Genomic DNA, 54,949 nt, shown 5'->3' with positions numbered 1-54,949 from the left:
TTCATCGCAGCAATCTCCAAATGGGTGCTTGACCCTATAGTGGCTACAGGGTCTTTACTTGGCAACAGGCACCTTTACGGACGCGACAGAATGAGCGATTCCATCCACACCCCGCATAAACACGACCATGATCATGACCATGGTCCCCAGAAACTGACGCCAGTGCACAACCATGCTGGCTCCTGCTGTGCAAGCAAGGCAGCACCTGCCGTGGTCACGTTGAGTGAAGCGCCCACTGCGGGCTCGCGCCTGAGCACCTTCCGCATCGAAGCCATGGACTGTCCCACCGAGCAAACGCTGATCCAGAACAAACTGGGCAAGCTCGCCGGTGTGCAGCAACTGGAATTCAACCTGATCAACCGCATCCTTGGCGTCACCCACGACCTGCCCAGCACTGTGCCGATCATTGATGCCATCAAGTCCCTGGGCATGCAGGCCGATCCGATCGAGGAGGGCACCCCCGCCGCCGAGCCGCCTGCCAGGAAACACTGGTGGCCGCTGGCCTTGTCCGGCGTCGGCGCGTTGGGCGCCGAAGTGCTGCACTTCACGGATGCGGCCCCGACCTGGGTGATAGCCATCGTGGCGCTGGTGTCGATCTTCAGCGGTGGCCTCACGACCTATAAAAAGGGCTGGATCGCCCTGAAAAACCTCAACCTGAACATCAACGCCTTGATGAGCATCGCTGTGACCGGCGCGATTCTGATCGGCCAGTGGCCGGAAGCCGCCATGGTGATGTTCCTGTTCACCGTGGCCGAGTTGATTGAAGCCAAGTCCCTGGACCGTGCGCGCAATGCCATCAGCGGCTTGATGCAGATGGCCCCGGAACAGGCCACGGTGCAGCAGGCGGATGGAAGCTGGGTTGAACAGGAAGTCAAAAGCATCGAACTGGGCGCCATCGTGCGGGTTAAGCCCGGCGAGCGCATTGGCCTGGACGGTGAAGTCACCGCTGGCCAATCCACCATCGACCAGGCACCGATCACCGGGGAAAGCCTGCCGATTGAAAAAACCGTGGGCGATAAAGTCTTCGCCGGCACCATCAACCAGGCGGGCTCCCTGGAATACAGCGTCACGGCAGCGGCCAATAACTCCACGCTGGCGCGGATCATCCACGCCGTCGAGCAGGCGCAAGGTTCACGGGCGCCGACCCAGCGTTTCGTTGATAGTTTTTCGAAGATCTACACCCCGGCCGTCTTTCTGTTTGCCTTGGGCGTGGCGATTATTCCGCCGCTGTTCATGGCCGGCCTGTGGTTCGACTGGATCTACCGCGCCCTGGTGCTGCTGGTGGTCGCCTGCCCCTGCGCATTGGTGATCTCGACCCCGGTGACCATCGTCAGCGGCCTGGCGGCGGCGGCGCGCAAAGGCATACTGATCAAGGGCGGCGTGTACCTGGAGGGCGGTTACAAACTCGACTACCTGGCGCTGGACAAGACCGGCACGATCACCCACGGCAAACCGGTGCAAACCGATTACCTGGCGTTGTTCCCCAACGTTGCGGACAGCGCACCGGCCCTGGCTGCCAGTTTGGCCGGGCGTTCCGACCACCCGGTGTCCCTGGCAATCGCCAATGCGGCTGTGGATAAAAAGCTGCCGACGCATGTTGTGGATAACTTCGCAGCCCTGGCCGGTCGTGGTGTGCGCGGCGACATCAACGGTGAGACCTACCACTTGGGCAACCACCGCCTGGTGGAAGACCTCGGCCTGTGTTCGCCCGAGCTGGAAGAGAAACTCTTCGCCCTGGAGAAGCAGGGCAAGTCCGTGGTGTTGCTGCTCGACAAATCCGGCCCCCTGGCACTGTTCGCCGTAGCCGATACGGTCAAGGACAGCAGCCGCGAAGCTATCCAGCAACTGCACGATTTGGGCATCAAGACCCTGATGCTCACCGGCGACAACACCCACACCGCTCAGGCGATTGCGGCCCAGGTGGGCATCGACCAGGCCCAGGGCGATCTGCTGCCCACCGACAAATTGCAGGCCATCGAAGCGCTTTATGGTCAAGGTCGCCGGGTGGGCATGGTTGGTGACGGCATCAACGACGCTCCGGCGCTGGCTCGCGCCGAGATCGGTTTCGCCATGGCCGCTGCCGGCACCGACACCGCCATCGAGACCGCCGACGTGGCGCTGATGGACGATGATTTGCGCAAGATCCCGGCATTCATTCGTTTGTCGCGGCAAACGTCGAGTATCCTCAAGCAGAACATCGCCCTGGCGCTGGTGATCAAGGCGATCTTCCTCGCAGTCACCTTCCTGGGCATGGCCACCATGTGGATGGCGGTGTTCGCGGATATGGGCGTGAGCCTGCTGGTGGTGTTCAATGGCCTGCGCCTGCTGCGCAAATAAACGATGAGAGGGCGGTGTGCTGAGTGCTGAGCTGAAGGCGTTTTTTATGGTCGCCCGCCTGGGCAGCATTACCCAGGCGGCGAAAAAACTCGGCCTGAGCCAGCCCACCGTGACCACCCAGATCCGCAACCTGGAAAGCCAGTATGGCGTGGAGCTGTTCTATCGCGGTGGCCGCCGCCTCACGGTCAGCGACGATGGCGCGCGGTTGCTGCCGATGGTCAAGGCGCTGTTGCAACAGGAAGCGGACATCGAGTTCTTCCTGCGCAACAGCGGCCAACTCCAGGGCGCCTTGCGCATAGCTGCGACGGCGCCGTATTACATCCTCGATCTGGTCAAAGCCTTTCGCGAACGCTTGCCCCATGTGGAAGTGTCAGTGGACATCGGCAACTCCCAGCAGGTGCTTGAAGCATTGGATGAGTACCGTGTCGACGTGGCCGCTTCCTCCCAGTTGCTGGAAGACCCGCGCTTGATCCGCCGCGTGCTCGGCACCGACCCCCTGGTGCTGGCGGTGCATCGCAATCATCCCTTGGCCAAGCTTGATCATGTGCCACTGACCGCCCTGGCCGGGCACACCTTGTTGATGCGAGAAGCGGGCTCCACTACACGCAGGCTGACGGAAGAAATGCTCCAAGGCGCCGGCGTAAGTTACGGCCCACTGTTGGAAATCGGCAGCCGCGAGTCCATCCGGGAGGCAGTGCTGCGCAATATCGGCATCAGCATCATCGCCCGCCAGGAAGTGCCCCATGACCCGCAACTGCGGGTACTGACCATCGAAAATGCGCCGCAGATTCCGGAGTATTTGTACTGCCTCAAGGAGCGCAAAGGCGCGCGGCTGCCGGCGGCGTTTCTGGGGTTGGCGCAGGAAATGTCGCCGATCTGAGATTTTGTGGCGGCTTTCAGGGCCTCACCGGGGGCAAGCCCCCTCCCACACTTGAACGTATTCACACATCAAAATGTGGGAGGGGGCTCGCCCCCGATAGCAGTAGTCCAGACACCACACCTATATGACCCCTACCCAAATCCACCAATACCACTATCGCCACGTTTTGCCTTCCTGCCACACGAGCGACGCATTGCCCTCCTAGCATGGCCTTCATCCGTTCGATGAGGTGCCACCATGCACACAGCCCTGACCCAACCCGGCGCGCCCATGAAGGTGCGCGGTATCCAGAAACGCTTCGGCGCCTTTACCGCGTTGGACCACGTGTCCTTGGACGTCGCCGCTGGTGAGCTGGTGTGCCTGCTGGGTCCGTCCGGCTGCGGCAAGACCACCCTGCTGCGTTGCATCGCCGGCCTGGAGCGTCAGGACAGTGGTGAACTTTACCTGGGTGATCGTGACGTTTCCCTGCTGCCGCCCCAGGCACGGGACTACGGCATTTTGTTCCAGTCCTACGCGCTGTTTCCCAACCTGACCATCGAAGCGAACATCGGCTACGGCCTCACCGGCAGCGGCCGCGATGAAGTGCGCCAGCGTGTTGGGCAGATGCTCGAACTGGTCGGTCTGGTGGGCAGCGAGAAGAAATACCCTGGCCAGCTCTCCGGCGGCCAACAGCAGCGTGTGGCCCTGGCCCGTGCCTTGGCGCCGGCGCCTTCGTTGCTGCTGCTGGACGAACCCATGTCCGCCCTCGACGCCCGCGTACGCGAGCACCTGTGCACCGAGTTGCGCCAACTGCAACGACGCCTGGGCATTACCACATTGATGGTCACCCACAACCAGGACGAAGCCATGTTGATGGCCGACCGCATTGCCGTGATGAACAACGGCAAGGTCGAGCAATACGCCACGCCCCAGGAGATTTACGACCGCCCGGCCACGCCGTTCGTGGCGGAGTTTGTCGGCCAGGGCAATTGGCTGCCCTTCAGCCGTAACAGCGTGAGCCATGCCCAGGTCGGCGGGATGAACATGCGCCTGGCCGACGATGCCGGCGCGGCCAGGTCCGGTCGCCTGTTCTGTCGCCCGGAAGCCATCAGCGTCAATCCGCCAGTGCATGAGGAAAACCTGTTCCCGGCCAAGGTCCGCGAGATTACCTTCCTCGGCAACCGCTGCCGCATGAGCTTTGAGCTGGAGCAACTGCCCGGCCATCCGCTGCTGGCCGAACTGGCCCCTGAAGCCATGCCGCGCCTGGGCGCCCAGGATATCTGGGTGGCCTTGCCACCACGCAGCCTGCAGGTGTTTGCCTGAGATGGCCGCTGTTATGACCCTGCCGCGTCAGATATCCCGTGCCGAAATCGGCGACCGCTTCTTCGTGCTCGGCGGCAAACTGCTATGGCTGCTTTTACTCGGCGTAGCGGTGTTGATGCCATTGCTGGCGATCTTCTGGCGTGGCTTCAGCAGCGAGGCCGGGCAAGGTGGCGGGCTGGTGGCTGCGCGGGAATTGCTCACCAGCGCCAACTTCCATTGGCTGCTGGGCAATAGCCTGAAAGTCTCTCTCAGCGTTGCGGCGATTGTCGTACCGCTGGCCTACCTGTTTGCCTACGCCCTGCAACGCACGTTGATTCCGGGCAAGGCGATCTGGCGTGGGCTGTCGCTGCTGCCGCTGATGGCGCCTTCGATGCTGCCGGGGATTGCGTTGGTTTACCTGTTCGGCAACCAGGGCATGTTGCGCGGGCTGCTCTCGGAGAATATCTACGGGTTCTGGGGGATTGTTCTGGGGGAGGTGATCTACACCTTCCCACATGCGCTGATGATTCTGCTGTCGGCGCTCTCCTTGGCCGATGCGCGGCTGTTCGACGCGGCCTCCAGCATGGGCGCCAGCCCGGCCCGGGCATTTCGCAGCATCACCTGGCCAGCTACGCGCCAGGCGGTGTTCGCCGCGTTCTGTCTGGTGTTCACCCTGACCATCACCGACTTCGGCGTGCCCGTGGTGGTTGGCGGTGATTATCAGGTGCTGGCGCTGGAAGCCTACAAAGCGGTGGTCGGCCAGCAACAATTTGGTCGCGGCGCCTTGATCGGTATGGTGCTGTTGCTGCCAGCGCTGTTCAGCTTTGGCGTGGATGCCTGGTTGCGCCGGCGTCATGGCGATTCCATGAGCGGTCGCGCCCAGGTGTTCCGGCCGGCGCCATCGCGGCTGAGGGATGGCTGCTACCTGGCCATCGTCCTATTGATCTGCGCCGTATTGCTGCTGGTGTTCGGCATGGCGGTGTATTCGTCGCTGGTGAAATTCTGGCCGTACAACCTGTCGCTGTCGCTCAATCACTATCAGTTTGAAGACACGGCGGGTGGCGGCTGGCTGGCCTATCGCAACAGCCTGGTCATGGCCCTGTGCACGGCATTGATCGGCAGTGTGCTGATCTTCACCGGCGCCTACCTGATGGAAAAAACCAAAGGCCAGAAGGGTTTGAACCTGGCGCTGCGCCTGCTCAGCTTTGTGCCGATGGCCGTGCCGGGCTTGGTGCTGGGCCTGGGCTACGTGTTTTTCTTCAACCTCAACGGTAACCCGCTGCATGTGTTCTACGGCTCCATGACCCTGCTGGTGGTGTGCACCATTGCGCACTATCTGACCACCGCACAGATGACTGCCACCACCGCACTGCGCCAGTTGGACGCTGAGTTTGAAGCCGCTGCGCTGTCGCTCAAGGCGCCGCTGTACCGCCATTACCTGCGTGTCACGGTGCCGATCTGCCTGCCGGCGTTGCTGGACATCGTGCGCTACCTGTTTGTCTCGGCGATGACCACCGTGTCCGCCGCGATCTTCCTCTACAGCCCCGACACCATTCTCGCCGCCGTCGCTGTGCTGAACATGGACGACGCCGGCAATGTGGGCGGCGCGGCGGCCATGTCGACCTTGATCCTGTTCACCTCGGCCAGCGTCTCGCTGCTGCTGGCGTGGGCCTCACGTGGCGTGTTGCGCCGCTCCCAAGCCTGGCGCCAGACCGCGCCCGGCCAATAATCCCTGAAGGAGGTGTTCCATGTTCAAGCCCCTGGCGCTGGTCGCTGCCGTACTCACTGCATTCAGCCTGAATGCCTTCGCCAAGACCGAGCTGACCGTGTACACGGCCCTCGAAGCCGAGCAGTTGAAAACCTACAAAAAGGCCTTCGAGCAAGCCAACCCTGACGTTGAGATCAAGTGGGTCCGCGACTCCACCGGCATCATCACCGCCAAGCTGCTGGCCGAGAAAGACCGCCCGCAAGCCGACGTGGTGTGGGGCCTGGCGGCCTCCAGCCTGGCGATCCTCGATCAGCAGGGCATGCTCGACAACTACGCACCGAAAGACCTGGACAAGATCGGCAAGAACTACCGCGACGCCGCCAACCCACCGGCCTGGGTCGGCATGGACGTGTGGGCCGCGACGATTTGCTTCAACACCGTCGAAGCCGAGAAACAAGGCCTGAGCAAACCAGTGAGCTGGCAAGACCTGACCAAGCCCGAGTACAAGGGCAAGATCGTCATGCCCAACCCGGCTTCTTCCGGCACGGGCTTTCTGGACGTCAGCGCGTGGCTGCAGACCTTCGGCGAGAAGCAGGGCTGGCAGTACATGGACGACCTGCACCAGAACATCGGCCAGTACGTTCACTCCGGTTCCAAGCCGTGCAAGCTGGCCGCTTCGGGGGAATTCCCGATTGGTATTTCGTTTGAATACCCGGCGGTGCAGCTCAAGCGCCAGGGTGCGCCGCTGGACATCATCCTGCCCAAAGAAGGCCTGGGCTGGGACATCGAAGCCACAGCCGTGATCAAGGGCAGCGCCCACGCCGATGCGGCGAAAAAACTCGCCGATTTCTCCGCCAGCCCTGCGGCGATGGAGTTGTACAAGGACAACTTCGCCGTGCTCGCCCAGCCGGGTATCGCCAAGCCGCAGACCGAATTGCCGGCCGACTATGAGCAGCGTCTGATCAAGAATGACTTTGGCTGGGCATCGAAGAACCGCGACAGCATCCTGACGGAATGGCGCAAGCGGTATGACGGGAAGTCGGAGAAGGTGGCTGCTCAGTAAGTTTTCGTTAGGGCTGATGGCCTCATCGGGGGCAAGCCCCCTCCCACCAGATCAAATGTGGGAGGGGCGGTGCGACGATTCGACTTGCCCCCGATGGCGGCCTTGAAAACAGGACATCACTTTATGACACAACTACTGATCATCGGCGCCGGCATCCTCGGCCTGTCCCACGCCTATGCGGCCGCCAAGCGCGGCCTCAAGGTCAAGGTGTTCGAGCGCAGCGCCACGCCGTTGGGCGCTTCGGTGCGCAACTTCGGCCAGGCGCTGGTCACCGGCCAACCACCGGGCCCGATGCTCGACCTGGCGCGGGAAAGCCGCGAGATCTGGGGCCACTGGGCACAAGTTGCCGGCCTGCAACTCAAGCGCAATGGCTCGTACCTGTTTGCCCGCACCGAAGCCGAAGAACACTTGTTGGAAGCCTTCTGTGAGGGGCGTGCACAAGAGCACGGCTACAACGTCGAACTGTTGCAAGGCGCGGCGATGAAGGACCTGTATGGCGGCCAGTTTCGCCATCACCGCGCCGCGCTGCATGGCAAGGACGATCAGCAGCTGTATTCCCGCGAGGCGATCCCGGCGCTGATCAACTACCTGGCTCAGGAATTGAAGGTGGAGTTTCACTTTTCAACCCTGGTGCGCGACATAGAGCCAGGCCAACTCCACAGCACGGCGGGGAGCTTTCGCGGCGAGCAGATCATCGTCTGCTCCGGCCACGATTACCAAACCCTGCTGGCTGAATCGATCGCCGAACTCAACCCGAGCATCTGCCGCCTGCAAATGCTCCGTGCGCGGCCGGCGGTGAATCTGAACCTGCAACACGCCTTGCTCACCGGTTTGAGCTGCGTGCATTACGGCGCTTTCGCCGACTTGCCCGAAGCCGCGCCAGTCCAGGCACAAATCCTGCGCGAAGCCCCTTACCTGCATGAGCACGGTATTCACCTGCTGATCAGCCCGACGCCTCATGGCGAACTGATCATCGGTGATTCCCACGACTACGGCAGCGATGCGTCACCGTTCAACGCCGAACAGGTCGATGACTGGATGATCGAATTGGCCGAGCAGACCCTCGGTTGCAATATCCAAGTGGTGGAGCGTTGGCAGGGTGTGTACGGCTCGCGGGGGCCGGGGCCGTTTTCATTCCTGCGCGTGGCACCAGGCGTGAGTGCAGCGTTGATGCACACCGGTGTGGGCATGAGCGTGGGGCCGGCAATGGCCGAGCGCAATATCCGCACGTTATGGGGGCCGGCGTGATGGGCCGGGAACAGCTGATCGCCGAGGTCTTCGGCTTGTATGAGCGGCACGGCGCGGCGGATTACATCGGCGAGCCGGTGTCGCAGATCGAGCACATGTCCCAGGCCGCTCAACTCGCCATGGCCGAAGGCTTTGATGATGAAGTGGTGCTGGCGGCGTTTTTCCACGACATCGGGCATCTCTGCGGCCAGGGCGAGGAAAACATGGGGGGGTATGGCGTGGTCAGCCATGAACGGCTGGGGGCGGATTATTTGCGTCGGGCGGGGTTCAGCGAGCGCATGGCCACGTTGGTGGAGTCTCACGTGCAGGCCAAGCGCTACCTGACCTTCAGCCAGCCGGACTACTACGCGCGCCTGAGCGAAGCCAGCCGTCGTACCTTGGCCTACCAGGGTGGCGTGATGACCGCCGAGGAAGCCCAAGCCTTTGAGCAAGACCCGTTGTGCGCAGTGAGTGTGCGCATGCGCCACTGGGACGAGCAGGCCAAGGAGATGCATGTAGCGCTGCTGGACCTTGAGGTGCTCAAAGCCAAGGCCCTGCAGCTACTGGTTGATCAGGATTCGTCCAACCGCTGAGCCAAGGCTTCGACCTGCTCCTGGCGCTCGGCCTGGCTCAGCCTGGCGTTGGGGTTGAGCGACGACCATTGCGGGTGTGCGCGGGCTTTGTGCAGCGCGTCCGGCAACTTGCCTTCGCGCCAGGTTTTGTCCTGGGGCGTGTCGACCTTGATGCTGTGCATCGCCGCATGGCCGCGCAGGTCCAGCGCCTTGAGTAGCTGGCGTTGGCGCAGGGCCAGCAGGCGCAGCACGCTGTCGTCGACGGTCAACTCGCGGTGGCCCTTGATCTTGCCCAGCAGGCGACTGCCATAGCTGCGCGCGGTTTGCAGCGCGCCGCCGGCGATGGCGCCGGCCAGGGCGGCGGCGCCCAGTGTCAGCCCGCCGACTAGCAGGTCCACCCCGGCACCCGCCGCCGCACCGGCAGCGATCCCGCCACCGACGCGCACGCCGAGTTGCTTGAGGGTTTCCGGATTGAACAGGTCATCGCCCCAGCGCCCATCCAGCAACGGCAAGTCGCTGGCGGCTGCATCTTGTGGGCGGAAACCAAACAGTTTGAGCAGGGCTTCCACGCATTTTTGTTCGCGCTGGCGCACGGCCTTGCGCAATTCGCCGATGGCTTGCTGCTCATCTTCGGTGACCACGCTGCGCCGGCACGCGGCGCAATCGATCAATAATTCGGCGATCAAACGAGCGGCGCTTTGCTGGCGGGCCTGGCGTTGGGCTTGCTGATCCAGGATCAGCCGTTCCAATTGCGGCCGTGCGTTTTCCAGCAGCAGGGCCAGGCTTTCATACAGACGACGCTCGCCGTCTTCCGGCGGCGCGACACTGTCAAAACGCACCAGCGCATGCAGGCCGAGGCGGGCCAGGGCTTCGCGCCAGTCTGGCTCGCGGTGCTCGCTGCTGCTGACGAAATTGAGCACGGGCAGCAACGGCTTGCCGCAACTGGCCAGCACTTGTAGCTCGTCGCGGTACTTGGCCAGCACTGGCTCGCGGGCGTCGATCACATACAAGCCGGCATCGGAGGCCAGCAGTTGGCGCAGCACCTTGGCTTCCTGTTCGAAACGCTGGCGCGCTTCGCTGCCTTCCAGGAAGCGCGTCAGGCGGGCCGGCCCATCAAGGCGTTCGCCGGGGCGATCCAGGCGTTCCAGGTAATCGAGCAGCGCGATGGCGTCTTCCAGGCCGGGTGTGTCGTACAGCTCCAGCAAGGCTTCGCCGTCCACCGACAGGCGTGCGCCTTCCACATGCCGTGTCGTGCTGGGGCGATGGGAGACTTCACCGAAGCCAACATCACGCGTGAGGGTGCGCAGCAACGAGGTCTTGCCGACATTGGTGTGGCCGACCACGGCGAGTTTCAGCGGTTTAGTCATGACCGGTCTCCAGCCAGTTCAGCGGCGCGCAGTCGGCGAAGGGCAGCTCCAGCTGTTGCAACGCGGTGTGCCAATCGCCCAGGCGTTCGGCATCCAGCGCCTGGCCCGGCGGTGCTTGCAGCAACCAGACGCGGGTGGCGGTGGCGCTGCGGGCGAGTTCGGCGATCAGCGCCAGGCTGCCGCGATCCGGCGAACGGCGCGGGTCGCAGGCGATGGCCAGGCGTGCGGGCGGGAAGCGGGTGAGCTGTTCCAGCAGCTTGTTGCGCGACTCACGGCTATCGAGGATGCCGGCGTTTTTCACCTGGGCCGGCAGCTTGGGCGGCCAGGGGTGCTGGTCGTCCAGCTCGATGGCCACCAGCAGGGCGCCGTCGCTTTCCAGTTCACTGACGCCACCGGTGACGTGGTGCAACTGCTCGGGCGCGGCGTCGTTGACTCCGAGGCGTTCGCTGCTGGGCATCAGGCGTTCGCGCAGTTGGCTGTAGCCTGGCAGGTTGAGGTCCAGGCGCAGGGCGGTGCGCCCGCGTTTCCAGCGCCATAGGCACAGCAACGCGAGCATCAATCTTGGCAGCAGGCCATACACCAGCAGCACGCCGACCAGCCAGGCGGCCCAGGCTTGGCGGGCGCTTTCGATATTCAGGGCGGAGTCGCCGCTGGCGCGGATCATCTCGACGGTCGGCACATTGAAGCCCAACAGAGCAGGCAAGGTGCCGATTGCCTGGGTGACGGCGACGAAGGTGTCGGCACCGAGAATGGTGGTTTCCCACACGAAGCCGTAGCGGCGGGTAGCGAGTAGGGTAAGCAGAATCACCATGGCGCTGAGCAACGCCAGCAACCATAGACTGTTGACCAGCACGCCTACGGCCCAGCGATTGAGTTTCTGCCGTTGCAGGAGCAGTAACAGTGCTGGCGCCAGTTGGGCGGCTTTGGCATCACGGGCGAATTTTTCGCTGAGCCACAACCATAGTCGCCCGAGGCTGGCACTGTGCTCACCGGCGAACAGCAGGCCTAACGCCCAACTGATCAGCAGGATCAGGTTCAAGCCAAGCAGGCTGCCCAGGGCCCAGAACACATTCACCGGGGTCAGGCCGTTGCCCATCGCAGCAAATGCCAGCCCTGCGCCGCTGATGACCGCGACGATTGCCAGCAGCACCAGCGCCAGACGCGCACCTTGCAGCCAGCGGGTGAGGGCCGCCGCTAGCCCATCGCGTTCGGCCAGGTGCAAGGCGCGCTGCTGGATACGTGTCGGCAGGTCGCCCCCGGCCGTGCGGGCCAGGCGGTTGGCTTCCAGGTCTTCCAGCGGGCCTGCGTGTTCTTCGCGCAGACGCACGGTTTCTGTCAGCCAAAGTGTGTGCAGTGGAGTCACGCGTAGTCCTGTTGTGTTTGTGAGCCTGGAGCATAACCCCTGGCTCGGGGCTCTGGTATTCTCGTCGCCATGAAAAAAACTCTCCCTTTAAGCCTGATCGCAGCCCTCGGTGAAAACCGTGTGATCGGCGTCGACAACAGCATGCCCTGGCATTTGCCGGGGGATTTCAAATATTTCAAGGCCACCACCCTGGGCAAGCCGATCATCATGGGGCGCAAGACCTGGGATTCCCTGGGCCGACCGTTGCCGGGGCGCTTGAACCTGGTGGTTAGCCGTCAGACCGACCTGGCGCTGGAAGGTGCGGAAGTTTTTCCGTCACTCGATGCCGCCGTAGCGCGGGCTGAAGCCTGGGCGCTGGAGCAGGGCGTGGATGAGCTGATGCTGATCGGCGGTGCGCAGTTGTATGCGCAGGGGCTGGAGCAGGCGGATCGCCTGTATCTGACGCGGGTGGCGCTGAGTCCTGAGGGCGATGCGTGGTTTCCGGCGTTTGATATGAGCCAGTGGAAGCTGGTTTCAAATCTGGAGAATCCGCCTGAAGGGGATAAGCCGGCTTACAACTTTGAGGTGTGGGAGAGGGCCTGAAAGCATCGGGGGCAAGCCCCCTCCCACATTGAAATGCATTCCAAATGTGGGAGGGGCTTGCCCCCGATAGCGGTCTATCAGGCCTGCGCCAATTCCCCATGCTCATCGGCATCCAACAGCGCTTTATCCGTCTGCCCCATGATCTGGCTCGTAATCGCGCCCGCCGTCATCGAACCGTTCACGTTCAGCGCCGTACGGCCCATGTCGATCAACGGCTCCACGGAAATCAGCAGCGCCACCAGTGATACCGGCAAGCCCATGGCCGGCAGCACGATCAGCGCGGCAAAGGTCGCTCCGCCGCCCACGCCCGCCACACCGGCCGAACTCAGGGTCACAATCGCCACCAGGGTCGCAATCCACAACGGGTCCAGCGGGTTGATGCCCACGGTCGGCGCTACCATCACCGCCAACATCGCAGGATAAAGACCGGCACAACCGTTCTGGCCGATGGTCGCGCCAAACGAGGCGGCGAACCCGGCGATGGATTGCGGGATGCCCAGGCGGCGGGTCTGCGCCTCAATGCTCAGCGGGATGGCTGCTGCGCTGGAGCGGCTGGTGAAGGCAAACGTCAGCACCGGCCAGACCTTGCGGAAAAACCGCAGCGGGTTGATCCCGGCCAGCGACAGCAGCAGGCCATGCACCACGAACATCAAGCCTAGGGCCAGGTACGACACCAGCACAAAACTGCCGAGCTTGATGATGTCTTGCAGGTTGGAACCGGCGACCACCTTGGTCATCAGCGCCAATACGCCGTACGGCGTCAGCTTCATCACCAGGCGCACCAGGCGCATCACCCAGGCTTGCAGGGTGTCGATGGCGTTGAGCACTTTCTGGCCTTTTTCCACGTCATCCTTGAGCAGTTGCAGCGCGGCGACCCCCAGGAATGCAGCGAAAATCACCACGCTGATGATCGACGTCGGCTTGGCCCGGGCCAGATCGGCGAACGGGTTCGACGGCACGAACGAGAGCAGCAGTTGCGGGATGTTCAGGTCGGCGACCTTGCCCGCGTAATCACTCTGGATCACTTGCAGGCGCGCCATTTCCTGGGTGCCGGCCACCAGGCCATCCGCGGTGAGGCCGAACAGGTTGGTCAGGCCGATACCGATCAGCGCCGCAATCGCGGTGGTGAACAGCAGCGTGCCGATGGTCAGGAAGCTGATCTTGCCCAGGGACGCCGCGTTATGCAGACGCGCCACAGCGCTGAGGATCGAGGCAAATACCAGCGGGATCACGATCATTTGCAGCAATTGCACGTAGCCGTTGCCGACCAGGTCAAACCAGCCGATGGAGGCCTTGAGCACCGGGTTGCCGGCACCGTAAATGCTGTGCAGCGCCACACCGAACGCCACGCCCAGTACCAGAGCGAACAGGACCTTCTTGGCGAGGCTCCAGTTCGTGCGGCGGGTTTGTGCCAGGCCCAACAGCAGGGCCACGAACACCAGTAAGTTGAGAATCAGGGGCAGATTCATTGAAGCTCCGTTGAGAAGGCAGCCAATCGCGAGAGCCTGCGATTGCGAACCGGAAAGCCTAACAGCTTGATATTTATTGATTTAATACCGATATGGAATGGCAACTGTCGTTTTTGGAATAAGCCGTTGACGCTCAGGTGTATGCCGCTGGCGGGATCAGGACGTGCGCAGTCGTGCTCAACATGGGAACTGTCACGTGGATTTGTTAGCGTCGATGTCTTTCACTCAGGGAGACAACGCCGATGAAGCTCGCGCCGAAACTACTGGTATCCGCCGCACTGTGCCTGGGACTCGCCAGCCAGGCGTTTGCCGCCACCGAGTTGAAACACTGGCCCGCGCCTGCCGCCAAGCAACTGAACGACATGATCGCCGCCAACGCCAACAAGGGTAACTACGCGGTGTTCGACATGGACAACACCAGCTACCGCTACGACCTTGAAGAGTCCTTGCTGCCCTACATGGAAAACAAGGGCCTGATCACCCGCGACAGCCTCGATCCTTCGCTCAAGCTTATGCCGTTCAAAGACACCGCCGACCATAAGGAAAGTCTGTTCAGTTACTACTATCGTCTGTGCGAAGTGGACGACATGGTCTGCTACCCGTGGGTTGCCCAGGTGTTTTCCGGCTTCACCCTCAAGGAACTCAAGGTCCAGGTGGATGAGCTGATGGCGTCCGGCAAGCCCGTGCCCGTCAGCTATTTCGAAGGCGATGTGGTGAAGAAGTCCGAGGTGCAGCCGCCGAAAGTCTTTACCGGCCAGACCGAGCTGTACAACAAGCTGATGGAAAACGGCATCGAGGTGTACGTGATGACCGCCGCTTCCGAGGAACTGGTGCGCATGGTCGCGGCGGATCCGAAGTACGGCTACAACGTCAAACCCGAAAACGTCATCGGCGTGACCACGCTGCTCAAGGACCGCAAGACCGGCGAGCTGACCACGGCGCGCAAACAGATCACCGCCGGCAAGTATGACGAGAAGGCAAACCTTGGCCTGGAACTCACGCCGTACCTGTGGACCCCGGCAACCTGGATGGCCGGTAAACACGCGGCGATCCTCACCTACATCGACGAATGGAAAAAACCGGTGATCGTCGGCGGCGACACACCGACCAGCGACGGCTACATGCTGTTCCACGATGTGGATGTGGCCAAGGGCGGCGTGCACCTGTGGATCAACCGCAAGGACAAATACATGACCCAACTCAACGGCATGATGGCCAAGCACGCGGCGGCGCAGGCCAAGGAAGGGTTGCCGGTGACGGCGGACAAGAACTGGGTGATCGTCAAGCCGGAGGAGATTCAGTAAAGAGCCTTAAGTCGAAGTGCAGTCACTGTGGGAGCTGGCTTGCCTGCGATGCAGGCACCTCGGTACTTCATGTACTCCGAGGTGATGCAATCGCAGGCAAGCCAGCTCCCACATTTGATCTTCATTGTTTTGGGGGATTTTCTCCAGGCAAAAAAAGCCCCGCACCTGGCGGGGCTTTTTTATGCGCGAAGCTTACAGGCCGTCGAGCATGGCTTTGTTGCGTACCGCACCTTTGTCGGCGCTGGTGGCCAACAATGCGTAGGCCTTCAATGCGGTAGTGACTTTACGTGGACGCTTCTCAACCGGCTTCCAACCTTTCTTGTCCTGCTCGACCCGGCGTGCCGCCAGTTCTTCGTCGCTGATCAACAGGTTGATCGAGCGGTTCGGAATGTCGATCAGCACCTTGTCGCCATCCTGCACCAGGCCAATCGCGCCGCCCGCAGCAGCTTCCGGCGAAGCATGGCCGATGGACAGGCCTGAGGTGCCGCCGGAGAAGCGGCCGTCGGTCAGCAGGGCGCAGGCTTTGCCCAGGCCTTTGGACTTGAGGTACGACGTCGGGTACAGCATCTCCTGCATACCCGGGCCGCCTTTCGGGCCTTCGTAGCGGATGATCACGATGTCGCCTTCTTTCACTTCGTCGGCGAGGATGCCGCGTACCGAGCTGTCCTGGCTTTCGTAGATCTTGGCGCGACCTTCGAAGACGTGGATGGATTCATCCACACCGGCGGTTTTGACCACGCAGCCGTCGAGGGCGATGTTGCCGTACAGCACGGCCAGGCCGCCTTCTTGCGAGTAGGCGTGCTCGACACTGCGGATGCAGCCGTTTTCACGGTCGTCGTCGAGGGTGTCCCAACGGGTCGACTGGCTGAACGCAGTCTGGGTCGGGATGCCCGCCGGGCCGGCCTTGAAGAAGGTGTGCACGGCTTCGTCGTCAGTCTGGGTGATGTCCCATTTGGCGATGCCTTCGGCCAGGGACTTGCTGTGCACCGTCGGCAGGTCGGTGTGCAGCAGGCCGCCACGGGCCAGGGAGCCCAGGATCGAGAAGATCCCGCCAGCGCGGTGCACGTCTTCCATGTGGTACTTCTGGATGTTCGGCGCGACTTTGCACAGTTGCGGCACGTGACGGGACAGACGGTCGATGTCGCGCAGGTCGAAGTCGATCTCGGCTTCCTGGGCGGCGGCCAGCAAGTGCAGGATGGTGTTGGTGGAACCGCCCATGGCGATATCCAGGGTCATGGCGTTTTCGAACGCCTTGAAGTTGGCGATGTTGCGCGGCAGTACCGAGTCATCGTTCTCGGTGTAATAACGCTTGCACAGCTCGACGATAGTGCGGCCGGCCTGCAGGAACAGCTGCTCGCGGTCGCTGTGGGTCGCCAGTGTCGATCCGTTGCCCGGCAAGGCCAGGCCCAGGGCTTCCACCAGGCAGTTCATCGAGTTGGCGGTGAACATGCCGGAGCACGAGCCGCACGTCGGGCAAGCGCTGCGCTCGTATTCCGCGACCTTCTCGTCAGAAGCGCTGGAGTCGGCGGCGATGACCATGGCGTCGACCAGGTCGAGGCCGTGGGAGGCGAGTTTGGTCTTGCCGGCTTCCATCGGGCCGCCGGAGACGAAGATCACCGGGATGTTCAGGCGCAAGGAGGCCATCAGCATGCCGGGGGTGATCTTGTCGCAGTTGGAGATGCAGACGATGGCGTCGGCGCAGTGGGCGTTGACCATGTATTCCACGGAGTCGGCGATGATCTCGCGGCTCGGCAGCGAATACAGCATGCCGTCATGGCCCATGGCGATGCCGTCGTCCACGGCGATGGTGTTGAATTCCTTGGCCACGCCGCCAGCGCGTTCGATCTCGCGGGCGACCAGTTGGCCCAGGTCCTTAAGGTGGACGTGGCCCGGTACGAACTGGGTGAACGAGTTGGCAATCGCGATGATCGGCTTCTTGAAGTCGTCATCTTTCATCCCCGTGGCACGCCACAGTGCGCGCGCGCCGGCCATGTTGCGGCCGTGGGTGGATGTTTTCGAGCGGTAATCTGGCATGGAGCACTCCGGGCGGCTAATCAGGTAACTACTAATCAGGTACTACTGGGGAGTGAGCTTCTGTTGACGTCTGGAACACCCGAAAAAATGGCACTGGTGTCCGGAAGTTGCCGCAAACGTGACGGGATCGCCGTGCGCCTTGGCCTTGAGCTCATAAACCCGCCGGGGGATGACTGGCGATGAATAGGGCCGATTCTACACCGCTGGCGGCTGGAGGGAACGGGGCAATATTCAGGGCCGAAGTCTTTGTTTAGACTAGCGGCCCTTTGCCCTCCCCCCACTCCAAAGGAATTGGAATGCCCGGTATCCATCGTTTTCTTGGGTTCTACCTGCTGATCGGCCTGATCCAGGGAATCGTCTTCTATTTCTCCGACCAGCTCTATCGCTTGAGCGAGACGCTGTTTTTTGTCACCTACACCGTGGTGTTGGTGGGTGGCACCACCTTGCAGCTGTTGGGGGAAAAAGCCCGACAGTGGCGCTCCTTGTTGCCTACGCTGGCGTTCACCCTGTTGATGGGCGGCATGACGTTCTGGGTGTGCTATGGCCTGGACCATGTCGGCAATAACCGTTGGATGATCAACTCCTGGTTCATCAGCGTGGTGGTGTTGAGTTACGTCTGTGCGACGTTTCTGTTTGCCTGGCCCGCTGTAAAAGGGCAGCGCTGGCGCTATGAAGATCTGTTCCAACAAGCCTGGAACAGTGTGTTTATCGTGCTGTACGCCCTGATTCTGGTGGGGGTGTTCATGTTGTTGCTCAAGCTATGGGGCCGACTGTTCCTGATGCTGGGTATCGAGTTCTTCGAGCACCACTTCTGGAGCCAATTATTCCTGTGTATCAGCCTGCCGCTGGTATTCGCCTTGGGCATGTACTTGGGCGGGCGCAGCGAGAAAATCATCGGCCAGATGCGCGGCATGCTGTTCAGCGCGTGTGGGTTGTTGTTGCCGTTGATCGCACTGATCAGTGTGCTGTTTACCCTGACCTTGCCGTTCACCGGTCTGGAGCGGATCTGGGCCACGGGCTATTCCACACCGATCTTGTTGGTGCTGGCTGGCGTGCAGCTGTTCTTGCTCAACGGCGTGTTCCAGGAGGGCGTCCAAGCCCGGCCGTATCCTAAGTGGCTGACGTACTTTATCGAGTTGAGCCTGCTATGCCTGCCGATCCTGGCCGCGTTGGCGTTTTACTCAAGTTGGCTGCGGGTCGAGCAGTACGCCCTGTCGCCGCAACGCTTCGTCGCCCTGGCGGCGGCGCTGCTGTGTGGCCTGTATGGCCTTGCGGCAGTATGGGCGGTCGCCTTGCGCTCGCCGGTCTGGCTGGGCAACTTGCGTATTACCAACCCGGCCCTGGCGTTGCTGTTCTGTGGGCTGGTGGTGTTGATCAACACGCCGATCCTCGATCCGGTGCGCCTGAGCGTCAACGATCAGGTCCGGCGTTTGCTTGACGGGCGCACCAAGGCTGAAGCGTTCGATGCGCACTACCTGCGGTTTGGCTTGGAGAAGGCGGGCGAGGAGGCGTATGCGAAGTTGCAGGTCGACCTGGATCAGGAGCGCATTCTGGACCCGGATTCGCGCCGCGCCTTGCGTGAACGAATGGACGACACGGCACTGAGTTTCACTGAACGTTATGCCAAGGAACGGGCCGAGCGGCCCAAACCCGAACTGGAATGGATCGGCCCGGCACCCAAAGGCAGCGAACAGTTTGCCGAACTCAGCCTGGACACCGATGCGCCTTGCGCGCCTGGTTGTGTGCTGTGGGCGGTCGATCTCGACAGGGATGGCCAGCCTGAAGTGCTGGCGATACCCCGCACCAGCTATCGTCATGACTTCAAGCCGCCGCGTATTTTCGTACTGGACGAGCAGGGCGAATGGGACGACCGCGGCCCGCTGCTTTGGACGCAACTGCCGGACGGTTACGTCGACACTGAAACGCTGATCCACGACATCCGCGAAGGCAAGGTTTCCTTGGTCAAGCCGCGCTATCTGCAATTGCAGTCCAGCGACATGTTGCTCAGTCCGGTGATTCGGCAGCCTTAGGCGGAGATCGAAAACACCAGGGTAAACAGGCTGATGGAAAGTGCGATGTCTGAGCCAGGTGTATCGAGCTGGGCAGACAGGGCGGGGAATGAGGGCAGCAGGATATCGATCGGGAAGAAGCTGATCCGGGAGATCTTGCAGCTTTAAGAAATAGGCTCCGGTCTAAATGTGGGAGGGGGCTTGCCCCCGATAGCAGAGTGTCAGGCAATAGATTTGCTGACTGATCCACCGCTATCGGGGGCAAGCCCCCTCCCACATTTTTATCTGTGCTTGGCTTTAGCTGTTTGGCAACAACCGGCACGTAATGCTCTTGATATAGCGCGTCTCGACAATCGCCGGGTGCACCGGATGATCCGGACCCTGGCCGCCGCGTTCGAGCATCTGGATATTGCGATCCAGGTGACGGGCGCTGGTCAGCAGGATGTTTTGCAGGTCGTCTTCCGGCAGGTGCATGGAGCACGACGCGCTGACCAGGATGCCGTCCTTGCTGAGCAGGCGCATGGCTTGCTCGTTGAGGCGGCGGTAGGCGCCTTCGCCGTTTTTCATGTCTTTTTTGCGTTTGATGAAGGCCGGTGGGTCGGCGACGATTACGTCGAAGCGCTCTTCACTGGCTTTCAGCTCTTTCAACGCTTCAAACACGTCGCCTTCGATGCAGGTCATCTTCTCGGCAACGCCGTTCAGCGCAGCGTTGCGCTCCACGCCATCGAGGGCGAAGGCGGAGGCATCGACGCAGAACACTTCACTGGCGCCGAAGGCCGCGGCTTGCACGCCCCAGCCGCCGATGTAGCTGTACAGGTCGAGTACGCGTTTGCCTTTGGCATACGGTGCCAGGCGCGCGCGGTTCATGCGGTGGTCGTAGAACCAGCCGGTTTTCTGGCCCTGGATCACCGGGGCTTCGAATTTCACGCCGTTCTCTTCCAGCGCGACCCACTCCGGCACCAGGCCGAATACGGTTTCGACGTAGCGGTTGAGGCCTTCGGCGTCGCGTGCGGCGGAGTCGTTCTTGAACAGGATGCCGCTCGGCTTGAGCACTTGGGTCAGTGCAGCGATTACGTCTTCCTTGTGGGCTTCCATGGTCGCCGAGGCGATCTGTACCACCAGGATGTCGCCGAAACGGTCGACCACCAGGCCCGGCAGCAGGTCGGAATCGCCGTAGACCAGGCGGTAGAACGGCTTGTCGAACAGGCGATCACGCAGGGACAGGGCAACGTTGATGCGGTGCACCAGCAGCGACTTGTCCAGCGGCAACTTGATGTCGCGCGACAGCAGGCGGGCGCAGATCAGGTTGTTCGGGCTCATGGCCACGATGCCCAGGGTCTTGCCGCCGGCCGCTTCCAGGATTGCCTGGTCGCCTGCCTGGAAGCCGTGAAGAGGTGTGGCAGCCACATCGATTTCGTTGCTGTAGACCCACAGGTGGCCGTTGCGCAAACGACGATCGGCGTTGGCTTTGAGACGCAGGCTTGGCAGGGACATGACGTCGCTCCGGAAAAAAGAGCGGGAGTATACCTCTTGCGCACCGATTCATGTGGGAGCTGGCTTGCCTGCGATGCAGGCGGCGCGGTGTATCTGACGTACGGCGCTGATGCTGTCGGGGGGCAAACCCCTCCCACATTTGGTCGGGTTTCAGTTTGGGTTGTGGGTGTCGGCCATGTCTGCTTAGGGGGTAGAATCCTCGCCTAGCCCAGAGTGTGTACTTATGTCCCAAGAGCTTTCAGCCGAACAGATCCAACAGGCCCTGCAGGGCATCAGCGTGCCGCCTCAGCCGCAAATCATGGTGGATTTGCAGATGGAGCAGTACATGCCCGACCCGGATCTGGAAGTGATCGCGCGGTTGATCTCCCAGGATCCCGGCTTGTCCGGTGCGTTGCTCAAGATCGTCAACTCGTCCTATTACGGGCTGAGCAACAAGATCGCCTCGATCCAGCGTGCGGTGAACCTGCTGGGTAGCCGTTCGATCATCAATCTGATCAATGCCTTGTCGATCAAGGGCGAGATGAGCGACGACACCATCGTCACCCTAAACCGCTTCTGGGACACCGCCCAGGATGTGGCCATGACCTGCCTTACGCTGGCCAAGCGCACGGGCTCCCAGGCAGTGGACGAGGCCTACGCCCTGGGGTTGTTCCACGATTGTGGTGTGCCGTTGATGCTCAAGCGTTTCCCCGACTACATGGCGGTGCTGGAAGAGGCTTACGCCAATGCCGGCCCGGACTGCCGCGTGGTCGACACTGAAAACAATGCCTTCAACACCAACCACGCCGTGGTCGGTTACTACACGGCCAAGTCCTGGCGCCTGCCGGAGCATGTGACCGACGCCATCGCCAACCACCACAACGCCCTGGCGGTTTTCAGCGACGAGTCCTCGCGCAATCCCCAGCTGAAAAACCTGTTGGCGATCCTGAAGATGGCCGAGCACATCTGCTCGTCCTATCGAGTGTTGGGCAACCAGGCGGTCGATCACGAGTGGGAAACCGTCGGCCCTCTCGTGCTGGACTACGTGGGCCTGTCGGATTACGACTTTGAGAGCATGAAGTTGTCGATCCGCGAACTGGGCGCACACTGACCCTTCCTTCAAGAGGTACGCATGCCCGAGTTACCCGAAGTCGAAACCACCCGCCGCGGGATTGCGCCGCACCTGGAAGGCCAGCGCGTCAGCCGCGTCGTCGTACGTGAGCGGCGCCTGCGCTGGCCGATCCCGGAAGATCTGGATGTGCGCCTGTCCGGGCAGCGCATCGTACTGGTGGAGCGGCGTGCCAAGTACCTGTTGATCAATGCCGAGGTGGGCACTTTGATCAGTCACTTGGGCATGTCGGGCAATTTGCGCCTGGTGGAAGTCGGTATGCCGGCAGCCAAGCATGAGCATGTGGATATCGAGCTGGAGTCGGGCATGGCCCTGCGTTACACCGACCCACGGCGCTTTGGCGCGATGCTCTGGAGCCAGGATCCGCACAACCATGAGCTGTTGATCCGCCTGGGGCCGGAGCCGTTGACCGACCTGTTTGATGGCGAGCGCCTGTTCCAGCTGTCCCGCAAGCGGTCGATGGCGATCAAGCCGTTCATCATGGACAACGCGGTCGTGGTGGGCGTGGGCAATATCTACGCGACAGAAGCGCTGTTTGCCGCGGGGATTGATCCGCGTCGTGAGGCGGGGGGGATTTCGCGGGCGCGGTATTTGAAGCTGGCGATTGAGATCAAGCGCGTGCTGGCGGCCGCCATCGAACGGGGTGGCACCACGTTGCGCGACTTTATCGGTGGCGACGGGCAGCCGGGGTATTTCCAGCAGGAGTTGTTCGTCTACGGCCGGGGTGGCGAGGCGTGCAAAGTGTGCGGGACTGAGCTGCGCAATGTGGTGCTGGGGCAGCGGGCGAGTGTGTTTTGCCCCAAGTGTCAGAGCTAATGGATGTGTGAAGGCTGATATAGCCATCGGGGGCAAGCCCCCGATGAGGCCTTAACAGGCATTAAAGATCTTCAGGTCTTACCGGTAATCTTCCGGTACTTCTCCATCAATTGCTCTTCCGTCTCCGGACGCGCCTCATCCAGCGGAATGCAATCCACCGGGCACACCTGCTGGCACTGGGGCTCGTCATAGTGGCCGACGCACTGGGTACACAGGTTCGGGTCGATTACGTAGATCTCCTCACCTTGGGAAATCGCAGCGTTCGGGCACTCGGGTTCGCAGACGTCGCAATTGATGCAATCGTCGGTGATGATCAGGGACATGGAAACTCCTGCCAGGGCGCTCGGCCAAGGCATCTGAAAACTAATGCGCGCAATTGTGCCGCATTGGCGCCTGCAGTGCGAGCAGGCGCCGATAGAGTGGTCTTACTTCTTGAAGCGCAGGGTCAGCGCGTCGGCCACGGCTGGATGCACGAACTTGGTGATATCTCCGCCCAAAGCGGCGATTTCACGAACCAACGTCGAGGAAATGAACGAATAACGTTCCGACGGCGTGAGAAACAGGCTCTCAACGTCCGGCGCCAGTTGACGGTTCATGTTGGCCAGTTGGAATTCGTATTCGAAGTCCGATACCGCACGCAGGCCGCGCAGGAACACATTGGCGTTCTGCTCTTTGGCGAAGTGCGCCAGCAGCGTCGAAAAACCTACCACTTCTACGTTAGGCAGGTGCCTGGTGACCTCACGCGCCAGCTCCACGCGCTGTTCCAGGGGAAACAGCGGGTTTTTCTTGGGGCTGGCCGCGACCGCGATGATCACATGGTCGAACAAGCGAGAGGCGCGTTCGACCAGATCGCCATGGCCTTTGGTAATCGGGTCGAAGGTTCCTGGGTACAACACTCGGTTCATCGCGTCGTCCTGGCGGAGTCCGTTGGGGAACCGGATGGTATCGCAGCCATCCCGGTCGGCCAAGTCGACTTATGTAGATACATGCCGCTGATCGAGCGTTTTTTCATGCTGTTTTCAGACGTTCGGCCAATGCACTGGCCAGTTGCGCGGTCAATCCGTACACCGATAATTGGGGATTGGCCCCAATACTGGTGGGGAATAACGAGCCATCGTGGATCGACAGATTGCGCAATTGGTGATGGCGACCCAGGCTGTCGGCCACAGCGTTCTTCGGGTCTTCCCCCATGGCGCAACCGCCCATTACATGGGCGCTGCCCAGGGTTGTGCGATGCAGTTCCAGGTTCAAACCGTCAATCAGGTCACGGGCTTGGGCCAAGGTATTCACGTAGCGTGCATCGTGATGCAGCGGCTTGACCGACTTGGCGCCCGCTGCGAATTGAATCTCGGCCATGCTGTGAAAGGCGCGGCGCAGGCCGTCCCAGGCGTAGGGCGAAACCTGATAGTCGAGGACGGGGGTGCCGTCACCGCGCAGATCTACCGTGCCGCCGGGGCTGTCGGGATGAAATCCGTCGCGCAAGAGAGCGAGCATCGCGTGAGTATTGGGTAATTGGCTCATGTCCAGCGCGTTCCCGGTGCCGTAACCGCCAAACAGGGTGCTGGCCAATCCAGGGTGTAAGGGCGGCGCTTCCAGCTTGTAGGACATTTTGCCGGTGGTGCCGTCCTGCCATTGGAAGTGGTCGGAATAGATTGATTGCGGCGCGCCATAGAACGGGTTGATCACCTCGTCGAACAGCCCGGCGGAGAAATTCACCAGATGCAGGAACGTGCGCTTGCCCAGGCGCGAGTGAGGGTCGGGTGCATCCGAGCGCATCAGCAGTGCCGGGCTGTTGATGCCGCCGCCCGATAGCACGTAATGCCTGGCCTTGACCGTGATCCTGCGGCCGGTCGGCGATACGCAGCGCTCATCCATGGCCACGCATTCCAGGCTGCTGATGGTATCGCCGCTGTAGTTGAGGCGTTCGGCACGGGCCAGGTAAAGCAACTCGCCACCTTTCTCCAGGGTGGACGGTATGGTGGTCACCAGCATTGATTGCTTGGCATTGACCGGGCAACCCATGCCGCAATAGCCCAGGTTGAAACAGCCGCGCACATTGCGCGGGATCACATGCCAGCTATAACCGAGCTTTTCACAGCCTTTGCGGATTACGTCGTTGTTGGCGTTTGGCGGGATAGCCCAAGGCGCGATGCCCAAGCGCTGTTCCATTTTCTCGAACCATGGCGCCATCTCGGCGCTGCTGTGGCCCTTGACCGCGTATTCGCTGGCCCAGTGGGCGAGGGTGGCGTCCGGGGTGCGAAAGCTCGATGTCCAGTTGATCAACGTGGTGCCGCCGACTGCCCGCCCCTGCAGGATGGTGATCGCGCCGTCCTTGCTCATGCGGCCGATGCCTTCCTGGTACAGGCTGGCGTAGGCCTCGTCCTCCAGCAGCTTGAAATCGCTGCTGGTCTTGAGCGGGCCTTCCTCGATCAGCAGCACCTTGTAGCCGGCGGCGCTGAGGATCTCTGCCGTGGTGCCGCCCCCGGCGCCGCTGCCGATGATGGCGACGTCGGCTTCCAGCGTCAGGTCATTGTCGAGGGCGGCGCCGTTGTGGGTTTTCCAGCCACGGGCCAGGCCTTCGCGGAACAGATCGGGTACGGGCATCAGGGTCGTCTCTTGTTTTTATTGTGGAGGGATGCAGATCAGATCTTCGGCGGGCCGGGATAGCCGCAATGGGCCCAGGACGCCGGCTGGAAGTACCAGGCCATGATCACCAGCTTGAGCAGCGAACCCTGGCCCATGCGCAGCAGGTTCAGGTAGCTGTTTTCCCAGCGGTGCAGGAAGTTGCGGATTTGCTCTGCGCTGGCGTTCTCCCAACTGCCCCAGATACCGGTCAACGGCCCACGGGTAATGCCCATGCCCAATACGTCGAACAATTGCTGGGTGAGCTTGAACATCTCCGGCGACAGATGCTGCAGGCTGAAGTCGAGCTTTTTCAGGGTGTCTTCGACGCCGTTGGCGACTTCCTGGGCGCTGGCTACACCCTCCAGCAAGACCGGAATGACCGCGCGCAGAAACGGCAGATCACTGCTGCGCAACAGGGCAAAGCCGCTGGCCGGTGTGCTGCTGGAGCAGCCGCTGAGGCTGGCGCCAAGCCCGGCGGTGGCCAGGAAGGCGCTGGCGCACAGGCCGATTTTCAACACGCCGCGCCGCGACAGTGCGGGTGAATCAGTCAGGCTAGGGTTCATTGTTATTGTTATCCCGTGGGTGGCGGTATCAGCGAACGAACAACTTCTGGATCAACTTCTGGATGGCTTTGCCGTAAGGCGGGTAGATCAACTTGGCAGCGTTCAGGCGCTGTTTCACCAGCACCCCCTTGGCTTTGCTGAAGGTCAGGAACCCCTCATGGCCGTGGTAATGGCCCATGCCCGACGGGCCGATGCCGCCAAACGGCATGTCGTCCTGGGCTACGTGCAACAGGGTGTCGTTCAGGCACACGCCGCCGGAATGGGTCTCGTGCAGCACGCGGTTCTGTTCGCCCTTGTTGTAGCCGAAGTAATACAGGGCGAGTGGGCGAGGGCGTTGGTTGATGTAGGCAAACGCTTGGTCGATACCGCGATAGGGCACGATCGGCAGCACGGGGCCGAAGATCTCGTCCTGCATCACGGTCATGTCATCGCTGACATTCAGCAGCAGGCTGTGGGCCATGCGGCGCGCCTGGCCTTGCTTATACAACGGAACCAGCGTGGCGCCTTTGTCGGTGGCGTCCTTGATGTAGGCATTGAGCCGGGCCAATTGCCGCTCGTTGATGATGGCGGTGTAGTCCGGGTTGTCGGTCAGGGTCGGATAAAACCCGCGAACGGCGTTGCTGTAAGCCTCGACGAAACCTTCGACGCGGTCTTCCGGCACCAGCACGTAATCCGGCGCGACGCAGGTTTGCCCGGCATTCAAGGCTTTGCCGAAAGCGATGCGTTCGGCGGCGTCCTTGAGCGGCACATCGGCGGAAACGATGGCGGGCGACTTGCCGCCCAGCTCCAGGGTGACCGGCGTAAGGTGTTCCGCCGCCGCGCGCATCACGTGCTTGCCAATGCTGGTGGCGCCGGTGAACAGCAGGTGGTCGAAGCGCAGCTTGGAAAACGCCATGCCCACGTCGGCTTCACCCAGCACCACGCACACCAGGTCCTCGGGGAAGATCTTCGCCAGCAGGGTTTTGAGTAGCGCGCCAGTGGCGGGAGTGGACTCGCTGAGCTTGAGCATCACCCGATTGCCCGCCGCCAACGCGCCCACCAACGGCCCGATGGCCAGGTACAGCGGGTAGTTCCACGGCACGATCACGCCGACCACGCCCAGCGGCTGGTAAATGACCTTGGCTGACGCCGGTTGAAAGGCAATGCCTACAGCACGGCGCGAAGGTTTCATCCAGCCCTTGAGGTGTTTGCTGGCGTAGTGAATGCCGTGCAGGCTGGGCATCAATTCGGCGAACAGGGTTTCGTCGGCGCTGCGGTGGCTGAAATCCTGGCTGATCGCGTTGATCAGCGCCTGGCGCTCGTCGCTGAGCAGGTCGCGCAGGGCCTTGAGCCATTGCTGGCGTTGCGCGGCTGGCGGCATGGGGTTGGCGGCGTAGGCGCGGCGTTGAGTGTCGAACAGGTACTGGAGTTGATCCAGCACCTGGGAGTCCTGCAGGTAGGCAACGTTGGCAGACATGGCGCAGCACCGATTGTTATTGGTCTGCCTGGATTTTTAGAGTCATTGCTCTAAATTGTCAAATAACATTGCGGCAACATGCAGATTTATCCTGGCAAGGATAGGTCGTAAGATGCCCCATCACGTGTATAGAAGCTGATTCCCCCTATGGCCCCACGAGTAAAGACCAGCGAGCGCATTGTGCAAACCAGCCTGGAGCTTTTTAACCAGCAGGGCGAGCGCAGTATCAGCACCAACCATATCGCCGCCCATATGGAAATTTCGCCGGGGAACCTGTACTACCACTTCCCCAACAAGCAGGCGATCATCGCCGTGCTGTTTCGTGAATACGAAGCGCTGGTCGACAGCTTTCTGCGCCCACCACAGGGGCGCGCCGCGACGGTCCAGGATAAGCGTTTCTACCTGCAGGCCTTGCTGGCCGGGATGTGGCGCTATCGCTTCCTGCATCGCGACCTTGAGCATCTGCTGGAGAGCGACCCTGAACTGGCCACCGGCTATCGGCGTTTTTCCCAGCGTTGCCTGGTCCAAGGCAATGCGATCTACCAGGGGTTTGTCGACGCGGGCATCCTCAATATGGACCCTGTTCAAACCGAAGCCCTGACCCTCAATGCCTGGATCATCCTCACGTCCTGGGTGCGGTTCTTATGCACCACCAATGAAAACTCCGCCCAATTGAGCGCCGAAGCGATCAAGCGCGGGGTATATCAGGTGCTGGTGCTGGAGGCGGGTTTTGTCACGCCTCAGGCGAAAGAGGCGGTGGATGCGCTGTTCAAAGAGTTTTACGTGCCGTTGAACCAGGCACTGGAAGAAGTGAAGTAGACCTTTCCCACATGCATTCGTAGGAGTTCGTCATGCCGCTTGCCCAACTGATCAGTCCCCAGCAATTGGCCGAGCGCCAGAAGGCCGGCGGGGTGGTGATCCTGGATTGCCGTTTTGCTTTGGAAGACCCGGACTACGGGCGTTGCAGCTATGCCGAAGGGCATATCGAAGGCGCGCAATACGCCGACCTGGAGCGACACCTCAGTGGCCCGGTGACCAAGGGCGTCACTGGACGTCACCCATTGCCGGCGGCGGACACCTTGGTTCAGCAATTGCGGGCCTGGGGCATCAGCGCAGATACCAATATTGTGCTGTATGACGACGGCCCCGGCGCCTATGCCGCCCGCGCCTGGTGGCTGCTGGCCTGGCTGGGCAAGCGCGATGGCGTGTTTATCTTGGATGGCGGCCTCAAGGCCTGGCACTCCGCCGGTTTCCCGCTGAGCCTGGACGCGCCGCTGGTTGAGCCTGGGACGTTCGCCGGTACGCCGGACAACCGCCTGCTGGTGGACGCCGAACACCTGCAAAAACGCTTGGCCCAGTCGGGTCTGACCCTGATCGACGCCCGCGCTCAAGCACGTTTTCGCGGCGAAGTGGAGCCGATCGACCCGATCGCCGGGCACATCCCTGGCGCGCAATGTGCGGCCTTCAACGAAAACCTGGGCGCCGATGGCCGCTTCCTTCCTGCTGAACAGCTCAAGCAGCGCTTCGCTGCCCAACTGGACGGGCGTGCACCGGAAGAACTGGTGGCGTATTGCGGTTCCGGGGTGACGGCCTGCCATAACCTGTTCGCCCTGAGCCTGGCGGGTTATCCGTTGGGCAAGCTGTATGCGGGGTCGTGGAGTGAGTGGATTACTGATCCGGCGCGGGCGATTGCTACGGGCGATTGAGTTCCCTGCCGTGTAAGCCACCTCCCACATTTGCCCTAAGCCATTGTGGGATGCGGCGCTCCAGGTAGTAGCTGGGGCGTTTCAGTGAGCCATCGACGAAGCCCACGTGCCCACCTTTGGCCGTCAGCTCAAATTCGGTGCACGCCGACAGCTCGCTGGCCTCGGGCAAGCTGTGGGCGAAGACGAACGGGTCGTCGGCGGCATGGATAATCAGGGTCGGTGTGCGAATGTCGCCCAGGTAATATCGACTCGATGCCTTTTGGTAATAATCCTCTGCACTGAGAAAACCGTGCAACGGCGCGGTTACCCGGCCATCGAAGTCCCAGAATGTACGCATCTTCTCCAGGGATCCGAGTGCTTCAAGGGTTTTTAGCCCGTCCTCTCGACCATCCTGCAAAAACTGACGCTGCTTGACGCGGATATACGCCAACATCTCGCGCATGAAGTGCTTCTGATACACCCGCGAAAACCCCAGCCCGATGCGGTCTGCGCACTGGTCCAGGCGAAACGGCACCGACACCGCCGCCGCGCCTTGCAGCCCCGACGCTTCGCCGGTTTCACCCAGGTGCTTGAGCAATACATTGCCGCCAAGGGAATAACCCACGGCATACAACGGCGCCAATGGCCGCTTGGCGCGCAAGTGCGCAATTGTTGCGGCCAGGTCTTCGCTGGCGCCCGAGTGATAGCTGCGGGCCAACAGATTTGGTTCCCCTGAGCAGCCTCGCCAGTTCAGCGCCACACTGGCCCAGCCTTGTGCGGCGAGGACTTTTTGCAGTCCGGCCACGTAAGGCGAGTTGGATGAACCGGTCAGCCCGTGCAGCACCAGCACCAAGGGGGCTTGCGCGTCATGGGGCCCATGCCAGTCGAGGTCGAGAAAATCGCCGTCTTCCAGCCACAGGCGTTCGCGTTGGCGCTCGATATGGGTAGTGGCACGCCACAACGGCCCCCACAGTGTTTGCAGGTGGGGGTTGCCGAGGCCGAAGGCGGGGGTGAATCTTTCAGAAGAAGGGGTCATGCAGATCTCTGTGGCATGGGGTGAGCGGGCCCACCACAGAAGCCCGCACTGAGACTACTCGGCGTGTTCTACCACCCGGTGCCACAAAGCGTAATACACCCGCCCGGATTTCTGCTCCCGGTGCAGACGCCACGCGCCCGGTAAACCCAGGGTGGACGGCGCGGTCTCGCTTTCAGTGTAGATCCACGCATCCGGCGCCAGCCATTGGCGTTCTTCCAGCAGTGCGCACACGGTGGGCAGCAGGTTCTGGTTGAACGGCGGGTCGAGGAACACAACGTCGTACTCGCTCGCCGCCTGGGTTTCCAGGTAGCGCAGAGCGTCGGCCGTTTGTACCTGGCCATTGGTGCAACGCAGCGTGCCCAGGTGTTCCTTGAGGCTGGAGACCGCGACATTGCTGGCATCCAGCGCCTGTGCCTGGGATGCGCCACGGGACAACGCTTCCAGGAACAGTGCGCCACTACCGGCGAACGGGTCCAGCACCTTGGCGCCCGCGATGTACGGCGCGAGCCAGTTGAACAGGGTTTCACGCACGCGATCCGGCGTTGGGCGCAGGCCCACGACATCGGGGAAGCTCAGCTTGCGGCTGCCCCATTCACCGCCAATGATGCGCAGTTGGCCCACACCGTTGTGTACGTTGTGGACAGGTTTTTTCGGGCGAGATGAACTGGCCATTAATGCTCCGGAACCCCGAGCGGCTGCTCGGCGGGTTTATCAGTGGGGGGCGGTAGTGGCTTTTGCGCAATCGTCGGGCCGGCGGTCACGATGACCATCTTGTCGGCGCTCAAGTGTTTATTCATTGCAGCCTTGACCTGCTCTACGGTCAGGGCCTGGGATTGTTTCATGAAATCTTCCAGATAGCTCAGCGGCAGGTTGTAGAAACCCATGGCGCCCAGCTGGCCGACGATATCGGCGTTGCTCGCGGTAGACAGCGGGAAGCTGCCGGCCAGCTCGCGCTTGGCGTCATCCAGCTCTTTTTGCGTCGGGCCGGTCTTGAGGTAATCGGCGACTACGTCTTCAACCAGGCGCAGGGTGCCGCCACTCATTTCGGCGCGGGTCTGCAGGTTGATCATGAACGGACCGCGTACCTGCATCGGCGAGAAACCGGAGTAGACACCGTAGGTCAGGCCACGCTTTTCACGGACTTCGCTCATCAAGCGGGTACCGAAGCCGCCGCCGCCTAGGATCTGGTTACCCAGGGACAAGGCCGCGTAGTCCGGGTCGGCGCGGTCGATACCGAGTTGGGCGAACAGCAAGTGGGTCTGCTTGGACGGAAACTCGATACGGCTCAGGCCGGCCTTGGGTTCGGTCGGCTGGGCAATCTTCGCCAGGGCCGGGCCTTTAGGCAGCGATGCGGACACTTTCGCCGTCATGGCTTCGGCTTCGGCGCGGGTCAGGTCACCGACCACTGCAATCACCGCATTACCGGCGGCGTAAGCCTTGGCATGGAACGCCTGCAACTGCGCCAGGGTGATTTTCGGCACGCTTTCTGGTGTGCCTTCGCTTGGGTGTGCGTAAGGGTGATCGCCGTACAAGCGCTTGAACAGCTCCAGGCTCGCCAGTTTGCCGGGGTTCTGCTTCTGGTATTCGAAGCCGGCGAGGATCTGATTCTTGATGCGGGCCAGGGAGTCGGCCGGGAAGGTCGGTTTGCCGATCACTTCGTCAAACAGCGCCAGAGCGGCGTCGCGTTTATCGCTGGCGCTCAAGCTACGCAGGGACACCAGCGCCATGTCGCGGTAGGCGCCGTTGCCGAAGTCGGCACCCAGGCCTTCAAAACCACTGGCGATCTGGCTGACATCCTTGCCAGGAATACCTTCGTTGAGCATGGCGTTGGTCATCAGCGCCAGGCCCTGCACATCGCCGTCCTGGCTGCTGCCGGCGGCGAACAGGATGCGCAGGTCGAACATCGGCAGTTCATGGGCTTCAACAAACAGCACCTTGGCGCCTTCGGCGGTGGTCCAGGTTTGCACGTCGAGCTTGCGGTTGGTCGGCGCCTTGCCGTCCAGTTCTGCCAGGGATTGCAGCGTGTTGGCCGATTGAGCTTTTTCCAGCGCGGGGCTGGCTACCGATTCACTCGGGCGCAGGAAATACACGGCGCTTGCCGCGATCAGGGTGACGGCGATCAGGCCGGGCAGGATCAGGCTTTTGCGATCACTCATGAGCAGTCTCCTCAGGCAGAACATGGGCGACGCTCAGACGTTCGCGGGTGAAATAGGTGCGCGCGGCCTTTTGGATGTCTTCCGGGGTCACGCTTTGCAGGTCGGCGAGTTCGCTGTCCATGAGTTTCCAGGACAGGCCCACGGTCTCCAGGGAGCCGATGGCCGTGGCCTGGCTGGTGATGGAGTCACGCTGGTAGACGAGGCCGGCGATGACCTGGGCGCGGATTCGCTCCAGCTCTTCGGCGGTGGGCGGCTTGGCCTTCAACTCGTCCAGCAACCGCCACAGGCCGGCTTCGGCTTGGGCAATGGTCTTTTTCTTCTGCTGGTTCGGTGTGGCCGACAGCATGAACAGCGTATCGCCACGGGTGTAGGCGTCGTAGTTGGTGGAGGCGGCCGACACCAGCTCTTCACCGCGTTCCAACTGCTCCGAGATGCGTGCGCTGTAGCCGCCATCCAACAGGGCCGAGATCAGGCGCAGGGCTTGTACCGAACGTTTGTCTTCGGCAGTCGCCAGGCCCGGCACGTTGAATCCGAGCATCACACTCGGCAATTGGGTCTGCACGTGCATCGTCAGCAGGCGTTCGCCGGGTTCGGCCAGCTCCATCGGGATCTTGGCGGGCGGTACGTCGCGCTTGGGGATCGGGCCAAAGTAGCGCTGGGCCAGGGTTTTCACCTCGTCCGGGGTCACGTCGCCGACGACCACCAGGGTGGCGTTGTTCGGCACGTACCAGGACTGGTACCAGTGGCGCAGTTCCTCGACCTTCATGCGGTCCAGGTCGGCCATCCAGCCGATGGTCGGCGTGTGGTAGCCGCTGGCCGGGAAAGCCATGGCCTTGAAACGCTCGAAGGCCTTGGACATCGGGTTGTCGTCGGTGCGCAGGCGGCGTTCTTCTTTGATGACCTCGATTTCGCGGCTGAACTCGTCGGCCGGCAGGCGCAGGCTGGCCATGCGATCAGCTTCGAGTTCGAAGGCCACGCCCAGGCGGTCGCGGGCCAGGACTTGGTAGTACGCGGTGTAGTCATCGCTGGTGAACGCGTTTTCTTCGGCGCCCAGGTCGCGCAGGATCAGCGAGGCTTCGCCGGGGCCGACTTTGGCGCTGCCCTTGAACATCATGTGTTCCAAGGCGTGGGACAAACCGGTCTGGCCCGGGGTTTCGTAGCTCGAACCCACCTTGTACCAAACCTGGGAAACCACCACCGGGGCGCGATGATCTTCGCGCACGACGACCTTGAGACCGTTGTCCAGGGTGAATTCGTGGGTGGGTTGTGGGTCGGCAGCCAAAGCTGAAAGAGGCAGACAAACTGTGCTGAACAGCAGGCCTGCGGCGCGGCGGGCTAGAGCATTCATTCGTTTTTAAACCTGTTGGGCTGCCCGCTTGGTCTTAGCGTCGGCGGGCGAGGAGGTGCTAGGATACTGGTCGAATATACGGACGGCCACTGCGGCAGTCTTGTTGAGGCCCTATTTTGGCCTTACAAAATGTTGCGCATGAACGAGCTGGCTAAAAAACAGTCTGTTACGCATCGAATTTTATTTACCGGCGCGCCCCTCTGGCGCGTCGCTACCTTGAGATAGCCGTCTCCATGTTTGGTTCCAACGACGACAAGAAGACCCCAGCTGCGGCTGGCGAGAAGAAAGGCCTGTTCGGATGGCTGCGCAAAAAGCCGCAGGAAACCGCTGTTGAACAGCCACAGGTTCAAGCTGAGCCGATCCCCGACCCTATAGTAGAAGCCGAACCGGTTGCCGAAGCGCCGGCGCCGGTGGTGTTGCCGATGGCTGAGCCCGTGCTGCAGCCGGTGGTTGAGGCTGAGCCGGAACCTGAGCCCGAGCACAAGCCATGGCCTGAGTTGCCGGTGGCCGAAGAGCCCGTGGCGTTGGTCGAAGACGTCCAGGCTGAACACCTGGCCCCGCCGATTCCTGCGGTGGTTGAGCCGGTTGAGGTGGTGGTCCAGGCGCCGCCCGTTGTCGAAGTCCCTGCGCCTGTTGCTGTTGTGGTCGCTGCGCCCGTCCAGGTTGTCGAGGCTATCGAGGTTGTCGAGCCAGAACCGCTCGCTCCCTCTGCAGAAACCACCAAGACCGGCTTCTTCGCCCGCCTCAAGCAAGGTCTGAGCAAGACCAGCGCCAGCATCGGCGAAGGCATGGCCAGCCTGTTCCTCGGCAAGAAGGTCATTGATGACGAACTGCTGGAAGACATCGAAACCCGCCTGCTGACCGCCGACGTGGGCGTCGAAGCCACCGCCGTGATTATCCAGAGCCTGACCCAGAAGGTCGCGCGCAAGCAGTTGACCGATGCCGACGCACTCTACAAATCCTTGCAGGCCGAACTGGCCGCGATGCTCAAGCCCGTGGAAGCCCCGCTGGTGATCACCCCGAACAAGCCGTTCGTGATCCTGGTGGTGGGCGTCAATGGCGCCGGCAAGACCACTACCATCGGCAAGCTGGCCAAGAAGCTGCAACTGGAAGGCAAGAAAGTCATGCTCGCCGCCGGTGACACCTTCCGCGCCGCCGCCGTTGAGCAATTGCAGGTCTGGGGCGAGCGCAACAAGATCCCGGTGATCGCCCAGCACACCGGGGCCGACTCCGCTTCGGTGATCTTCGACGCCGTGCAAGCCGCCAAGGCCCGTAACATTGATGTGCTGATCGCTGATACCGCCGGTCGCCTGCACACCAAAGACAACTTGATGGAAGAGCTGAAGAAAGTGCGCCGCGTGATCGGCAAGCTTGATGCCGACGCGCCCCACGAAGTGCTGCTGGTGCTGGACGCCGGTACCGGCCAGAACGCCATCAGCCAGGCCAAGCAATTCAACCAGACGGTGCAACTGACCGGCCTGGCATTGACTAAGCTCGACGGCACAGCCAAAGGTGGCGTGATCTTCGCCCTGGCCAAACAGTTCGGGTTGCCGATTCGTTATATCGGCGTCGGTGAAGGCATCGATGACCTGCGCACCTTTGAAGCCGAACCCTTTGTAGAGGCACTGTTTGCCGAGCGGGAGCGTTCATGATTCGATTCGAACAGGTCGGTAAACGCTATGCCAACGGGCATGTGGGCTTGCATGAGCTGAGCTTTCGAGTGCGGCGCGGCGAGTTCTTGTTTGTAACCGGGCATTCTGGCGCCGGTAAAAGTACCTTGTTGCGCCTGCTGCTGGCCATGGAACGCCCGACCACCGGCAAGTTGCTGCTGGCCGGCCAGGACCTGGCCACCATCAGCAATGCGCAGATTCCGTACCTGCGCCGGCAGATCGGCGTGGTGTTCCAGAACCACCAGTTGCTGTTCGATCGCACGGTATTCAACAACATTGCCCTGCCATTGCAGATTCTCGGGCTGTCCAAGGCCGAGATCGTCAAGCGCGTGGACTCGGCCCTGGAGCGCGTGGCGCTGTCGGACAAGACCGACCTCTACCCTGGCGACCTCTCCACCGGCCAGCAACAGCGCGTCGGCATTGCCCGCGCCATCGTCCATCGCCCGGCCTTGCTGCTGGCGGACGAACCTACCGGTAACCTCGACCCGCGTCTGGCGGCCGAGATCATGGGGGTGTTCGAGGACATCAACCGCCTGGGCACCAGCGTATTGATCGCCAGCCACGACCTGGCGCTGATCGCCCGCATGCGCCACCGCATGCTGACCCTGCAACGCGGTCGTCTGATCGGTGATGGGGAGGCCGGCGTATGAGTGCCACCCGCAGCCCCAAGGTTTCCGAGCGCGTGGCGCCGAAACCGGCCGACCCGCAACCGAAAAAGAAAAAACACGACGATGACGACGGTCCGGACTTCAGCACGCTGCTGCGCGCCTGGATCGAAAGCCATCGTGCCAGCCTGCTGGACAGCCTGCGTCGCCTGGGCAAGCAGCCGATCGGCAGCTTTTTCACCTGTCTGGTGATGGCTGTGGCCTTGAGCCTGCCGATGGGTTTGTCCCTGCTGCTCAATAATGTCGAGCGTCTGGGCGGTTCCTGGCAGCGTGCGGCGCAGATTTCGCTGTACCTGAACCTGGATGCCAGTACCCAGCAAGGCGAAGCGCTGCGTGACGACATCAAGAACATCCCAGGCGTGGCGGATGCCGAGTACGTCAGTCGCGACCAGGCGCTTGAGGAGTTCCAGCAACAGTCCGGCCTGGGTGAGGCGCTCAAGGAGCTGCCGCAGAACCCGCTGCCAGGCGTGGTGCTGGTGACGCCGAACGAGGTGGACAAGACCGCCCTGGAAGCCCTGCGTCAAAAACTCGCAGAGATGCCTAAGGTGCAACAGGCGCAACTTGATCTAGTCTGGGTTGAGCGCCTGGCCGCCATCCTCAAGCTGGGCGACCGTTTTGTGTTCGGCCTGACGGTGCTGTTGGTGTCTGCATTACTTTTGGTGATAGGTAATACCATTCGTCTTCATATTGAAAACCGTCGCACCGAGATAGAAGTGATTAAACTGGTCGGCGGCACGGACAGCTATGTGCGTCGGCCTTTTCTGTACATGGGCGCGCTTTATGGCCTGGGTGCGGGGATTTTGTCCTGGGGCGTGTTGGCATTTGGCCTGGACTGGCTGAACGACGCGGTAATCGGGCTTGCCGGGTTGTACGGCAGCGATTTTGCCCTGGCCGGCGTGCCGGTAGCCGATGGTCTGAGCCTCTTGCTTGGCGCGGTCTTGTTGGGTTATATCGGTGCGTGGATTGCGGTCGCACGGCATTTACGTGAGCTGGCACCGAAGTAGTTAATGTCAGATTAATGTGGTTTCGTTTGTATTGACCGTATCAGTGGTTTAGGGAACTTGTCCTACGGTTCCCGGTCAATTTTCGCAGTGCTGAACTGCACGAGTTATGTAAGTCGGAGGTTTCGTATGACCACTTCTTTGCAACCTGCTTATGCCTTGGTCCCGGGTGCGAACCTGGAAGCCTATGTGCATACGGTCAACAGCATTCCATTGCTGACACCCGAGCAGGAGCGTGAACTGGCCGAGAGTCTCTATTATGAGCAGGATTTGGGGGCGGCTCGGCAGATGGTGCTCGCCCACCTGCGTTTTGTCGTACATATCGCCCGTAGCTATAGCGGCTACGGCCTGGCCCAGGCTGACCTGATCCAGGAAGGCAACGTCGGCCTGATGAAGGCGGTAAAGCGCTTCAACCCGGAAATGGGTGTGCGCCTGGTGTCGTTCGCGGTTCACTGGATCAAGGCGGAAATCCACGAGTTCATCCTGCGCAACTGGCGCATCGTGAAAGTCGCGACCACCAAGGCCCAGCGCAAACTGTTCTTCAACCTGCGCAGCCAGAAGAAACGCCTGGCGTGGCTGAACAACGAGGAAGTCCACCGCGTGGCCGAAAGCCTCGGCGTGGAGCCCCGTGAAGTGCGCGAGATGGAAAGTCGTCTGACCGGCCATGACATGGCCTTCGACCCGGCCGCTGAAGCGGACGACGACAGCGCCTTCCAATCGCCGGCCAACTACCTGGAAGACCACCGGTACGACCCGGCGCGTCAACTGGAGGACGCCGATTGGAGCGACAACTCCAACCACAACCTGCACGAAGCGCTGGAAGTGCTGGACGACCGCAGCCGTGACATCCTCTACCAGCGCTGGCTGGCGGAAGAAAAAGCCACGCTGCATGACCTGGCGCAGAAGTACAACGTGTCGGCCGAGCGGATTCGTCAGCTTGAGAAAAGCGCGATGAACAAGCTGAAGTTGTCGATCGCCGCCTAAAGGGTAACGCGGTCAAAATGTGGGAGGGGGCTTGCCCCCGATTGCAGTGGGTCAGCTACAAATAAGCTGACTGATCCACCGCTATCGGGGGGCAAGCCCCCTCCCACATTTGTTTCTGTGTTGGGTCAGTCAGACCAGGGCGCTTTGCGGGAGTTGTTCAGCTCAAGCAGGTAGCCATCGCCACCGAGTTGACTCATCTGCTGCCGAATCCAAGCCGCCCGCCGCGCCACATACGCGGTCGGATGGCTGGCACTCCACACTCGTGGGTTTGGCAGCACAGCCGCCAGGTAACTGGCCTGCTGCCGTGAAAGCCCCTTGGCACTCACACCAAAGTGATGCCGCGCCGCCGCTTGCGCGCCGAACACCCCTTCATCCCATTCCACGCTGTTGAGGTACACCTCAAGGATTCGCTCCTTGGGCCACAGCACCTCGATCAACCCGGTAAACCAGGCTTCCAGCCCTTTGCGCAAATAACTGCGACCAGCCCACAGGAACAGATTTTTCGACACCTGCTGGCTCAACGTACTGGCCCCGCGAATCGAGCCGCCGCGCTCGTTGTGCAGGATCGCCGCCTGGATCGCGCCGAAATCAAAGCCCCAATGCTGCGGGAAGCGCTGGTCTTCACCGGCCATCACCGCCACTTTGAGCTCATCGGATATCTCGTCCCACGGCACCCAGGTGCGCTGCAGGTCAATGGGTTCGCCGTCGAACCAGGATTCGACCTTGCGCTCCACCATCAGCGCAGTGAACGGCGGCGGGACGACACGAAACAGCAGCACCAGCAAGACACTGCCGATGGCAAACCATTTCACGACGTTGAGAAAGCGTTTGAAGAGGAGACGCAGCATAGAGATGGCTTGGCCGAACCCGTTGAGCGGGCCATTATACAGACCCTGCCCGATGAGTCTGACTGGAGTTCCCCATGCTGCGAAGCTTTCTGATGCTGGCCGCGTTTTTCGGCTTCACCGGTGTCGCCCTCGGCGCCTTTGCCGCACATGGCCTGAAAAACCGTCTGAGCGCCGAATACCTGGCGATCTTCCATACCGGCGTGACCTACCAACTGGTGCACACCCTCGCACTGTTTGGCGTGGCCTTGCTGGCGGCCCATCTTCCCGGCCGCCTGGTGACGTGGGCCGGTATCTCGTTTGTCATCGGTATCCTGCTGTTCTCCGGCAGCCTGTATGTGTTGACTACCACGGGCATCAGCAAGCTCGGCATCATCACGCCGTTCGGTGGCCTGGCATTCCTGCTCGGCTGGTTCTTCCTCGGCCTGTTTGCCTGGCGCTTGCAGGTCGTCTGACCAAGGGACTTGGGCCAGCAACACCAATCAAGCTAGAATGCTGGCCCCTAAAAACGATGGCGGCCCGTGGCATGCGCATTCAGTTGAACGGCGAATCCTTTGAACTGCCCGACGGTGCAACCGTTGCGGCCCTGCTGACCCGCCTGGAACTGACCGGGCGTCGTGTTGCAGTGGAGCTTAACCTGGATATCGTCCCGCGCAGCCAGCATGAAGGCACCGCGCTCAGCGACGGTGACCAGGTCGAAGTGGTCCACGCCATCGGCGGCGGCTAGTCGCCTGCCCGAATTCTGCAGAACCTCACCCCATTACGAGGATTTCCCATGAGCATCGTTCGTAGCGACAAGCCTTTCGTTCTGGCCGGTCGTACCTACCAGTCCCGCCTGCTGGTCGGCACCGGCAAGTACCGCGACATGGAAGAAACCCGCCTGGCCATCGAAGCCTCGGGTGCCGAGATCGTGACCTTCGCCGTGCGCCGCACCAACCTCGGCCAGATCGAGGGCGAGCCGAACCTGCTCGAAGTGCTGTCGCCGGATCGCTACACCTTCTTGCCGAACACCGCCGGTTGCTATGACGCCATCGAAGCCGTGCGCACCTGCCGCCTGGCCCGTGAGCTGCTCGACGGCCACAACCTGGTGAAGCTGGAAGTGCTGGCCGACCAGAAAACCTTGTTCCCCAACGTGATCGAAACCCTCAAGGCCGCTGAAACGCTGGTCAAGGAAGGCTTCGACGTGATGGTCTACACCAGTGATGACCCGATCATCGCCCGTCAATTGGCGGAAATCGGCTGCATCGCAGTGATGCCGCTGGCCGGTCTGATCGGCTCCGGCCTGGGTATCTGCAATCCGTACAACCTGCAGATCATCCTTGAAGAAGCCAAGATCCCGGTGCTGGTGGATGCCGGCGTAGGCACCGCCTCCGACGCGACCATCGCCATGGAGCTGGGCTGTGACGCCGTGCTGATGAACTCGGCCATCGCCCACGCCCAGCAACCGATCATGATGGCCGAAGCCATGCAACACGCCATCGTCGCAGGCCGCCTGGCCTACCTCGCCGGGCGCATGCCGAAAAAACTCTACGCCAGCGCCTCTTCGCCGCTGGATGGTCTGATCAAGTAAGAGCCATTGATGACTGAATCAAACGAAACGCCGAACACCGTGGAAGCCGCAGGCGACGAGTCCAAGCACCGCCGCATCAAGAGCTTTGTGATGCGCGCCGGTCGCATGACCGAAGGCCAGCAAAAGGGCCTGGAGCAAGGCACGCCGCTGTTCGTATTGCCCCTGGCCGATGCGCCGGTGGACTACGACCAAGTGTTCGGCCGCTCGGCGCCGCGTTCCCTGGAGATCGGTTTCGGCATGGGCCATTCCCTGCTGGAAATGGCCGCCGCCGCGCCGGACCAGGACTTCATCGGCGTGGAAGTGCACCGCCCAGGTGTCGGCGCACTGCTTAACGGCGTGCTGACCCAAGGCCTGACCAACCTGCGCGTCTACGACTGCGACGCGATTGAAGTGCTCAACCGCTGCATTGCCGACAACAGCCTCGACCGCCTGATGCTCTTCTTCCCGGACCCATGGCACAAATCCCGTCACCACAAGCGCCGCATCGTCCAGGCGTCCTTTGCGGAACTGGTGCGCAGCAAGCTCAAGGTTGGCGGCATCCTGCACATGGCCACCGATTGGGAGCCCTATGCCGAATACATGCTGGAAGTGATGGACGTTGCCCCTGGCTACCGCAACCTGGCGCAAGACGGCAAATGCGTGCCACGCCCGGCTGAGCGGCCGATCACCAAGTTCGAACGTCGCGGTGAGCGGTTGGGGCATGGGGTTTGGGATTTGAAGTTCGAGAAGCTGGCCTGACCCGCTTTCGAATTGAAATGCAGTAAAAAATGTGGGAGGGGGCTTGCCCCCTCCCACATTTGTATTTGTGTTGGGTTTGAGGTCAGCGGCGGTCTGCGACTACCCCAATCAATACCAGCACCACCACCAGCACCGGCGCCAGGCTGTAGTTATTGAACTGGCTCAACCCCCGCACAATCCACGGTGTGGCATAGATCAACGCCGCACCGCTGCCGATCATGCACACCAGTGCCATCAGCGGCACGCGCAAGGCGCCGGCGATGCTGCCCAGGCGTGCTTCGACCCAGCCCTTGATGTCGGCGCCGAACAGCACCAGCAAACAGCCCACAAGGGCCAGGGAGATTTCCGACAGGTTGCTGCGGCTCCAGCGGGATACGGTGGCGAGCAGGTCGAGTACCAAATCCATGTGACTTCCTTAGAGCGTCAGCTCAAAAACTTCTGCAACAGGTCATTGAGAAAGAGTTGCCCACGGTCGGTGGCCGCCAGGCGTGACGGTTCGACCTGCATTAAGCCACTTTGTTCTGCCTCGCGACGTGCCTCGTCGAGGCTTGCCAGGTCGAGGCCGGTGCGCTCGGCGTAGAGCTTGGCGTCGACGCCTTCGCTGAGGCGCAAGGCATTCATCAGGAATTCGAAGGGTAGCTCGTCGTTGGTCAGTTCCTTCGCGCCGGCCTGGAAGCTTTTGGCCGGGTTGAGGTAGTCCTTTGGCGCACGGGTTTTCCAGGTGCGCACAATGCGCCCGTCCGGGTGGCTGAGCTTGCCGTGGGCGCCGGCGCCGATGCCAATAAAGTCGCCGAAGCTCCAGTAATTCAGGTTATGTCGCGCCGGTCGGCCCGGTTGGGCATAGGCCGATACTTCATATTGGGCGTAACCGTGTTCGGCCAGCAGTGCCTGGCCAGCTTCCTGGATGTCCCACAGGGTGTCGTCTTCCGGCAGCGCTGGCGGCTGGTTCCAGAACACGGTGTTGGGTTCCAGGGTCAGCTGGTACCACGACAAATGCGTGGGCTTGAGCGCGATGGCCTGGCGCAGGTCGTCGAGGGCGTCGTCCAGGGACTGATCGGGCAAGCCGTGCATCAAGTCCAGGTTGAAGTTATCGAACCCGGCCTGGCGCGCCATACCGGCGGCGCGTACAGCTTCATCGCCATTGTGGATGCGGCCCAGGGCCTGGAGTTTTTCCTGCTGGAAGCTCTGGATGCCGATGGACAGGCGGTTGATCCCCAGCTTGCGGTACGCCACGAACTTCTCTTGTTCGAACGTGCCGGGGTTGGCTTCCAGGGTTATCTCGATATCGCCGGCAAACGCAATGCGCGCTTCTACACCTTTGAGCAGGCGGCCCAGTGCTGCGGCGCTGAACAGGCTGGGCGTGCCGCCACCAAAGAAAATCGAGCTCAACTCCCGGCCATATACGGCGTGCAGGTCCTGGTCCAGGTCGGCCAGCAGGGCGTCCACATACTCTTCTTCCGGCAGCACTTTGCTTGCGGTGTGGGAGTTGAAGTCGCAATACGGGCATTTGCGCACGCACCACGGGATGTGGATATACAGCGCCAGGGGCGGCAGCACAGGCAGGGCCGCCCGGGGTGTTTGCGCGCCGCCGTGGATCAGCGGCAGCGCCGGGGTGTCGTGGGTCATTTCAGGCTCAGGCGTTGGCGCAGCAAATCCATTGCGCGGGCGCGGTGGCTGATCTGGTTCTTGTCGGTCGGGCTCAGTTCGGCGCTGGAGACGTTGCGCTCCGGCACCCAGAACAGCGGGTCATAGCCAAAGCCATGCTCACCGCTGGCCGCATGCAGGATGCGCCCGTGCCACAGGCCTTCGCACAGGATTGGCAACGGGTCGTCCGCGTGGCGTACCAGAGCCAGCACGCAGACGAACTGCGCACCGCGCATCGCGTCCGGCACGTCCTTGAGGGCGTCCAGCAGCTTGGCATTGTTGGCCGCGTCACCTTTGCCATCGGCGTAGCGCGCCGAATAAATGCCGGGTGCGCCGCCGAGGAAATCCACCGCCAACCCCGAGTCATCCGCCAACGCCGGCAGGCCGGAAATACGTGCGGCATTCCGCGCTTTGAGGATGGCATTCTCGACGAACGACAAGCCGGTCTCTTCCGGCTCGACCTGGCTGAACTCGCCAATCGAGCGCAGTTGCACCGACTCGCCGAGCATGGCCTGGAGTTCTTTGAGTTTGCCGGCGTTATGGCTGGCCAGTACCAGTTGAGTAAGGTTCATCATTGCGCCGGAAACAGTTCCTGGTTGAACTGGAAGCTATGGGCTTTGCCGCCAGTTTCAACGTTGATGGTAAAGGTCTTGTATTCACGCTGGGTCACGGAGTAGGGCGCGAGGTAGCTGATCCCGCCTTTTTCTTCGATTTGCTTGAACGTCAGCATCTCGCTCTTGCCGCCCAGGTCCTTGATGGTACCGGTCACTTGGGCCGCGACTGGGGCCACGCCCTTGATCACGGTCACATTGATCAAACCCTTCTCCTTGCTGCGTACCACGCCGGCTTTTTGGGCGGTTTCGGGTGGCAGGAAGCTTGAGGTGAAGGTGTTGTAGTGCACGGTGATATCACCGAAGTCTTTCTTGCGATTAGCGTCGATAGTGTCCGCAGCCATGGCATTGGCGCCCAGGCATGCGGTCAGTAGAAAAATAGCCAAGCGACTCATAAACGTCCCTCTCGAAAATGCTTAGACGGCAATTTTGTGGTCGGTCAGACCAGGGCTGCTGACCCGGTAGATACCGATTTCGCCCAACAGATTGGGCCATAGTTTACTCGCCCAGCCGTGGCGGTGCTGTTGATCGACGGCAAGGCGGTTGATCACCTTGGCTTCACGCTCGCCACACAGCGCTTCGAAGTCTTCGAAGGTGCAGAAGTGGATGTTCGGCGTGTTGTACCAGGTGTACGGCAGGAAATCCGACACCGGCATGCGACCCTTGGTCGCCAGGTACCAGCGGCAGCGCCAGTGGCCGAAGTTGGGGAAGGTGATAATGCACTGGCGACCCACGCGTAGCATTTCGTCGAGGATGCGGTCCGGGTAGTGCACTGCTTGCAGGGCCTGGGTCATCACCACGATGTCGAAACTGTTGCTGGCAAAGTTGCCCAGGCCCTTGTCCAGGTCCTGCTCGATCACGTTGATGCCCTTGGCCACGCATTGGGCGATGTTGTCTGGGGCGTTTTCCAAGCCGTAGCCGGTGACTTGCTTGTTGTCGCGCAGCCAGCTCAGCAGTTCGCCATCGCCGCAGCCCAGGTCGAGCACGCGGCTGCCGGCGGGGATCCAGTCTTGGATGATGTCCAGGTCGGCTCTCATGGCGTTCTCACCTCAAAGCGTAAGCAATTCATATAAGCGAAATGCGGTTCATGTAGTTGCTAAAAGCCTGCAAATAACGCGGGATCGGGATCAGGAAGGCGTCGTGGCCTTGCGGAGCATCGATCTCCAGGTAGCAGACGTCTTTGCGTGCAGCCATCAGCGCGTCCACCAGCTCACGGGAGCGCGCCGGCGAGAAGCGCCAGTCGGTGGTGAACGACATCACGCAGAACTTGGCCGTGGCGCCTTCGAAGGTTTTCGCCAGGTCGTCATCAAAGTTGGCGGCTGGGTCGAAGTAGTCCAAAGCCTTGGTCATCAGCAGGTAGGTGTTGGCGTCGAAACGCCCGGAGAACTCCTCGCCCTGATAACGCAGGTAGCTTTCCACCTGGAATTCGACGCTGTGGAAGTCGTAGTTGAGCTTCTCGCTTTTGAGACCACGGCCGAATTTCTCGCCCATGGAGTCGTCGGACAGGTAGGTGATATGCCCGACCATCCGCGCCAGCATCAGGCCGCGCTTGGGAATCACACCGGCTTCCTGGAACGAACCGCCGTGGAACTCGGGGTCGGTGAGGATTGCCTGGCGCGCCACTTCGTTGAAGGCGATGTTCTGTGCCGACAACTTGGGGGCCGAGGCAATGGCCAGGCAATGGCGCACGCGGTCTGGGTAAGTGATGGTCCATTGCAGCGCCTGCATACCGCCCAGGCTGCCACCGATCACGGCGGCCCATTGGCTGATGCCCAGCAGGTCGGCGAGACGCGCCTGGCTGTGCACCCAGTCTTCCACGGTGAGCACCGGGAAGTCGGCGCCGAACGGCTTGCCGGTTTCCGGGTTGAGGCTGCTGGGGCCGGTGGAGCCGTTGCAGCCGCCGAGGTTGTTCAGGCTGACCACAAAGAACTTGTTGGTGTCGATGGGCTTGCCGGGACCGATGCAGCTGTCCCACCAGCCGGGCTTGCGCTCGTCGGCACTGTGGAAACCCGCAGCATGGTGATGGCCGGACAAGGCGTGGCAGATCAGCACAGCGTTGCTCGCCGTGGCGTTCAGTTGGCCATAGGTTTCGTAGATCAGGTCGTAGGCGGGTAGCGAACGGCCGCAGGCCAAGGCCAGGGGTTCGCTGAAGTGCGCCACTTGGGGCACGACCAGTCCAACAGAATCGGGGGGGAAGGCAGCTGGCATCGACCCTGCTCTCGTTTAAATGAGGCGTAAGTCTAAAGACCGCTGCACCCAGCGGCAAGCAAAGGCCTGCGCGGTGCGAAATGAGGGAGGGAGCAAGTCCCTCCCACCTTTGTTCACATCAGATCAGCAAGCGCAGAATCTCTGGCATCCCGGTCATGGCCGCCAGGTTGTTGATCACTAGCATGTCCAGCAGCTTGAGCACCATGAACGCGAGGATCGGCGAGATATCCAGGCCGCCCAGGTTCGGCAGCAGACGGCGGAACGGCGCCAGGGCCGGCTCGCAGATCTGGTTGACCAGCTCGGCGCCAGGGTTGTGGCTGCCCGGGGCGACCCAGGACAGGATCACGCTGATGATCATGGCGAAGAAGAAAATCTTCAGGAACAGCGCGGTCACGCCGATGATTGCCCAGATCAGCAACTGTACGAAATTGCCGGTGGTGCCGTAGGTCAGCAGCAGGGTCAGCGCCATCAAGGCCAACTGCACCAGGATCGCCAGCACCAGCGAGGACATGTCCAGGCCGAACAGGCTCGGGATCACTCGGCGCAGCGGCTTGAGCAACGGCTGGGTGGCCTTGACGATGAACTGGCAGAGCGGGTTGTAGAAGTTGGCGCGTACCAGTTGCAGCACGAAACGCAACAGCACGATCAGCAGGTAAAGGCTGCCGAGGGTTTGCAGCACGTAGACGGCTGCGGTGTTCAAACCAATCATGTTGGCTCCTTAGTTGCCCAGTTGTTCGGCCATTTCGGCCGATCGGTGCGCAGCGGCACCCAGTGCTTTTTCCACCAGGGCTTCAAAGCCCCCGGCCTGGAACGATTCAATGGCGGCCTGCGTGGTGCCGCCTGGGGATGTCACGCGGCGGCGCAGTTCGGCGGCATCCACATCGCTGGAGACGGCCATCTTCGCAGCGCCCAAGGCGGTTTGCTCGGACAGTTGCTCAGCGACTTCCCGTGGCAGGCCCAGTTTCACGCCAGCCGCGGTCATGGCTTCGATCAGCAGGAAGAAGTACGCCGGGCCGCTGCCGGAGACAGCGGTGACCGCGTCCAGTTGTTGTTCCTGTTCCAGCCACAGGGCAATGCCCACGGCTGACAGCAGCTCCTGGGCCTGGTCACGTTGCTCGGCACTGACCTCGGCAGTGGCGTACAAACCGCTCACGCCTTGGCGCAGCAGGGCCGGAGTGTTGGGCATACAGCGCACGATAGGCTGGGCACCGAGCCAGTTGTTCATGCTGGCGCAGGTAATGCCGGCGGCGATGGACACCACCAACTGATGCGGTTTCAGGTTCGGGCGCAGGCTTTCGCACACGGCCTTCATGGCCTGTGGCTTGACCGCCAGCACGATCACGTCGACGCCCCGGATGGCTTCGGCGTTGTCGGCGAAGGTGTCGATACCGTGCTCGGCGCTGACGCGCGCACGGGTGTCTGCGCCCGGATCGCTGGCGCGGATCTGCGCGGCGTCCAGGCCCTTGGCCCGCAGGCCACCGATCAGGCTGGCCGCCATGTTGCCGGCGCCGATAAAGGCAATACGCGTGTTGCTCATGACAGGTCCTTATTCAGAGGGAGGTCAGCCATTTCACGGCTGGCCGTAATCACGGGCACCAAACAGTGCGGTACCGATCCGCACCCAGGTGGCGCCTTGGGCGATGGCCGACTCAAGGTCATGGCTCATGCCCATGGAAAGAGTGTCCAGCGGCAGGTTCAAACTGGCTTGCAGGTCGCGAACGGTGGCGAATGCTGCATCTTGCTCGGCGCGATCTTCGGTCGGCTCGGGGATTGCCATCAGGCCGCGCAGCGTCAGGCGCGGCAGGGCGCTGATCGCATCGACCAGGGCCGGCAGGTCGGCGGGCGTACAGCCGGACTTGCTGGCTTCGCCACTGACATTGACCTGGATGCAGATATTCAGCGGTGGCAGGTCGGCCGGGCGTTGTTCGGACAGGCGTTGTGCAATTTTGAGGCGGTCCACGGAATGCACCCAAGCGAAGTTCTCGGCGATAGCGCGCGTCTTGTTCGATTGAATGGGGCCGATGAAGTGCCAACTCAAGGGCAGGTCGGTTAATTCGGCCTGTTTGCCCAAGGCTTCCTGCAGGTAGTTCTCGCCAAAGTCGCACATACCGGCGGCGTAGGCTTCACGCACGGCTTGGGCGGGTTTGGTCTTGCTCACGGCCAGCAGGTGGATGCTGCTTGCGTCACGTTGCACGGCGTCGGCTGCGGCGCGGATGCGCTGGCTAACCTGGCCGATGTTGTCTGCTATCGTCGACATTCAAGATGCGCCCGTGGATATGGAGTCCGCGGCATTCTACTGGAAATGGAAAGCCCTATGGATATCACTGAATTACTGGTGGCTGGCGTGCGCCGTGGCGCCTGCGACCTGCACCTGTCGGCTGGGCTGGCGCCCATGTTGCGAATCGATGGCGAAATCTGGCCGATGGATTGCCCGGTGCTTTCAGCTGTGCAAGTGGCGGATTTATTGAGCCCTTTGCTCAACCAATACCAACAAAAGGATTTCGAAACATCTCTTGAAACGGATTTTGCCTTCGAGCTGCCAGGCGTGGCGCGGTTCCGGGCGAATGTGTTCCAGCAGGATCGCGGCATGGGCGCGGTGTTTCGCACCATCCCGGCCGACGTCCAGAGCCTGGAAAGCCTGGGCCTGGGGGAAGTGTTCCAGCGGATCGCCCAATTGCCCCGTGGTCTTGTGCTGGTCACCGGGCCTACGGGCTCCGGCAAGTCCACCACTCTGGCCGCCATGATCGACTATCTCAACCAACACCGGCGCCAGCACATCCTCACGCTGGAAGACCCCATCGAATTTATCCACAGGCCGAAAACCGCGCTGATCAATCAGCGCCAGGTGCACCGCGACACCCACAGTTTTTCGGCGGCCCTGCGTTCGGCGCTGCGTGAAGACCCCGACGTGATTCTGGTGGGCGAATTGCGTGACCTGGAAACCATCCGCCTGGCGCTGACGGCGGCTGAGACCGGGCATCTGGTGTTTGGCACCCTGCACACCACCTCGGCGGCAAAGACCGTGGACAGGCTGGTGGACGTGTTCCCGGCCGGCGAAAAAGCCATGGTCCGCTCGATGCTGTCCGAGTCGTTGCAGGCGGTGGTATCCCAGGTACTGGTGAAAAAGCATGGCGGCGGGCGCGTGGCGGCCCATGAAATCATGCTGGGCACGCCGGCCATTCGTAACTTGATTCGTGAGGACAAGGTGGCGCAGATGGTCTCGGCGATTCAGACCGGTGGGGCGTTGGGGATGAAAACGCTGGATATGAGCTTGAAGGCGTTGGTCAGCGAAGGGCTGGTCAGCCGAGAGGATGCGCGGGAGAAGGCGAGGGTGCCTGGGGATATATAAGATCGGGAGACATAAGGAGATCCAAATGTGGGAAGGGGCTTGCCCCCTCCCACATTGATTACTGCATTTCAGCTGAAGATCAGCGCTGGACGACCCGCAGGTTGTTGTTCTGCTCTTTAGGCAGCACCCGCTTGGCAATCACGTAGTTCTTGTCCCAGAACGGCTTTTTCAGCGTGTCGATGCTCACCGACTTTCCACGGCGCGGTGCGTGGATAAAACGGTCGTTGCCCAGGTAGATGGCAACGTGGTTCACCTGGCGGCTCTTCAGTTTGAAGAACAGCAGGTCACCCGGTTTCAGGTCCTTGCGATCAACCTTCTGCCCGTGGCCGGCGGCCATGGCGTTGGAAGTGCGCGGCAGATCCACGGCGGCGACGTCGTTGAATGCATATTTCACCAGGCCGCTGCAGTCGAACCCTTTACTTGGGCTGCTGCCGCCCCAACGATAAGGTGTACCGAGCACGTTGACGGCACGGCTGAGGACGTTGCTGCTTTGCTTGGTGTTGGCTGCCACCAGGCCGGGAACTGCTTTACCGTGGGCTTTGCTCAGTTGGGTCGGGCGGCTGACGGTCGGCTTTGCCGATTTGGAAGTGCTTGGCGTGCTGTGGACTTTAGGGGTGAAACCGTTGACGTTTGGAAGTCGTTGCTCACGATTGGTGGCGTGGGCGGCCAATGGCATTAATAGGCAAATGGTTAGCCATGTCTTTAAAAATGGTCGCATCAGGCGTGGCTCTTATGGGTTTGCGCGCAACTTTATAACAGCTTTTTGTGTCGATCTCAGGCCGTTTGTCGACTGAACCTTGACGTCAAAATCAGGAAATACGCGACGAATTGCCGCAATTGTCCTACACAAGTCAGGTGGCATAAGGCTTTCAGGGGTGGGACGATACCATTTGCCGTACGTCGGGCGCCCGTAAAAAAGTCACAAAGAAAATGAAAAAATTTATCTATCGAAGCAAAAGAGGTACGCCATGAACACCTATCAACAGGTTGGGCCGCGACAAGACACTCACAGTAAAGTGATCGGTTACCTGCTGTGGATTTTCGGGTTTACCGGCGCGCACCGCTTCTATTACGGTAAACCGGTAACCGGCACGATCTGGTTTCTTACCCTGGGTTTGCTGGGTATCGGCTGGCTGATCGACCTGTTCCTGATCCCTGCGATGGACCGTGAAGCCGACCTGCGTTTTACCGCCGGCCCCATCGAATACAACGTGGCCTGGATTCTGTTGACGTTTCTTGGCGTGTTTGGCGTGCACCGCATGTACCAGGGCAAATGGATCACGGGGCTGATCTACCTGCTGACGGGGGGCTTGTTCCTGGTGGGCGTGCTGTATGACTTCTGGACGTTGAATACCCAGGTTTCGATTCGCAATGCCGAGCGCAACGGCGGCCGCTGAATCTTTAGAGGCCTGCGCAGAACCCAGTGTGGGAGCGGGCTTGCCCGCGAATGCTGAATGTCAGTCGACATCTACATGACTGATACACCGCATTCGCGAGCGAGCCCCACCTTATTTTAGGCCTGGTAGCTGATCCGCCCATCCACCAAGGTATAACGCACCGTCGCCGGCAGGCTATGCCCGATGAACGGGCAGTTCTCACCCTTGGACAGCCAGTGTTCCCCGGCAATCGTGGAGCTGGCCGGGTCAAACAGCACCAGGTCCGCCGCCGCACCCACCGCCAACTTACCCGCCGGCAGGCGCAATGCCTCAGCCGGGCCGGCGCTCAGGCGTGCCAGCAGTGTCGGCAAATCCAGCAAGCCGTCTTCCACCAACGTCATCGCCAGCGGCAGCAACAGCTCAACGCTGCTGATACCCGGCTCGGTCGCACCAAACGGCGCCAGCTTGGCATCACGCTCGTGGGGCTGGTGGTGGCTGGAAATCGCCGAGACCACACCGGACTTCACCGCCGCGCGCAAACCTTCGCGATCGGCCAGGGTGCGCAGCGGCGGTTGCACGTGGTACAGGCTGGAGAAATCGATCAGTGCCTCATCCGTCAGGATCAGCTGATACAACGCCACATCCGCTGTCACCGGCAACCCACGGGCCTGCGCCTGGGCGATCAGGGCGACACCGCGTGCGCTGGTCAACTGGCTGAAATGCGCACGCACACCACTTTGCTCCACCAGCAGCAGGTCACGGGCCAGGGCCACGGTCTCGGCGGTTTCCGGGATGCCCGGCAGGCCGAGGAAACTGGCCACGGCGCCTTCATGGGCCAGGCCACCTTCGGCCAGGTCGCGGTCCTGGGAGTGGAAGATCACCGTCAGGTCGAAGGTGGCGGCGTATTCCAAGGCGCGGCACAGGGTGCGGGTGCTGCGGAAACTCTCCAGGCCGTTGCCGAAGGCTACACACCCGGCGTCGCGCAGGGCGATCAGTTCGGCGAGTTGTTCGCCGTCCAGGCCTTTGCTCAGGGCGCCGATGGGGAACACTTTGCAATTGCCGGCTTCACGGGCGCGGTCGAGGATCAGCTCGGTCACGGCCGAGGTGTCCAGAACGGGCTTGGTGTGCGGCGGGCAGCACAGGCTGGTCACGCCACCGGCCGCAGCGGCGCGGGTTTCGCTGGCGATGCTGCCTTTGCGGCTGTAGCCCGGCTCGCGCAGGGCGACGTTCAGGTCCACCAGCCCGGGCGCGGCCACCAGGCCTTTGGCGTCGATCGTCTCGCTGGGGCTGAAACCGCCGGGAGCGGCGCCAATGGCGATGATCTTGCCGGCCTCCAGATGAAGATCGGTGACTTGATCCAGGCCACTGGCCGGATCGATAACGCGAGCGCCAAGAATGCTGAGCTTCACTGGGCGTTCTCCTGCTCGAATTGACGTTGCGCGGTTTGTCCGCTCATGGCCATGGACAATACGGCCATGCGCACGGCGATGCCGTAGGTCACTTGGTTGAGAATCACCGACTGGCTGCCGTCGGCCACCGCCGACTCAATCTCCACCCCTCGGTTGATCGGGCCTGGGTGCATCACGATGGCGTCCGGCTTGGCGCCGGCCAGGCGTGCGGTGGTCAGGCCGAACAGGCGGTAGAACTCACCCTCGCTCGGCAGCAGGCCGCCGGACATGCGCTCGCGTTGCAGGCGCAGCATGATCACCACATCGACATCCTTGAGGCCTTCGGCCATGTCGGTGTAGACCTTCACGCCGTATTGCTCGATGCCGATGGGCAGCAGGGTTTTTGGCGCGATCACGCGGATATCCGGGCAGCCCAGGGTTTTCAGGGCCAGCATGTTCGAGCGTGCGACCCGCGAGTGCAGGATGTCGCCGACGATGGCCACCGAGAGGTTTTCAAAGCTGCCCTTGTGCCGACGGATGGTGAGCATGTCGAGCATGCCCTGGGTCGGGTGGGCGTGACGGCCGTCGCCGCCGTTGATGATCGCCACCTGGGGGCACACGTGCTCGGCGATAAAGTGCGCGGCGCCGGAGTCGCCGTGGCGCACCACGAACATGTCGGCGGCCATGGCTTCCAGGTTGCGCAGGGTGTCGAGCAGGGTTTCGCCCTTGCTCGCCGACGACGTGGACACGTTCAGCGTGATCACGTCGGCCGACAGCCGCTGGGCCGCCAGTTCAAAGGTGGTGCGGGTGCGCGTGGAGTTCTCGAAGAACACGTTGCAGATGGTTTTGCCGCGCAGCAACGGGACTTTCTTCACCGCCCGGCCACCGACTTCGAGAAACGAATCGGCCGTGTCGAGGATTTCGGTGAGCAGTTCGCGGGGCAAACCATCGAGGGACAAAAAGTGTTGCAACTGGCCCTGAGCATTGAGCTGCAGCGGGCGCTTGGCATCTAGAGGCGTCATCGCGGGGACTCTGTACAAGGCGGTTTAAAGGGCAAGGTCTTGCAGTTCGAGTTCGAGCGGCGTGGGACCGGACAATTTTACCCGTTGCCGGGCTTGCAGCGACAGTGTGGCGCCGACCACATCCGGGCTGATCGGCAACTCGCCGGCATCCAGGTCCAGCAGGCAGACCAGCGTGATACTGGCCGGGCGGCCGTAGTCGAACAGCTCGTTCATGGCGGCGCGGATGGTGCGGCCGCTCATCAGCACGTCGTCGATCAGCACCAGGTGCTGGCCTTCGATCTCGAACGGCAGGGCCGACGGGCGCACTTGTGGATGCAGGCCGTTCTGGCTGAAGTCATCGCGGTAAAAGGATACGTCCAGGGTGCCCAGGGGCGAATCGCTGCCCAGTGCTTCCAGCAGCGCCTGGGCCACCCACACGCCACCGGTGCGAATGCCGATGAAGCGCGGCTCGCTGATGCCACGGTGTTCCAGGTTAGCCTTGAGGCGTATTGCCATCTGGCTGATCAGTTCGGCGGGGTTCGGCAGGCTCATGGTGGCTCCTTCAAGGCCTTGCTGTAGGCAAGTTCCGGGCTCAAACGTAAGAAGACGCGGCAGGCCGCGTCAGTCAGGATTCAAATAAAGCGGTGTTTTCATCCAGCCAGCCCTGCAACAGCAAGGCAGCGGCGATGGCGTCCACGGGGTTGTCGCGGTAGCTGCCTTTCTGCCCGCCACGGTCGCGGCGTTCACCCTTGGCTTCAAAGGTCGTCAGGCGTTCGTCGTGGGTATAGAAGGGAATGTTGTAGCGGCCGTTGAGGCGGCGGGCGAACTTTTCGGCGCGCAGGCACATGTCGCTGGGGGTGCCGTCCATGTTCAGGGGCAGGCCGACCACTACCGCGTCGGGCTTCCACTCTTTAATGAGGGCTTCGACCTGGTTCCAGTCCGGTATGCCGTTCTGGGCCTTCAGGGTGCACAGATCACGGGCCTGGCCGGTGATTACCTGGCCGACGGCTACGCCGATCTGTTTGGTGCCGTAGTCAAAGCCGAGGATCAGACGCAAGGCCATCAGGCGTGCCCCGCCTGGCTGGTCAGCAGGCTGAGGTTGACGCGCAGCTTGGCGGCGGCCGCTTCCAGGCGTAGTTCGCTGGCAGTGTTGAACAGAATGTCGGCATCAAACGGGCAGGTCAGCCAGGCATTGCTGGCCAGTTCGGCTTCCAGTTGCCCGGCTTCCCAGCCGGCGTAGCCCAGGGTGATCACACTTTGCTCGGGGCCTACGCCGTCGGCGATGGCGAACAACACGTCCTGGGAGGTGGACAGCGACACGCCGTCCAGGTCCACCGTGGCCTGGAACGTCGGCCCGGTCGGGTGCAGCACAAAGCCGCGATCCGTCTGTACCGGCCCGCCGATGTAGATCGGAACACCCTGGCAACGGGCCGGCGGATCGATCTCGGGGCGCAATTGCTCAAGGATATCGGCCAGGTTCAGCGCTTGTGGCCGATTCACCACCAACCCCATGGCACCCTTGGCCGTGTGCTCGACGATGTAGGTCAAGGTGTGCGCAAAGTTCGGGTCGGCCATATGGGGCATGGCGATCAGGAATTGGTGCTTGAGGTAGGTCGGGCTGACATTTTTCATGTCCGCTAGTGTGGCGTTGGAGGGGCGAACTGACAAGCTGGGGATGTGTCGCACAGGGCATTTGTCATCAATTGCTCGACAGCCGATCGCCCTTGGCAAACTTCCACGTGCGGATGATTTCCAGGCGGTCCACGTCGTTCAGGTCGCCGGTAAACGGCGCGAAAGGCGCAGCCAGGCGCACGATACGCTGTGCGGCCTGGTCCAGCAGCGGCTGGCCGGAGGACTCCAGCACCTGCACTTCATATAAGGTGCCATCGCGGTTGATCGACACTAATAGACGCAAATTGCCGTAAATCTGCTGGCGCCGTGCTTCTTCCGGGTAGTTGAGGTTGCCGATGCGCTCGACCTTCTTGCGCCACTCGTCCTTATACCAGGCGCCTTTGTCGCGCATGGTCGAGGCGGCATTCAGGCGGTAGATGCGTGGGCGCTTGGCGTACAACTGCTGTTCGTTGGCCAGTTCGGCTTCCAGGCTGGAGATTTCGTCGGACAGGGTCGAGCTGTCGAAAGTAGGCGCCGGCTTCACGGGCTCCGGCTGCGGCTCGGTCTTGGTCTTTTCGCGCTGGACCGGGGCTTTTTGTGGTTTGGGTGCGACGGTGGTCACCGTCGGCTTGGGTGTAGCCTGCTTGACCTCAGGCTTGGGCGAGGGAGGCGGCGTGACCTTATTGACCTTGTTGTCCTGGAACGGTGCCAGTTCGGTGGTCTTGGGGATGGCTTTCTTGTCGAGGGTGCCGCTGCCCTGTTGATTGTCCTGAGCCAGAAAGTCCGCCTTCTCAGGCTTCTTTTC

At 61.7% G+C, this 54,949-nt stretch carries 56 protein-coding genes and 1 pseudogene (2 of these 57 only partly in view); 24 read left to right on the top strand and 33 right to left on the bottom strand.

Translation table 11 applies throughout. The features are described from left to right. A protein-coding gene (cadR, locus tag DNK50_RS01770) for a Cd(II)/Pb(II)-responsive transcriptional regulator (protein ID WP_099585884.1) crosses the window boundary here: on the bottom strand, positions 1 to 5 show its start. Its footprint begins 436 nt before the window's first position; only the first 5 of its 441 coding nucleotides appear in the window; its start codon is at positions 3 to 5; its stop codon lies off the left edge, out of view. An 85-nt stretch (positions 6 to 90) separates the two neighbouring features. Between cadR and DNK50_RS01765 the strand changes: the two genes are divergently transcribed. The 7 genes from DNK50_RS01765 (at position 91) to DNK50_RS01735 (ending at position 9,089) form a co-directional block, all read left to right on the top strand. Continuing rightward, positions 91 to 2,337, top strand: a complete 2,247-nt coding sequence (locus tag DNK50_RS01765; protein ID WP_112192691.1) for a heavy metal translocating P-type ATPase — start codon at positions 91 to 93, stop codon at positions 2,335 to 2,337. Between the two features lie 16 nt (positions 2,338 to 2,353). Then, positions 2,354 to 3,217 (top strand): LysR family transcriptional regulator, encoded by an 864-nt coding sequence (locus DNK50_RS01760; RefSeq protein WP_032884193.1) that lies wholly within the window; start codon positions 2,354 to 2,356, stop codon positions 3,215 to 3,217. 237 nt (positions 3,218 to 3,454) lie between these two features. Next, positions 3,455 to 4,519: a putative 2-aminoethylphosphonate ABC transporter ATP-binding protein gene (locus DNK50_RS01755; RefSeq protein ID WP_099585881.1), complete on the top strand. Its 1,065-nt coding sequence runs from the start codon at positions 3,455 to 3,457 to the stop codon at positions 4,517 to 4,519. A 1-nt stretch (position 4,520) separates the two neighbouring features. Beyond that, positions 4,521 to 6,227: a putative 2-aminoethylphosphonate ABC transporter permease subunit gene (locus tag DNK50_RS01750; RefSeq protein ID WP_112192690.1), complete on the top strand. Its 1,707-nt coding sequence runs from the start codon at positions 4,521 to 4,523 to the stop codon at positions 6,225 to 6,227. Between the two features lie 19 nt (positions 6,228 to 6,246). Continuing rightward, positions 6,247 to 7,269 carry a putative 2-aminoethylphosphonate ABC transporter substrate-binding protein gene (locus DNK50_RS01745; RefSeq protein ID WP_099585879.1) on the top strand — a complete coding sequence of 341 codons (1,023 nt, stop codon included), beginning with the start codon at positions 6,247 to 6,249 and terminating at the stop codon, positions 7,267 to 7,269. A 123-nt stretch (positions 7,270 to 7,392) separates the two neighbouring features. Next, positions 7,393 to 8,517 carry a TIGR03364 family FAD-dependent oxidoreductase gene (locus tag DNK50_RS01740; RefSeq protein WP_099585878.1) on the top strand — a complete coding sequence of 375 codons (1,125 nt, stop codon included), beginning with the start codon at positions 7,393 to 7,395 and terminating at the stop codon, positions 8,515 to 8,517. After that, the gene (locus DNK50_RS01735) at positions 8,517 to 9,089 is read left to right on the top strand and encodes a phosphonate degradation HD-domain oxygenase (protein ID WP_112192689.1); all 573 of its coding nucleotides are present in this window, start codon (positions 8,517 to 8,519) and stop codon (positions 9,087 to 9,089) included. Before DNK50_RS01740 ends, DNK50_RS01735 begins: the two co-directional genes overlap by 1 nt. Here the strand turns inward: DNK50_RS01735 and DNK50_RS01730 are convergent. Both DNK50_RS01730 and DNK50_RS01725 read right to left on the bottom strand, forming a co-directional pair. Continuing rightward, positions 9,068 to 10,435 (bottom strand): DUF3482 domain-containing protein, encoded by a 1,368-nt coding sequence (locus tag DNK50_RS01730; protein ID WP_112192688.1) that lies wholly within the window; start codon positions 10,433 to 10,435, stop codon positions 9,068 to 9,070. The two genes, DNK50_RS01735 and DNK50_RS01730, sit on opposite strands and share 22 nt — an antisense overlap. Beyond that, positions 10,428 to 11,798 (bottom strand): DUF2868 domain-containing protein, encoded by a 1,371-nt coding sequence (locus DNK50_RS01725; protein ID WP_112192687.1) that lies wholly within the window; start codon positions 11,796 to 11,798, stop codon positions 10,428 to 10,430. The genes DNK50_RS01730 and DNK50_RS01725 overlap by 8 nt, the downstream gene beginning before the upstream one ends. A gap of 69 nt (positions 11,799 to 11,867) precedes the next feature. Between DNK50_RS01725 and DNK50_RS01720 the strand changes: the two genes are divergently transcribed. After that, on the top strand, positions 11,868 to 12,380 hold the full coding sequence (locus DNK50_RS01720; RefSeq protein ID WP_112192686.1) for a dihydrofolate reductase: 513 nt from the start codon (positions 11,868 to 11,870) through the stop codon (positions 12,378 to 12,380). Between the two features lie 77 nt (positions 12,381 to 12,457). On the opposite strand, the gene DNK50_RS01715 is transcribed toward DNK50_RS01720, so the two are convergent. Then, positions 12,458 to 13,849, bottom strand: coding sequence for an L-cystine transporter (locus DNK50_RS01715; RefSeq protein ID WP_099585874.1), 1,392 nt, complete (start codon positions 13,847 to 13,849; stop codon positions 12,458 to 12,460). 242 nt (positions 13,850 to 14,091) lie between these two features. Between DNK50_RS01715 and DNK50_RS01710 the strand changes: the two genes are divergently transcribed. Beyond that, positions 14,092 to 15,153, top strand: a complete 1,062-nt coding sequence (locus DNK50_RS01710) for a haloacid dehalogenase-like hydrolase (protein WP_112192685.1) — start codon at positions 14,092 to 14,094, stop codon at positions 15,151 to 15,153. Between the two features lie 192 nt (positions 15,154 to 15,345). On the opposite strand, the gene ilvD is transcribed toward DNK50_RS01710, so the two are convergent. After that, positions 15,346 to 17,187 carry a dihydroxy-acid dehydratase gene (gene ilvD / locus DNK50_RS01705; RefSeq protein ID WP_032884175.1) on the bottom strand — a complete coding sequence of 614 codons (1,842 nt, stop codon included), beginning with the start codon at positions 17,185 to 17,187 and terminating at the stop codon, positions 15,346 to 15,348. A 296-nt stretch (positions 17,188 to 17,483) separates the two neighbouring features. Here ilvD and DNK50_RS01700 point away from each other — a divergent pair, with 296 nt between their 5' ends. After that, positions 17,484 to 19,217 carry a DUF4153 domain-containing protein gene (locus DNK50_RS01700; RefSeq protein ID WP_112192684.1) on the top strand — a complete coding sequence of 578 codons (1,734 nt, stop codon included), beginning with the start codon at positions 17,484 to 17,486 and terminating at the stop codon, positions 19,215 to 19,217. A gap of 2 nt (positions 19,218 to 19,219) precedes the next feature. On the opposite strand, the pseudogene DNK50_RS29045 reads toward DNK50_RS01700, so the two are convergent. Continuing rightward, a pseudogene (locus tag DNK50_RS29045) lies at positions 19,220 to 19,351 on the bottom strand (MFS transporter); the annotation flags it as partial. Positions 19,352 to 19,493: 142 nt separating this feature from the next. Next, positions 19,494 to 20,690 carry a class I SAM-dependent rRNA methyltransferase gene (locus DNK50_RS01690; protein ID WP_053127951.1) on the bottom strand — a complete coding sequence of 399 codons (1,197 nt, stop codon included), beginning with the start codon at positions 20,688 to 20,690 and terminating at the stop codon, positions 19,494 to 19,496. Positions 20,691 to 20,967: 277 nt separating this feature from the next. Here DNK50_RS01690 and DNK50_RS01685 point away from each other — a divergent pair, with 277 nt between their 5' ends. Beyond that, on the top strand, positions 20,968 to 21,780 hold the full coding sequence (locus tag DNK50_RS01685) for an HDOD domain-containing protein (RefSeq protein ID WP_177411581.1): 813 nt from the start codon (positions 20,968 to 20,970) through the stop codon (positions 21,778 to 21,780). 21 nt (positions 21,781 to 21,801) lie between these two features. Further along, the gene (gene mutM / locus DNK50_RS01680; protein ID WP_099585865.1) at positions 21,802 to 22,614 is read left to right on the top strand and encodes a bifunctional DNA-formamidopyrimidine glycosylase/DNA-(apurinic or apyrimidinic site) lyase; all 813 of its coding nucleotides are present in this window, start codon (positions 21,802 to 21,804) and stop codon (positions 22,612 to 22,614) included. A 71-nt stretch (positions 22,615 to 22,685) separates the two neighbouring features. Here mutM and DNK50_RS01675 read toward each other — a convergent pair whose 3' ends face one another. The 5 genes from DNK50_RS01675 to DNK50_RS01655 form a co-directional block, all read right to left on the bottom strand. Beyond that, the gene (locus DNK50_RS01675) at positions 22,686 to 22,937 is read right to left on the bottom strand and encodes a YfhL family 4Fe-4S dicluster ferredoxin (RefSeq protein WP_112192683.1); all 252 of its coding nucleotides are present in this window, start codon (positions 22,935 to 22,937) and stop codon (positions 22,686 to 22,688) included. A gap of 102 nt (positions 22,938 to 23,039) precedes the next feature. Next, entirely contained in the window at positions 23,040 to 23,519 is a 480-nt protein-coding gene (coaD, locus tag DNK50_RS01670; protein WP_003234650.1) for a pantetheine-phosphate adenylyltransferase, read from the bottom strand. Positions 23,520 to 23,622: 103 nt separating this feature from the next. Continuing rightward, positions 23,623 to 25,218, bottom strand: a complete 1,596-nt coding sequence (locus DNK50_RS01665) for a GMC family oxidoreductase (protein WP_112192682.1) — start codon at positions 25,216 to 25,218, stop codon at positions 23,623 to 23,625. Positions 25,219 to 25,256: 38 nt separating this feature from the next. Continuing rightward, positions 25,257 to 25,802, bottom strand: coding sequence for a twin-arginine translocation pathway signal protein (locus DNK50_RS01660; RefSeq protein WP_112192681.1), 546 nt, complete (start codon positions 25,800 to 25,802; stop codon positions 25,257 to 25,259). A gap of 28 nt (positions 25,803 to 25,830) precedes the next feature. Continuing rightward, positions 25,831 to 27,258, bottom strand: coding sequence for a coniferyl aldehyde dehydrogenase (locus tag DNK50_RS01655; protein ID WP_112192680.1), 1,428 nt, complete (start codon positions 27,256 to 27,258; stop codon positions 25,831 to 25,833). A 147-nt stretch (positions 27,259 to 27,405) separates the two neighbouring features. Between DNK50_RS01655 and DNK50_RS01650 the strand changes: the two genes are divergently transcribed. Next, positions 27,406 to 28,077: a TetR/AcrR family transcriptional regulator gene (locus tag DNK50_RS01650; protein ID WP_099585861.1), complete on the top strand. Its 672-nt coding sequence runs from the start codon at positions 27,406 to 27,408 to the stop codon at positions 28,075 to 28,077. A gap of 32 nt (positions 28,078 to 28,109) precedes the next feature. Then, on the top strand, positions 28,110 to 28,964 hold the full coding sequence (locus DNK50_RS01645; protein WP_112192679.1) for a sulfurtransferase: 855 nt from the start codon (positions 28,110 to 28,112) through the stop codon (positions 28,962 to 28,964). On the opposite strand, the gene DNK50_RS01640 is transcribed toward DNK50_RS01645, so the two are convergent. From DNK50_RS01640 to DNK50_RS01625, 4 genes are read right to left on the bottom strand one after another with little or no spacing between them, the layout of a single operon-like run. Continuing rightward, positions 28,951 to 29,979: a hydrolase gene (locus tag DNK50_RS01640; RefSeq protein ID WP_112192678.1), complete on the bottom strand. Its 1,029-nt coding sequence runs from the start codon at positions 29,977 to 29,979 to the stop codon at positions 28,951 to 28,953. The two genes, DNK50_RS01645 and DNK50_RS01640, sit on opposite strands and share 14 nt — an antisense overlap. A gap of 54 nt (positions 29,980 to 30,033) precedes the next feature. Then, positions 30,034 to 30,651 carry a 16S rRNA (guanine(966)-N(2))-methyltransferase RsmD gene (gene rsmD / locus DNK50_RS01635; protein ID WP_099585858.1) on the bottom strand — a complete coding sequence of 206 codons (618 nt, stop codon included), beginning with the start codon at positions 30,649 to 30,651 and terminating at the stop codon, positions 30,034 to 30,036. Continuing rightward, positions 30,651 to 32,135 (bottom strand): pitrilysin family protein, encoded by a 1,485-nt coding sequence (locus DNK50_RS01630; RefSeq protein ID WP_099585857.1) that lies wholly within the window; start codon positions 32,133 to 32,135, stop codon positions 30,651 to 30,653. Before DNK50_RS01630 ends, rsmD begins: the two co-directional genes overlap by 1 nt. After that, on the bottom strand, positions 32,128 to 33,483 hold the full coding sequence (locus DNK50_RS01625) for a pitrilysin family protein (RefSeq protein ID WP_112192677.1): 1,356 nt from the start codon (positions 33,481 to 33,483) through the stop codon (positions 32,128 to 32,130). Before DNK50_RS01625 ends, DNK50_RS01630 begins: the two co-directional genes overlap by 8 nt. Before the next feature lie 233 nt (positions 33,484 to 33,716). Here DNK50_RS01625 and ftsY point away from each other — a divergent pair, with 233 nt between their 5' ends. The 4 genes from ftsY to rpoH all read left to right on the top strand — a co-directional run bounded on the left by ftsY (position 33,717) and on the right by rpoH (position 37,803). Next, positions 33,717 to 35,135, top strand: coding sequence for a signal recognition particle-docking protein FtsY (gene ftsY, locus DNK50_RS01620; RefSeq protein WP_112192676.1), 1,419 nt, complete (start codon positions 33,717 to 33,719; stop codon positions 35,133 to 35,135). Then, positions 35,132 to 35,803, top strand: a complete 672-nt coding sequence (gene ftsE / locus DNK50_RS01615) for a cell division ATP-binding protein FtsE (RefSeq protein ID WP_017737950.1) — start codon at positions 35,132 to 35,134, stop codon at positions 35,801 to 35,803. The genes ftsY and ftsE overlap by 4 nt, the downstream gene beginning before the upstream one ends. Continuing rightward, positions 35,800 to 36,822: a permease-like cell division protein FtsX gene (gene ftsX / locus DNK50_RS01610; RefSeq protein ID WP_099585854.1), complete on the top strand. Its 1,023-nt coding sequence runs from the start codon at positions 35,800 to 35,802 to the stop codon at positions 36,820 to 36,822. Before ftsE ends, ftsX begins: the two co-directional genes overlap by 4 nt. Positions 36,823 to 36,948: 126 nt before the next feature. After that, positions 36,949 to 37,803: an RNA polymerase sigma factor RpoH gene (gene rpoH, locus DNK50_RS01605; RefSeq protein ID WP_003176698.1), complete on the top strand. Its 855-nt coding sequence runs from the start codon at positions 36,949 to 36,951 to the stop codon at positions 37,801 to 37,803. 125 nt (positions 37,804 to 37,928) lie between these two features. Here rpoH and mtgA read toward each other — a convergent pair whose 3' ends face one another. After that, the gene (gene mtgA / locus DNK50_RS01600; RefSeq protein WP_112192675.1) at positions 37,929 to 38,651 is read right to left on the bottom strand and encodes a monofunctional biosynthetic peptidoglycan transglycosylase; all 723 of its coding nucleotides are present in this window, start codon (positions 38,649 to 38,651) and stop codon (positions 37,929 to 37,931) included. A gap of 74 nt (positions 38,652 to 38,725) precedes the next feature. Between mtgA and DNK50_RS01595 the strand changes: the two genes are divergently transcribed. From DNK50_RS01595 to trmB, 4 genes are all read left to right on the top strand, one after another. Beyond that, entirely contained in the window at positions 38,726 to 39,103 is a 378-nt protein-coding gene (locus DNK50_RS01595) for a DUF423 domain-containing protein (protein WP_099585852.1), read from the top strand. Positions 39,104 to 39,174: 71 nt separating this feature from the next. Then, a complete protein-coding gene (gene thiS, locus DNK50_RS01590) occupies positions 39,175 to 39,375 on the top strand; it encodes a sulfur carrier protein ThiS (RefSeq protein WP_160385078.1) in 201 nt (66 codons plus the stop codon). A gap of 48 nt (positions 39,376 to 39,423) precedes the next feature. After that, on the top strand, positions 39,424 to 40,218 hold the full coding sequence (locus tag DNK50_RS01585; RefSeq protein WP_003234615.1) for a thiazole synthase: 795 nt from the start codon (positions 39,424 to 39,426) through the stop codon (positions 40,216 to 40,218). Between the two features lie 9 nt (positions 40,219 to 40,227). Next, positions 40,228 to 40,956, top strand: coding sequence for a tRNA (guanosine(46)-N7)-methyltransferase TrmB (gene trmB / locus DNK50_RS01580; RefSeq protein WP_099585850.1), 729 nt, complete (start codon positions 40,228 to 40,230; stop codon positions 40,954 to 40,956). 82 nt (positions 40,957 to 41,038) lie between these two features. Here the strand turns inward: trmB and DNK50_RS01575 are convergent, their stop codons facing one another. From DNK50_RS01575 to DNK50_RS01535, 9 genes are all read right to left on the bottom strand, one after another. After that, positions 41,039 to 41,362: a DUF3392 domain-containing protein gene (locus DNK50_RS01575; protein ID WP_016972961.1), complete on the bottom strand. Its 324-nt coding sequence runs from the start codon at positions 41,360 to 41,362 to the stop codon at positions 41,039 to 41,041. A 17-nt stretch (positions 41,363 to 41,379) separates the two neighbouring features. Next, positions 41,380 to 42,582: a radical SAM family heme chaperone HemW gene (hemW, locus tag DNK50_RS01570; RefSeq protein WP_112192674.1), complete on the bottom strand. Its 1,203-nt coding sequence runs from the start codon at positions 42,580 to 42,582 to the stop codon at positions 41,380 to 41,382. After that, on the bottom strand, positions 42,579 to 43,175 hold the full coding sequence (rdgB, locus tag DNK50_RS01565; protein ID WP_112192673.1) for an RdgB/HAM1 family non-canonical purine NTP pyrophosphatase: 597 nt from the start codon (positions 43,173 to 43,175) through the stop codon (positions 42,579 to 42,581). The genes hemW and rdgB overlap by 4 nt, the downstream gene beginning before the upstream one ends. Further along, entirely contained in the window at positions 43,172 to 43,606 is a 435-nt protein-coding gene (locus DNK50_RS01560) for a DUF4426 domain-containing protein (protein WP_099585847.1), read from the bottom strand. The genes rdgB and DNK50_RS01560 overlap by 4 nt, the downstream gene beginning before the upstream one ends. Positions 43,607 to 43,627: 21 nt before the next feature. After that, entirely contained in the window at positions 43,628 to 44,248 is a 621-nt protein-coding gene (gene metW / locus DNK50_RS01555; protein ID WP_112192672.1) for a methionine biosynthesis protein MetW, read from the bottom strand. Positions 44,249 to 44,276: 28 nt separating this feature from the next. After that, entirely contained in the window at positions 44,277 to 45,419 is a 1,143-nt protein-coding gene (locus DNK50_RS01550; protein WP_112192671.1) for a homoserine O-acetyltransferase, read from the bottom strand. Between the two features lie 118 nt (positions 45,420 to 45,537). Next, positions 45,538 to 46,128 carry a YggT family protein gene (locus DNK50_RS01545; RefSeq protein WP_099585845.1) on the bottom strand — a complete coding sequence of 197 codons (591 nt, stop codon included), beginning with the start codon at positions 46,126 to 46,128 and terminating at the stop codon, positions 45,538 to 45,540. 9 nt (positions 46,129 to 46,137) lie between these two features. After that, positions 46,138 to 46,956, bottom strand: a complete 819-nt coding sequence (gene proC / locus DNK50_RS01540) for a pyrroline-5-carboxylate reductase (RefSeq protein WP_112192670.1) — start codon at positions 46,954 to 46,956, stop codon at positions 46,138 to 46,140. A 33-nt stretch (positions 46,957 to 46,989) separates the two neighbouring features. Then, the gene (locus tag DNK50_RS01535) at positions 46,990 to 47,676 is read right to left on the bottom strand and encodes a YggS family pyridoxal phosphate-dependent enzyme (protein WP_112192669.1); all 687 of its coding nucleotides are present in this window, start codon (positions 47,674 to 47,676) and stop codon (positions 46,990 to 46,992) included. A gap of 57 nt (positions 47,677 to 47,733) precedes the next feature. On the opposite strand from DNK50_RS01535, the gene DNK50_RS01530 reads away from it, so the two are divergent. After that, positions 47,734 to 48,768, top strand: coding sequence for a type IV pilus twitching motility protein PilT (locus tag DNK50_RS01530; protein ID WP_099585842.1), 1,035 nt, complete (start codon positions 47,734 to 47,736; stop codon positions 48,766 to 48,768). A gap of 79 nt (positions 48,769 to 48,847) precedes the next feature. On the opposite strand, the gene DNK50_RS01525 is transcribed toward DNK50_RS01530, so the two are convergent. Beyond that, positions 48,848 to 49,486, bottom strand: coding sequence for a C40 family peptidase (locus DNK50_RS01525; protein ID WP_112192668.1), 639 nt, complete (start codon positions 49,484 to 49,486; stop codon positions 48,848 to 48,850). A 250-nt stretch (positions 49,487 to 49,736) separates the two neighbouring features. Between DNK50_RS01525 and DNK50_RS01520 the strand changes: the two genes are divergently transcribed. Beyond that, complete coding sequence (locus DNK50_RS01520; protein ID WP_099585840.1) at positions 49,737 to 50,165, top strand: TM2 domain-containing protein; 429 nt, start codon at positions 49,737 to 49,739, stop codon at positions 50,163 to 50,165. A 116-nt stretch (positions 50,166 to 50,281) separates the two neighbouring features. Here the strand turns inward: DNK50_RS01520 and DNK50_RS01515 are convergent, their stop codons facing one another. The 6 genes from DNK50_RS01515 to DNK50_RS01490 all read right to left on the bottom strand — a co-directional run. After that, on the bottom strand, positions 50,282 to 51,553 hold the full coding sequence (locus tag DNK50_RS01515) for a dihydroorotase (RefSeq protein WP_112192667.1): 1,272 nt from the start codon (positions 51,551 to 51,553) through the stop codon (positions 50,282 to 50,284). Next, positions 51,550 to 52,554, bottom strand: a complete 1,005-nt coding sequence (locus DNK50_RS01510; RefSeq protein WP_099585838.1) for an aspartate carbamoyltransferase catalytic subunit — start codon at positions 52,552 to 52,554, stop codon at positions 51,550 to 51,552. Before DNK50_RS01510 ends, DNK50_RS01515 begins: the two co-directional genes overlap by 4 nt. Before the next feature lie 24 nt (positions 52,555 to 52,578). Further along, positions 52,579 to 53,085, bottom strand: coding sequence for a bifunctional pyr operon transcriptional regulator/uracil phosphoribosyltransferase PyrR (gene pyrR / locus DNK50_RS01505; RefSeq protein ID WP_099585837.1), 507 nt, complete (start codon positions 53,083 to 53,085; stop codon positions 52,579 to 52,581). A 73-nt stretch (positions 53,086 to 53,158) separates the two neighbouring features. Continuing rightward, complete coding sequence (gene ruvX, locus DNK50_RS01500; protein ID WP_112192666.1) at positions 53,159 to 53,596, bottom strand: Holliday junction resolvase RuvX; 438 nt, start codon at positions 53,594 to 53,596, stop codon at positions 53,159 to 53,161. After that, positions 53,596 to 54,165 (bottom strand): YqgE/AlgH family protein, encoded by a 570-nt coding sequence (locus DNK50_RS01495; protein ID WP_099585836.1) that lies wholly within the window; start codon positions 54,163 to 54,165, stop codon positions 53,596 to 53,598. Before DNK50_RS01495 ends, ruvX begins: the two co-directional genes overlap by 1 nt. Positions 54,166 to 54,232: 67 nt before the next feature. Then, positions 54,233 to 54,949, bottom strand: the 3' portion of a protein-coding gene (locus tag DNK50_RS01490) for an energy transducer TonB (protein WP_099585835.1). It continues 189 nt past the right edge of the window; the window shows 717 of its 906 coding nt (coding positions 190–906); the start codon falls outside the window, past its right edge; its stop codon occupies positions 54,233 to 54,235.

The organism is Pseudomonas sp. LG1E9 (assembly GCF_003290225.1).
Taxonomy (GTDB): Bacteria; Pseudomonadota; Gammaproteobacteria; order Pseudomonadales; family Pseudomonadaceae; genus Aquipseudomonas; species Aquipseudomonas cyclaminis.
Note: the sequence above shows the minus strand (reverse complement) of the source record. Positions and strands in the feature narration are given on the sequence as shown.

Coding starts and splice junctions, on each gene's coding strand:
- DNK50_RS01690 (WP_053127951.1), bottom strand. CDS start 20,690: ATGTCCCTGCCAAGCCTGCGTCTCAAAGCCAACGCCGATCGTCGTTTG.
- ftsY (WP_112192676.1), top strand. CDS start 33,717: ATGTTTGGTTCCAACGACGACAAGAAGACCCCAGCTGCGGCTGGCGAG.
- DNK50_RS01745 (WP_099585879.1), top strand. CDS start 6,247: ATGTTCAAGCCCCTGGCGCTGGTCGCTGCCGTACTCACTGCATTCAGC.
- mutM (WP_099585865.1), top strand. CDS start 21,802: ATGCCCGAGTTACCCGAAGTCGAAACCACCCGCCGCGGGATTGCGCCG.
- DNK50_RS01665 (WP_112192682.1), bottom strand. CDS start 25,218: ATGCCCGTACCCGATCTGTTCCGCGAAGGCCTGGCCCGTGGCTGGAAA.
- DNK50_RS01750 (WP_112192690.1), top strand. CDS start 4,521: ATGGCCGCTGTTATGACCCTGCCGCGTCAGATATCCCGTGCCGAAATC.
- DNK50_RS01735 (WP_112192689.1), top strand. CDS start 8,517: ATGGGCCGGGAACAGCTGATCGCCGAGGTCTTCGGCTTGTATGAGCGG.
- rpoH (WP_003176698.1), top strand. CDS start 36,949: ATGACCACTTCTTTGCAACCTGCTTATGCCTTGGTCCCGGGTGCGAAC.
- DNK50_RS01655 (WP_112192680.1), bottom strand. CDS start 27,258: ATGTCTGCCAACGTTGCCTACCTGCAGGACTCCCAGGTGCTGGATCAA.
- metW (WP_112192672.1), bottom strand. CDS start 44,248: ATGAGAGCCGACCTGGACATCATCCAAGACTGGATCCCCGCCGGCAGC.
- DNK50_RS01630 (WP_099585857.1), bottom strand. CDS start 32,135: ATGAGTGATCGCAAAAGCCTGATCCTGCCCGGCCTGATCGCCGTCACC.
- ilvD (WP_032884175.1), bottom strand. CDS start 17,187: ATGCCAGATTACCGCTCGAAAACATCCACCCACGGCCGCAACATGGCC.
- coaD (WP_003234650.1), bottom strand. CDS start 23,519: ATGAACCGAGTGTTGTACCCAGGAACCTTCGACCCGATTACCAAAGGC.
- DNK50_RS01520 (WP_099585840.1), top strand. CDS start 49,737: ATGAACACCTATCAACAGGTTGGGCCGCGACAAGACACTCACAGTAAA.
- DNK50_RS01720 (WP_112192686.1), top strand. CDS start 11,868: ATGAAAAAAACTCTCCCTTTAAGCCTGATCGCAGCCCTCGGTGAAAAC.
- DNK50_RS01710 (WP_112192685.1), top strand. CDS start 14,092: ATGAAGCTCGCGCCGAAACTACTGGTATCCGCCGCACTGTGCCTGGGA.
- DNK50_RS01640 (WP_112192678.1), bottom strand. CDS start 29,979: ATGACCCCTTCTTCTGAAAGATTCACCCCCGCCTTCGGCCTCGGCAAC.
- DNK50_RS01755 (WP_099585881.1), top strand. CDS start 3,455: ATGCACACAGCCCTGACCCAACCCGGCGCGCCCATGAAGGTGCGCGGT.
- DNK50_RS01650 (WP_099585861.1), top strand. CDS start 27,406: ATGGCCCCACGAGTAAAGACCAGCGAGCGCATTGTGCAAACCAGCCTG.
- rsmD (WP_099585858.1), bottom strand. CDS start 30,651: ATGGCCAGTTCATCTCGCCCGAAAAAACCTGTCCACAACGTACACAAC.
- proC (WP_112192670.1), bottom strand. CDS start 46,956: ATGAGCAACACGCGTATTGCCTTTATCGGCGCCGGCAACATGGCGGCC.
- DNK50_RS01545 (WP_099585845.1), bottom strand. CDS start 46,128: ATGATTGGTTTGAACACCGCAGCCGTCTACGTGCTGCAAACCCTCGGC.
- DNK50_RS01585 (WP_003234615.1), top strand. CDS start 39,424: ATGAGCATCGTTCGTAGCGACAAGCCTTTCGTTCTGGCCGGTCGTACC.
- DNK50_RS01625 (WP_112192677.1), bottom strand. CDS start 33,483: ATGAATGCTCTAGCCCGCCGCGCCGCAGGCCTGCTGTTCAGCACAGTT.
- DNK50_RS01660 (WP_112192681.1), bottom strand. CDS start 25,802: ATGAACCCTAGCCTGACTGATTCACCCGCACTGTCGCGGCGCGGCGTG.
- DNK50_RS01595 (WP_099585852.1), top strand. CDS start 38,726: ATGCTGCGAAGCTTTCTGATGCTGGCCGCGTTTTTCGGCTTCACCGGT.
- DNK50_RS01560 (WP_099585847.1), bottom strand. CDS start 43,606: ATGAGTCGCTTGGCTATTTTTCTACTGACCGCATGCCTGGGCGCCAAT.
- ftsE (WP_017737950.1), top strand. CDS start 35,132: ATGATTCGATTCGAACAGGTCGGTAAACGCTATGCCAACGGGCATGTG.
- hemW (WP_112192674.1), bottom strand. CDS start 42,582: ATGACCCACGACACCCCGGCGCTGCCGCTGATCCACGGCGGCGCGCAA.
- DNK50_RS01510 (WP_099585838.1), bottom strand. CDS start 52,554: ATGACGCCTCTAGATGCCAAGCGCCCGCTGCAGCTCAATGCTCAGGGC.
- DNK50_RS01525 (WP_112192668.1), bottom strand. CDS start 49,486: ATGCGACCATTTTTAAAGACATGGCTAACCATTTGCCTATTAATGCCA.
- DNK50_RS01530 (WP_099585842.1), top strand. CDS start 47,734: ATGGATATCACTGAATTACTGGTGGCTGGCGTGCGCCGTGGCGCCTGC.
- DNK50_RS01535 (WP_112192669.1), bottom strand. CDS start 47,676: ATGTCGACGATAGCAGACAACATCGGCCAGGTTAGCCAGCGCATCCGC.
- rdgB (WP_112192673.1), bottom strand. CDS start 43,175: ATGATGAACCTTACTCAACTGGTACTGGCCAGCCATAACGCCGGCAAA.
- DNK50_RS01495 (WP_099585836.1), bottom strand. CDS start 54,165: ATGAAAAATGTCAGCCCGACCTACCTCAAGCACCAATTCCTGATCGCC.
- DNK50_RS01575 (WP_016972961.1), bottom strand. CDS start 41,362: ATGGATTTGGTACTCGACCTGCTCGCCACCGTATCCCGCTGGAGCCGC.
- trmB (WP_099585850.1), top strand. CDS start 40,228: ATGACTGAATCAAACGAAACGCCGAACACCGTGGAAGCCGCAGGCGAC.
- DNK50_RS01730 (WP_112192688.1), bottom strand. CDS start 10,435: ATGACTAAACCGCTGAAACTCGCCGTGGTCGGCCACACCAATGTCGGC.
- thiS (WP_160385078.1), top strand. CDS start 39,175: ATGCGCATTCAGTTGAACGGCGAATCCTTTGAACTGCCCGACGGTGCA.
- mtgA (WP_112192675.1), bottom strand. CDS start 38,651: ATGCTGCGTCTCCTCTTCAAACGCTTTCTCAACGTCGTGAAATGGTTT.
- DNK50_RS01715 (WP_099585874.1), bottom strand. CDS start 13,849: ATGAATCTGCCCCTGATTCTCAACTTACTGGTGTTCGTGGCCCTGCTG.
- DNK50_RS01700 (WP_112192684.1), top strand. CDS start 17,484: ATGCCCGGTATCCATCGTTTTCTTGGGTTCTACCTGCTGATCGGCCTG.
- DNK50_RS01550 (WP_112192671.1), bottom strand. CDS start 45,419: ATGCCAGCTGCCTTCCCCCCCGATTCTGTTGGACTGGTCGTGCCCCAA.
- DNK50_RS01740 (WP_099585878.1), top strand. CDS start 7,393: ATGACACAACTACTGATCATCGGCGCCGGCATCCTCGGCCTGTCCCAC.
- pyrR (WP_099585837.1), bottom strand. CDS start 53,085: ATGAGCCTGCCGAACCCCGCCGAACTGATCAGCCAGATGGCAATACGC.
- ftsX (WP_099585854.1), top strand. CDS start 35,800: ATGAGTGCCACCCGCAGCCCCAAGGTTTCCGAGCGCGTGGCGCCGAAA.
- DNK50_RS01765 (WP_112192691.1), top strand. CDS start 91: ATGAGCGATTCCATCCACACCCCGCATAAACACGACCATGATCATGAC.
- ruvX (WP_112192666.1), bottom strand. CDS start 53,596: ATGGCCTTGCGTCTGATCCTCGGCTTTGACTACGGCACCAAACAGATC.
- DNK50_RS01645 (WP_112192679.1), top strand. CDS start 28,110: ATGCCGCTTGCCCAACTGATCAGTCCCCAGCAATTGGCCGAGCGCCAG.
- DNK50_RS01675 (WP_112192683.1), bottom strand. CDS start 22,937: ATGTCCCTGATCATCACCGACGATTGCATCAATTGCGACGTCTGCGAA.